This is a genomic window from Kitasatospora sp. NPDC096128 (assembly GCF_040303105.1).
In the GTDB taxonomy this organism is placed as follows: domain Bacteria; phylum Actinomycetota; class Actinomycetes; order Streptomycetales; family Streptomycetaceae; genus Kitasatospora.
In genome coordinates this window covers 240883-296459 of record NZ_JBEOSP010000006.1, presented here as the reverse complement: position 1 = coordinate 296459, position 55577 = coordinate 240883, and the positions used below count along the sequence as shown (strand labels likewise).

50 protein-coding genes, 2 tRNA genes and 1 riboswitch (2 of these 53 only partly in view) are annotated in these 55577 nt (G+C 72.4%); of the genes, 28 read left to right on the top strand and 24 right to left on the bottom strand.

The annotated features are described in order from the left end of the window. Positions 1-277, bottom strand: partial view of a ThiF family adenylyltransferase gene (locus ABTY61_RS10145; protein ID WP_350504489.1) — the beginning only. 803 nt of this gene lie to the left of the window's left edge; only the first 277 of its 1080 coding nucleotides appear in the window; it begins with the start codon at positions 275-277; its stop codon lies off the left edge, out of view. Between the two features lie 333 nt (positions 278-610). Between ABTY61_RS10145 and ABTY61_RS10140 the strand changes: the two genes are divergently transcribed. Then, complete coding sequence (locus ABTY61_RS10140; RefSeq protein WP_350504488.1) at positions 611-1273, top strand: M48 metallopeptidase family protein; 663 nt, start codon at positions 611-613, stop codon at positions 1271-1273. A 68-nt stretch (positions 1274-1341) separates the two neighbouring features. Here the strand turns inward: ABTY61_RS10140 and ABTY61_RS10135 are convergent, their stop codons facing one another. After that, entirely contained in the window at positions 1342-1929 is a 588-nt protein-coding gene (locus tag ABTY61_RS10135) for an NUDIX hydrolase (RefSeq protein ID WP_350504487.1), read from the bottom strand. After that, complete coding sequence (locus tag ABTY61_RS10130) at positions 1926-3461, bottom strand: zinc-dependent metalloprotease (RefSeq protein WP_350504486.1); 1536 nt, start codon at positions 3459-3461, stop codon at positions 1926-1928. Before ABTY61_RS10130 ends, ABTY61_RS10135 begins: the two co-directional genes overlap by 4 nt. Before the next feature lie 200 nt (positions 3462-3661). On the opposite strand from ABTY61_RS10130, the gene ABTY61_RS10125 reads away from it, so the two are divergent. From ABTY61_RS10125 to ABTY61_RS10110, 4 genes are all read left to right on the top strand, one after another. Further along, positions 3662-4810: an NAD-dependent epimerase/dehydratase family protein gene (locus ABTY61_RS10125; RefSeq protein WP_502895260.1), complete on the top strand. Its 1149-nt coding sequence runs from the start codon at positions 3662-3664 to the stop codon at positions 4808-4810. 150 nt (positions 4811-4960) lie between these two features. Further along, the gene (locus ABTY61_RS10120) at positions 4961-5401 is read left to right on the top strand and encodes a molybdenum cofactor biosynthesis protein MoaE (protein WP_350504484.1); all 441 of its coding nucleotides are present in this window, start codon (positions 4961-4963) and stop codon (positions 5399-5401) included. A gap of 249 nt (positions 5402-5650) precedes the next feature. Next, a complete protein-coding gene (locus ABTY61_RS10115; protein ID WP_350504483.1) occupies positions 5651-5842 on the top strand; it encodes a hypothetical protein in 192 nt (63 codons plus the stop codon). A gap of 42 nt (positions 5843-5884) precedes the next feature. Beyond that, positions 5885-6997: a YlbL family protein gene (locus ABTY61_RS10110; RefSeq protein ID WP_350504482.1), complete on the top strand. Its 1113-nt coding sequence runs from the start codon at positions 5885-5887 to the stop codon at positions 6995-6997. A gap of 16 nt (positions 6998-7013) precedes the next feature. Here the strand turns inward: ABTY61_RS10110 and ABTY61_RS10105 are convergent, their stop codons facing one another. Then, positions 7014-7586: a PPA1309 family protein gene (locus tag ABTY61_RS10105; protein WP_350504481.1), complete on the bottom strand. Its 573-nt coding sequence runs from the start codon at positions 7584-7586 to the stop codon at positions 7014-7016. Between the two features lie 212 nt (positions 7587-7798). Here ABTY61_RS10105 and ABTY61_RS10100 point away from each other — a divergent pair, with 212 nt between their 5' ends. The 4 genes from ABTY61_RS10100 to ABTY61_RS10085 all read left to right on the top strand — a co-directional run bounded on the left by ABTY61_RS10100 (position 7799) and on the right by ABTY61_RS10085 (position 13509). Then, positions 7799-10807, top strand: a complete 3009-nt coding sequence (locus ABTY61_RS10100; RefSeq protein WP_350504480.1) for a UPF0182 family membrane protein — start codon at positions 7799-7801, stop codon at positions 10805-10807. Positions 10808-10873: 66 nt separating this feature from the next. Beyond that, positions 10874-10947 (top strand) — tRNA-Met (locus tag ABTY61_RS10095). Between the two features lie 148 nt (positions 10948-11095). Then, positions 11096-11169, top strand: a tRNA-Met gene (locus tag ABTY61_RS10090). Between the two features lie 366 nt (positions 11170-11535). Continuing rightward, positions 11536-13509, top strand: coding sequence for a tetratricopeptide repeat protein (locus ABTY61_RS10085; RefSeq protein ID WP_350504479.1), 1974 nt, complete (start codon positions 11536-11538; stop codon positions 13507-13509). 19 nt (positions 13510-13528) lie between these two features. On the opposite strand, the gene ABTY61_RS10080 is transcribed toward ABTY61_RS10085, so the two are convergent. Further along, positions 13529-13978 carry a Fur family transcriptional regulator gene (locus ABTY61_RS10080; RefSeq protein ID WP_350504478.1) on the bottom strand — a complete coding sequence of 150 codons (450 nt, stop codon included), beginning with the start codon at positions 13976-13978 and terminating at the stop codon, positions 13529-13531. 105 nt (positions 13979-14083) lie between these two features. Between ABTY61_RS10080 and ABTY61_RS10075 the strand changes: the two genes are divergently transcribed. Then, the gene (locus tag ABTY61_RS10075; protein WP_350504477.1) at positions 14084-15559 is read left to right on the top strand and encodes a catalase; all 1476 of its coding nucleotides are present in this window, start codon (positions 14084-14086) and stop codon (positions 15557-15559) included. 121 nt (positions 15560-15680) lie between these two features. Here ABTY61_RS10075 and hisN read toward each other — a convergent pair whose 3' ends face one another. From hisN to ABTY61_RS10050, 5 genes are all read right to left on the bottom strand, one after another. Beyond that, positions 15681-16478 carry a histidinol-phosphatase gene (gene hisN / locus ABTY61_RS10070; protein WP_350504476.1) on the bottom strand — a complete coding sequence of 266 codons (798 nt, stop codon included), beginning with the start codon at positions 16476-16478 and terminating at the stop codon, positions 15681-15683. A 44-nt stretch (positions 16479-16522) separates the two neighbouring features. After that, the gene (locus ABTY61_RS10065; RefSeq protein ID WP_350504475.1) at positions 16523-16846 is read right to left on the bottom strand and encodes a DMT family transporter; all 324 of its coding nucleotides are present in this window, start codon (positions 16844-16846) and stop codon (positions 16523-16525) included. A gap of 128 nt (positions 16847-16974) precedes the next feature. Continuing rightward, positions 16975-18030 carry a ribosome small subunit-dependent GTPase A gene (gene rsgA / locus ABTY61_RS10060; protein ID WP_350504474.1) on the bottom strand — a complete coding sequence of 352 codons (1056 nt, stop codon included), beginning with the start codon at positions 18028-18030 and terminating at the stop codon, positions 16975-16977. Positions 18031-18045: 15 nt separating this feature from the next. Then, a complete protein-coding gene (gene aroA / locus ABTY61_RS10055) occupies positions 18046-19377 on the bottom strand; it encodes a 3-phosphoshikimate 1-carboxyvinyltransferase (RefSeq protein WP_350504473.1) in 1332 nt (443 codons plus the stop codon). A gap of 77 nt (positions 19378-19454) precedes the next feature. Then, the gene (locus ABTY61_RS10050; protein WP_350504472.1) at positions 19455-20180 is read right to left on the bottom strand and encodes a M50 family metallopeptidase; all 726 of its coding nucleotides are present in this window, start codon (positions 20178-20180) and stop codon (positions 19455-19457) included. 139 nt (positions 20181-20319) lie between these two features. Here ABTY61_RS10050 and ABTY61_RS10045 point away from each other — a divergent pair, with 139 nt between their 5' ends. The 8 genes from ABTY61_RS10045 to def all read left to right on the top strand — a co-directional run bounded on the left by ABTY61_RS10045 (position 20320) and on the right by def (position 28459). Further along, complete coding sequence (locus tag ABTY61_RS10045) at positions 20320-21072, top strand: SOS response-associated peptidase (protein WP_350504471.1); 753 nt, start codon at positions 20320-20322, stop codon at positions 21070-21072. A gap of 73 nt (positions 21073-21145) precedes the next feature. Further along, positions 21146-21784 carry an alpha/beta hydrolase family protein gene (locus ABTY61_RS10040; protein WP_350504470.1) on the top strand — a complete coding sequence of 213 codons (639 nt, stop codon included), beginning with the start codon at positions 21146-21148 and terminating at the stop codon, positions 21782-21784. Between the two features lie 325 nt (positions 21785-22109). Then, entirely contained in the window at positions 22110-22853 is a 744-nt protein-coding gene (locus ABTY61_RS10035; RefSeq protein ID WP_374199896.1) for a sigma-70 family RNA polymerase sigma factor, read from the top strand. Further along, positions 22850-23269: a mycothiol system anti-sigma-R factor gene (rsrA, locus tag ABTY61_RS10030; RefSeq protein WP_350504469.1), complete on the top strand. Its 420-nt coding sequence runs from the start codon at positions 22850-22852 to the stop codon at positions 23267-23269. The genes ABTY61_RS10035 and rsrA overlap by 4 nt, the downstream gene beginning before the upstream one ends. A 251-nt stretch (positions 23270-23520) precedes the next feature. Next, complete coding sequence (locus ABTY61_RS10025) at positions 23521-25032, top strand: HD-GYP domain-containing protein (protein WP_350504468.1); 1512 nt, start codon at positions 23521-23523, stop codon at positions 25030-25032. Between the two features lie 26 nt (positions 25033-25058). Then, positions 25059-26435 carry an HD-GYP domain-containing protein gene (locus ABTY61_RS10020; protein WP_350504467.1) on the top strand — a complete coding sequence of 459 codons (1377 nt, stop codon included), beginning with the start codon at positions 25059-25061 and terminating at the stop codon, positions 26433-26435. Between the two features lie 346 nt (positions 26436-26781). Beyond that, positions 26782-27768, top strand: a complete 987-nt coding sequence (locus ABTY61_RS10015; protein ID WP_350504466.1) for a tetratricopeptide repeat protein — start codon at positions 26782-26784, stop codon at positions 27766-27768. A gap of 52 nt (positions 27769-27820) precedes the next feature. Further along, positions 27821-28459, top strand: coding sequence for a peptide deformylase (def, locus tag ABTY61_RS10010; protein WP_350504465.1), 639 nt, complete (start codon positions 27821-27823; stop codon positions 28457-28459). Between the two features lie 68 nt (positions 28460-28527). Here the strand turns inward: def and ABTY61_RS10005 are convergent, their stop codons facing one another. After that, the gene (locus tag ABTY61_RS10005) at positions 28528-29571 is read right to left on the bottom strand and encodes a ferritin-like domain-containing protein (RefSeq protein ID WP_350504464.1); all 1044 of its coding nucleotides are present in this window, start codon (positions 29569-29571) and stop codon (positions 28528-28530) included. A gap of 301 nt (positions 29572-29872) precedes the next feature. On the opposite strand from ABTY61_RS10005, the gene ABTY61_RS10000 reads away from it, so the two are divergent. From ABTY61_RS10000 to ABTY61_RS09990, 3 genes are all read left to right on the top strand, one after another. Then, positions 29873-30250, top strand: coding sequence for a peptidoglycan-binding domain-containing protein (locus ABTY61_RS10000; protein WP_350504463.1), 378 nt, complete (start codon positions 29873-29875; stop codon positions 30248-30250). Between the two features lie 233 nt (positions 30251-30483). Further along, positions 30484-31521 (top strand): hypothetical protein, encoded by a 1038-nt coding sequence (locus ABTY61_RS09995; RefSeq protein ID WP_350504462.1) that lies wholly within the window; start codon positions 30484-30486, stop codon positions 31519-31521. 318 nt (positions 31522-31839) lie between these two features. Next, complete coding sequence (locus ABTY61_RS09990) at positions 31840-32058, top strand: DUF397 domain-containing protein (protein WP_350504461.1); 219 nt, start codon at positions 31840-31842, stop codon at positions 32056-32058. A 57-nt stretch (positions 32059-32115) separates the two neighbouring features. On the opposite strand, the gene ABTY61_RS09985 is transcribed toward ABTY61_RS09990, so the two are convergent. The 8 genes from ABTY61_RS09985 to ABTY61_RS09950 all read right to left on the bottom strand — a co-directional run bounded on the left by ABTY61_RS09985 (position 32116) and on the right by ABTY61_RS09950 (position 41323). Next, positions 32116-32367, bottom strand: coding sequence for a type II toxin-antitoxin system RelE family toxin (locus tag ABTY61_RS09985; RefSeq protein WP_350504460.1), 252 nt, complete (start codon positions 32365-32367; stop codon positions 32116-32118). Continuing rightward, the gene (locus ABTY61_RS09980; protein ID WP_350504459.1) at positions 32364-32618 is read right to left on the bottom strand and encodes a type II toxin-antitoxin system Phd/YefM family antitoxin; all 255 of its coding nucleotides are present in this window, start codon (positions 32616-32618) and stop codon (positions 32364-32366) included. The genes ABTY61_RS09985 and ABTY61_RS09980 overlap by 4 nt, the downstream gene beginning before the upstream one ends. Before the next feature lie 93 nt (positions 32619-32711). Further along, complete coding sequence (locus tag ABTY61_RS09975) at positions 32712-33185, bottom strand: hypothetical protein (RefSeq protein ID WP_350504458.1); 474 nt, start codon at positions 33183-33185, stop codon at positions 32712-32714. Positions 33186-33263: 78 nt separating this feature from the next. Next, a complete protein-coding gene (locus ABTY61_RS09970; protein ID WP_188303249.1) occupies positions 33264-34280 on the bottom strand; it encodes a ribonucleotide-diphosphate reductase subunit beta in 1017 nt (338 codons plus the stop codon). Then, positions 34280-36691, bottom strand: coding sequence for a ribonucleoside-diphosphate reductase subunit alpha (locus ABTY61_RS09965; protein ID WP_350504499.1), 2412 nt, complete (start codon positions 36689-36691; stop codon positions 34280-34282). Before ABTY61_RS09965 ends, ABTY61_RS09970 begins: the two co-directional genes overlap by 1 nt. Positions 36692-36885: 194 nt before the next feature. Further along, a riboswitch (cobalamin riboswitch) is annotated at positions 36886-37026 on the bottom strand. A gap of 63 nt (positions 37027-37089) precedes the next feature. Beyond that, positions 37090-38838, bottom strand: coding sequence for a glycosyltransferase family 39 protein (locus ABTY61_RS09960; RefSeq protein ID WP_350504457.1), 1749 nt, complete (start codon positions 38836-38838; stop codon positions 37090-37092). Next, positions 38835-39899 (bottom strand): glycoside hydrolase family 26 protein, encoded by a 1065-nt coding sequence (locus tag ABTY61_RS09955; RefSeq protein ID WP_350504456.1) that lies wholly within the window; start codon positions 39897-39899, stop codon positions 38835-38837. Before ABTY61_RS09955 ends, ABTY61_RS09960 begins: the two co-directional genes overlap by 4 nt. Positions 39900-39904: 5 nt before the next feature. After that, positions 39905-41323 (bottom strand): glycosyltransferase family 2 protein, encoded by a 1419-nt coding sequence (locus ABTY61_RS09950; RefSeq protein ID WP_350504498.1) that lies wholly within the window; start codon positions 41321-41323, stop codon positions 39905-39907. A gap of 437 nt (positions 41324-41760) precedes the next feature. On the opposite strand from ABTY61_RS09950, the gene ABTY61_RS09945 reads away from it, so the two are divergent. The 3 genes from ABTY61_RS09945 to ABTY61_RS09935 all read left to right on the top strand — a co-directional run bounded on the left by ABTY61_RS09945 (position 41761) and on the right by ABTY61_RS09935 (position 46308). After that, positions 41761-42981: a GH12 family glycosyl hydrolase domain-containing protein gene (locus ABTY61_RS09945; protein ID WP_350504455.1), complete on the top strand. Its 1221-nt coding sequence runs from the start codon at positions 41761-41763 to the stop codon at positions 42979-42981. A gap of 137 nt (positions 42982-43118) precedes the next feature. After that, entirely contained in the window at positions 43119-44468 is a 1350-nt protein-coding gene (locus ABTY61_RS09940; protein WP_350504454.1) for a LamG-like jellyroll fold domain-containing protein, read from the top strand. A gap of 148 nt (positions 44469-44616) precedes the next feature. Then, positions 44617-46308, top strand: coding sequence for an ArnT family glycosyltransferase (locus ABTY61_RS09935; RefSeq protein WP_350504453.1), 1692 nt, complete (start codon positions 44617-44619; stop codon positions 46306-46308). A 67-nt stretch (positions 46309-46375) separates the two neighbouring features. Here the strand turns inward: ABTY61_RS09935 and ABTY61_RS09930 are convergent, their stop codons facing one another. After that, complete coding sequence (locus tag ABTY61_RS09930; RefSeq protein ID WP_350504452.1) at positions 46376-46870, bottom strand: GNAT family N-acetyltransferase; 495 nt, start codon at positions 46868-46870, stop codon at positions 46376-46378. Between the two features lie 412 nt (positions 46871-47282). Between ABTY61_RS09930 and ABTY61_RS09925 the strand changes: the two genes are divergently transcribed. Next, a complete protein-coding gene (locus ABTY61_RS09925; RefSeq protein ID WP_350504451.1) occupies positions 47283-48248 on the top strand; it encodes a helix-turn-helix domain-containing protein in 966 nt (321 codons plus the stop codon). A gap of 7 nt (positions 48249-48255) precedes the next feature. Here ABTY61_RS09925 and ABTY61_RS09920 read toward each other — a convergent pair whose 3' ends face one another. The 4 genes from ABTY61_RS09920 to ABTY61_RS09905 all read right to left on the bottom strand — a co-directional run bounded on the left by ABTY61_RS09920 (position 48256) and on the right by ABTY61_RS09905 (position 52235). Continuing rightward, on the bottom strand, positions 48256-49074 hold the full coding sequence (locus ABTY61_RS09920) for a histidine phosphatase family protein (RefSeq protein WP_350504450.1): 819 nt from the start codon (positions 49072-49074) through the stop codon (positions 48256-48258). Positions 49075-49229: 155 nt separating this feature from the next. Then, positions 49230-50840 carry a monocarboxylate uptake permease MctP gene (mctP, locus tag ABTY61_RS09915; protein WP_350504449.1) on the bottom strand — a complete coding sequence of 537 codons (1611 nt, stop codon included), beginning with the start codon at positions 50838-50840 and terminating at the stop codon, positions 49230-49232. Then, positions 50837-51100: a DUF3311 domain-containing protein gene (locus ABTY61_RS09910; RefSeq protein ID WP_350504448.1), complete on the bottom strand. Its 264-nt coding sequence runs from the start codon at positions 51098-51100 to the stop codon at positions 50837-50839. The genes mctP and ABTY61_RS09910 overlap by 4 nt, the downstream gene beginning before the upstream one ends. 343 nt (positions 51101-51443) lie before the next feature. After that, on the bottom strand, positions 51444-52235 hold the full coding sequence (locus ABTY61_RS09905) for a GntR family transcriptional regulator (protein WP_350504447.1): 792 nt from the start codon (positions 52233-52235) through the stop codon (positions 51444-51446). Positions 52236-52574: 339 nt separating this feature from the next. Between ABTY61_RS09905 and ABTY61_RS09900 the strand changes: the two genes are divergently transcribed. The 3 genes from ABTY61_RS09900 to ABTY61_RS09890 all read left to right on the top strand — a co-directional run. Beyond that, a complete protein-coding gene (locus ABTY61_RS09900; protein WP_350504446.1) occupies positions 52575-53858 on the top strand; it encodes an extracellular solute-binding protein in 1284 nt (427 codons plus the stop codon). Between the two features lie 138 nt (positions 53859-53996). Continuing rightward, positions 53997-55025: a carbohydrate ABC transporter permease gene (locus ABTY61_RS09895; RefSeq protein ID WP_350504445.1), complete on the top strand. Its 1029-nt coding sequence runs from the start codon at positions 53997-53999 to the stop codon at positions 55023-55025. After that, a protein-coding gene (locus ABTY61_RS09890) for a carbohydrate ABC transporter permease (RefSeq protein ID WP_350504444.1) crosses the window boundary here: on the top strand, positions 55022-55577 show its 5' portion. Its footprint extends 272 nt past the window's final position; the window shows 556 of its 828 coding nt (coding positions 1-556); its start codon is at positions 55022-55024; the stop codon falls past the right edge of the window. The genes ABTY61_RS09895 and ABTY61_RS09890 overlap by 4 nt, the downstream gene beginning before the upstream one ends.

The window sequence follows — 55577 nt, the reverse complement described above, 5'->3', positions numbered from 1 at the left end:
GGGGGAAGTGCGACAGCGCCCGGCCGGCGGCCTCGGCGTCGTCGAGCAGCCCGGTCTCCTCCAGTTCGCTCAGCAGGGTGTCGGTGGGCTCGCGGCCGAGCCCGATCCGTTCGCCGGCGGACAGGAGCTCGGGCCGTTCGCGCGTCCCGTCGACCAGGTCGAGGAACTCGCAGAGGGCCTTGTCGGCGTTGCCGAGCACCCCGGCGTACCGGGTGACGGTGCCGAACTGCAGGGTCTCGGAGTCCCGCCAGCTGCGGGACAGGGCGGGCTTCAGCATGAGGCGCACGGTGGTCTCCCTTCCGATCGTTTCCGGACGGCTGACCGCAGCATGCCCCATCGCGGCGACGACGTGCGGAAAGTTATCCACAGGCCCGGGCCCATGATCACATCAGCTGTTCGGGGACCCTGTGGATAACTGGCCATCCTTCCGGGAGTCGGTTTCCGGACACCCTCCGTCGGTCTTTCGTTCCCGATCGCTCCATGAAAGATTTCGGCCACGGCACCGGACTTCTGTCGGTGGTACCGGGTAACGTCGTGTGCCATGGCAGCCGAGCGGGACTCCCATCCACCGGCGTCGCGTCGGCGTGCCCGTGCAGCGTCCGGGTCTCAGATGGCGGCGCCGAGCACGCGCGGGCGCCCGGACGAGCAGCAGCGCGAGAAGCCGCAGGCGAGGCCGCAGTACCCGTCGGCCGGGGCGGTGCCTCCGGAGGCGCACGACCGGAGCCGGGTCGAGGTGCGGCGCAGTGCCCGTCGCAGCCGCACCGTCTCCGCCTACCGCGAGGGCGACCGCACCGTCGTGCTGATCCCGGCCCGGTTGTCGCACGCCGAGGAGCAGCGCTGGGTCGCGCAGATGCTGGAGAAGCTCGCCGCCCAGGAGCGCCGGCGGATCCTCGGGGACGACGCCCTGATGGCCCGGGCCCGGGAGTTGTCGGCGGCGTACCTGGACGGTCGGGCGCAGCCGGTGCAGGTCCGCTGGGTGACCAATCAGAATTCGCGCTGGGGCTCCTGCACCCCCAGTGAGGGGACGATCCGGCTGTCGCACCGGCTGCAGGGCATGCCGGAGTACGTGCTGGACTACGTGCTGCTGCACGAGCTGGCGCACCTGTTGGTGCCGGACCACGGTGCGGCGTTCTGGGCGCTGTTGGAGGCCTATCCGCGGACGGAGCGGGCGCGCGGCTATCTGGAGGGTGTGGTGTCGGCCGCCCGGCTGCCGCACATCCCGGGGGCCCGGCACGGTGCTCCGGGGCCGGATCCGGCGGCCTCCTGCGGGTGAGGGGGTGCAGCGAGAGGGGGCGCGGACCATACGGTCCGCGCCCCCTCGGCGCTTCGCACCTCAGCTGGTCAGGCGGTCATCCGCCGGGCCCGGGCGACCAGGTCGCGCACCGAGTGGTCGGTCAGCTCCGGCAGCCGGTCGTAGTCGAACCAGCGCAGGTCCAGCGACTCCTCGCTGATCAGCGCCTGCGCTCCGGCCGGGGCCAGCGCGATGTACTGGACGTCCAGGTGGGTGTTCTCCGGCCGGTCCTTGCCGGTGCAGCGGACCAGGTGCCGGTCCAGCTTTGCGGGGACGGGGACGCCGTCCTCCCGCAGCAGGGTGAGGTCGGGGATGCCGGACTCCTCGACGGCCTCGCGCAGCGCGGCGGAGGCGAGGTCGGCGTCGCCGGGCTCGCAGTGCCCGCCCATCTGCAGCCAGATGCCGACCTTGGGGTGCAGGGTGAGCAGCACCCGCCCGGCGTCCGGGTCGACGACCGCCGCGCTCGCGGTGACGTGGGCGGGCAGGCAGGACCGGTAGAGGCCCTCGGGCTGCTCGGCCAGGTGCGCGAGGTAGTCGAGCCGCAGCTGTTCCTGCTCCCGCTCGACGGGCCGCCAGTCGGTCAGGGTGCGGACTGCGTCCGCGTGGAGGGTGGACGTACCCGTCCCGGTGGCCGTCATGCGGTGGGCTCGCCCTTTCCGTCGCTGCCGTCCTGGTCGCCCTTCGGCGCGTCGCCCTTGGGCGGGTCGTTCTTGGTGAGGTCGGGCTTGCCGGCCGCGGCCTCGCCGAGCAGCTTGTCGAGGGCGTCGAAGTCGAATCCGCCCTCCAGGTCGCCGCTGCCGCGGTGCACGAAGGCGTCCGGGTCGTCCAGGTCGGCGGCGGTGGGCAGCATGTCGGGGTGCTCCCAGAGCGCGTCGCGGCCCTCGATGCCGCGGGCGTCGGCGAGCAGCGCCCAGAGCCGGGCGGCGTCGCGCAGGCGGCGCGGGCGCAGTTCCAGGCCGACCAGGGTGGCGAAGGTCTGCTCGGCGGGCCCGCCGGCGGCGCGGCGGCGGCGGACGGTCTCGCGCAGCGCGCCGGCCTGGGGCAGGTGGGGTTCGGCGGCGGCGTGCACGACGGCGTCGACCCAGCCCTCGACCAGGGCGAGCGCGGTCTCCAGGCGGGCCAGCGCGGCCTTCTGGGCGGGGGTGTCCTCGGGCTGGAGCAGGCCGCCGGCCAGTGCCTCCTGGAGGGCCTCGGGGTTGCTCGGGTCGAGCTGGCCGACGAGTTCCTCCATGCGGGAGGTGTCGACCTTGATGCCGCGGGCGTAGGCCTCGACGGCGCCCAGCAGGTGGGCCCGCAGCCACGGGACGTGGGCGAAGAGGCGCTGGTGGGCGGCCTCGCGCAGGGCGAGGTAGAGCCGGACCTCGTCGGCGGGTACGTTCAGGCCCTCGCCGAACTCGGCGACGTTCTGCGGGAGCAGGGCGGCCTTGCCGGCCGGGGCGAGCGGCAGGCCGACGTCGGTGGAGCCGACGACCTCGCCGGCCAGGGCGCCGAGCGCCTGGCCGATCTGGGTGCCGAACATGGCGCCGCCCATGGAGCGCATCATGCCCATCAGCGGGCCGGCCATGGCCTGCATCTCTTCGGGCAGGACGCCGCCCATGGCGTTGCCGACGCGCTCGGCGACCGGGTCGACGAGGTCCTTCCAGACCGGGAGGGTGGCCTCGATCCACTCGGCGCGGCTCCAGGCGACGGCGGCGGCGGCGCCGGAGGGGAACTCGGTGACGCCGTCGAGCCACAGGTCGGCCAGGCGCACGGCCTCCACGACGGCGGAGCGCTCGGCGTCGCCGACGGAGCGGTCCTTGCTCTTGCCCTCGGCGGGTTCGGCGACGACCGTCTGCCGGGCGATGTTCTGGGCGAGTTCCCAGTTCACCGGACCGCCCTCGAAGGAGAGCATCTGCCCGAGCTGCTGGAAGGCGGCACCGAGGTCGCCGGGGTTGAGGCCGCCGAACATCGCGGCGAAGGGGTTGTCGGCTCCGGGCCCGCCGGGGCCGCCCGGGGCGCCGGGCAGGCCGAACATCGCGCCGAAGGGGTTGCCGGCTCCGAAGCCGAACGGCTGGGGGCCGCCGGTGCCTTCCTGGCCCTGCTCCTTCTTCTGCTGCGCGTCGTCGGGCTTGGCCTTGCCGTCCTCGGGCTCCTCGGGGGGAACGCCGAATCCGAAGGGAAGGTCGCTCACGGGGTCCTCGATCCGGTCGGCCGTCATACGGGTGTGGCGGGCAGTGCGGTCCGCCCGGGACTCCGGTGGAGCGGGGGACTCGTGGGCGGTTCCCGAGGGCCAGGCCCGCGCCGGGTGCACCGCCGGGCCTTCGCCTCGGGCAGGATGGACGTACGTGACACACGTCCGTACGCACATAAGCTAACCGTGGAGGATGGCCGGTGAGTTCCCCGCCTTCGGACGTTCGCTCTGGGCTGACCGCAGGAGAGGACGATCCGGACGCCACGGCGTCGCCGCCTCCAGCCTACGGCGGGCGGCCGTTGAACGTGGCCGTGACCGGTGCCGCGGGGGTGCTGGGCGAGCGGGTCGCCGCCCGGCTGGTGGCCTCGCCGCACGTGCGCAGGGTGCTGGCGGTGGACGACCGGCGCGGTGAGGTCCCGGGCGTGCAGTGGCGGGTCCTGGACGTGCGGGACCCGGCGGTGGCCGAGCGGCTGGCCGGGGTCGACGTGGTGGTGCACCTGGCGATGGACTTCGGCATGGAGTCGGATCCGCGGGCCCGCAGCGCCTACAACGTGCGCGGTGCCCAGACGGTGCTGACGGCGTCGGCGGCCGCCGGGGTGCACCGGGTGGTGCTGTGCACCTCCGCGATGGTCTACGGCGCGCTGGCCGACAACGAGGTGCCGCTGGCCGAGGACTCGGAGCTGCGGGCCACCGAGGAGGCCTCGCTGGTCGGGGACCTGCTGGAGATCGAGCGGCTGGCCCGGCGGGCGCCGCGCGCCCACCCGGGGCTGCAGGTGACGGTGCTGCGCCCGGCCGTGGTGGTGGGCCCCGGCGTGGACACCGTGCTGACCCGGCACTTCGAGGCGCCCCGGCTGCTGGTGGTGGCCGGTTCCCGCCCCTGCTGGCAGTTCTGCCACGTGGACGACCTGGCGGCGGCGCTGGAGTACGCGGCGCTGGGCCTGGTCGAGGGCGAGGTGACGGTCGGCTGCGACGGCTGGCTGGAGCAGGAGGACGTGGAGCGGCTGTCGGGGATCCGGCGGATGGAGCTGCCGGCCGCGCTGGCGCTCGGCACCGCGGCGCGCTTGCACCGGCTGGGGCTGACTCCGGCCCCGGCGGGCGACCTGGCGTACACGATGTACCCGTGGGTGGTGTCCGGGAGCCGGCTGCACGAGGCGGGCTGGCGGCCGGAGTTCACCAACGAGCAGGTGCTGGCCGAGCTGCTGGCCCAGGTCTCGGGCAAGCACGCGGTGGCGGGGCGCCGACTGGGCGGCAAGGAGGCCGCGACCAGTCTGGGGGCGGCCGGGGCGACGGTGGCGCTGGTCGGTACGGCGGCGCTGGTGCGCCGGGCCCGCAAGCGGCGCCGCTTCTGAGACGACACTCGGCGGCGATGCGCAGGAACGATGTTCGGGGACGATGCTCGGGACGACACCCGCGGTGCCGGTTCTCACGATGCGAAATTTCGGAATCGTGATGCGGAAGCCCCTTGCCCCGATCGGCCCCAGGTGAGGAATCATGGGGTCATGTCCGAGAACCACGACCCCATCCGCCTGCTCGCCATCCGCGACACCCCGCTCTCGCTGGACGAGGTGTACGAGGCGGTCGGCGACGACGCGGCCGGCGGGACCACCGTCTTCGTCGGGACGGTCCGGGACCACGACGGCGGCAAGTCGGTCTCCGCGCTGGAGTACAGCTGCCACCCCAGTGCCGAGGAGGAGATGCGCCGGATCGCCGAGAAGGTCGTCGCCGACTTCCCGGTCAAGGCGCTCGCCGCGGTGCACCGGGTGGGCCGGCTGGAGATCACCGACAAGGCCGTGATCGTCGCCGTCTCCTGCGCCCACCGCGGTGAGGCCTTCGCGGCCGCCCGCCGGCTGATCGACGACCTCAAGCACGAGGTGCCGATCTGGAAGCACCAGGTCTTCTCCGACGGCGAGGAGGAGTGGGTCGGCGCCGGCGGCTGCTGACCGGGCTCCCGTCCGACCGGGCTCCCGTCCGACCGGGCTTCCCTCCCCGGGGCGGCGCAACCGCACGCACGCGGAGCACGTCCTTCGGGTCAGGCGCGCCGCGGCCTCACCCGAACGGGTCCGGCCGGGGGCGCCGGATACTCCCTGGAAGTGAGCCGATCGGCCGTCCCGTAACCCGGATGGCGCCGGCCGCGTTGTCCGCCGGGGTGGTTAATCTGCTCATAGACCCGAGGAGCTGGGAGTACTGACATGGGTGCGCTCGCCTGGCTGATCATTCCGGTTGTCGCCGTCCTCGTCGCGGCCGTCTGGGCGGGATGGGCCCAACGGGCCCCCAGGGCCACCGGGGACCCCGCTTCGCTCGCCGAGCACCGGCGCTTCATGGCCGCGATGGAACGCACCACCGCGGGCTCGGCCGCCCCCGGCGAGCACTCCGGCCGGTAGCCCGGCGGGCGTCGCCGCACGGACGTCCCGTACTGTCGAGGCATGCCACGCCGCTCCGCGACGATGCTCGCTGCCACCCTGCTGCTCATAGCGCTGCTCTGCGTCTCGGTGCTGATGAAGGTGCCGTACACGGAGATGAGCCCCGGCCCGACGTACAACACGCTCGGCGACCAGGGGGGCAAGCCGGTGATCACCATCACCGGCCACGACTCGTACAAGACGAGCGGGCACCTCAACATGACCACCGTCCAGGTCACCGGGGCCAAGTACGAGCCCAGCCTGGTCAACGCGGTGATCGGCTGGATGCGCGACGACGTGCTGGTGGTGCCGCACGACAACGTCTACCCCAAGGGGCAGTCGGACGCCGACGCCAAGAAGCAGAACGCCGAGGAGTTCGCCTCCTCCGAGGACAGCGCGCGCACCGCGGCGCTCAAGCAGCTGGGCGTCCCGGTCGGCAACGAACTGATCGTCAAGTCGGTCACCGCGGGGGCCCCGGCCGAGGGCCGGCTGCACGCGGGCGACCAGATCGTCGCGGTGGACGGCGCCGCCGTCGACTCGGTGGACCAGGTGGTCGCCGCCGTCACCAAGCACAAGCCCGGCGAGTCGGTGGTCTTCACCGTGGTGCCGCGGGCCAAGGACACCTCCGGCAACGGCTCCGCCACCCCGGGGACGAAGACCGACGTCACCGTCCCGACCGTGCGGGCCAAGGACCTCGACCCGAAGGCCCCGGCCGAGCGGGCCGAGCTCGCGGTGGTCGGCATCGGCACCGGGATCCGGCACACCTACCCGTTCCAGATCGACATCGGCCTGCAGGACGTCGGCGGCCCGAGCGCCGGGCTGATGTTCTCGCTCGGCATCGTGGACAAGCTCACCCCGGGCGGCGACCTCACCGGCGGCAAGTTCGTCGCGGGCACCGGCACCATCGACGACGACGGCAAGGTCGGCCCGATCGGCGGGATATCGATGAAGCTGATCGCCGCCCGGGACGCCGGGGCCGAGTACTTCCTCACCCCGGGCTCGAACTGCGCCGAGGCCACCAAGAACGTGCCGTCCGGGCTGACCCTGATCAAGACGGACACCCTGGACGGCGCGCTGAAGTCGCTGGAGCAGATCCGCTCCGGGCAGACCTCGGCGCTGCCGTCCTGCCCCCGCTAGCCAGGGGCGTCGGGGGTCAGGAGAAGGTCGCCAGCAGCGCGTCGGTCAGGCCGGGCACCAGGTCCGGGCCGGTCAGCACCTCGCGGGCGACGTCCTTGGAGCGCAGCCGCAGGGCGATCTCCTTCTTGCCGTCGCGCAGCACCGCGGCGGTGATCCGCACCTCCTCGCGCTTGGGGTGGTTGGCCACCCACTCGGCGAGCTGGGCGTCGCTGGCGCCGCGCGGGCGGGACTGCTCGGCGCCCGGCGGCAGCATCAGCCGCTCGACCACCAGGGCGCAGCCGGCCACCGCGTCGGGCCAGGCGATGGTGCCGAGGAACTTGTCGAGCTCCATGCCGGCCGGGATCTCGTCCTGCTCGACCGGGGTGAGGCCGGGTTCGTCGCTGTCGGCGAGGCCGAGCTGCTTGGCGACCCTGGGGTCGGCCTTGCGCAGGGCGGCGCTGTCCACCAGGGCGAACAGCCGGGCCGGGAGGTCCCAGCCGAGGGTGGCGGCGTACTCGTCGATCTCCAGTGCGGCCCGGGTGAGCGGGGTGGCGGCGGGGAGCTTGGAGACGTCGTCGGGGGAGTTGTTCAGATCAGGCGCGTCGGACATGACCCAATCCTCACACGCCGGGCGCCGCCCGCCCGCCGGGGCGGGTCCGGGCGGCCCGGGCGGGGGTGTTCCGGCGGGGCGGGCGGGGGTTGTGGGGGAACGGCGGCGTAACCGTCTGCTAACGGTGGGAACTCGGTCGAGGCCTGGTTAAGTTGCTCTGACGACCGACCGATTCCAGACGACACAGCTGAGGTGCCACCGTGGTATTCCAGATGCCGGAACGCTCAGGGCCGGGTTTCCGGCGGAGGGTGGGCCCGCCCTCCCGGCGGGCGCGGGTGGCCCTGCTGACCCTGGGCGTACTCGCGGTGCTGTTCCTGCTGTTCGTCATGTTCGCCGGGTTCTGGACGGACTGGCTGTGGTTCAGGTCGGTGCACTACTCCTCGGTGTTCACCACCCAGCTGTGGACGAAGGTCGGGCTGTTCGGCGTCTTCGGCCTGCTGATGGCGGTGATCGTCGGCTTCAACGTGTGGCTGGCGCACCGGCTGCGGCCGCCGCTGTCGGCGATGTCGGTGGAGCAGCAGAGCCTGGACCGCTACCGGGCGGGTCTGGCGCCGTTCAAGCGCTGGGCGCTGATCGGGGTCTCGCTGGTGATCGGCCTGGTGGCGGGCGCGGCGGCGTCGGGCCAGTGGCGGACCTGGCTGATGTGGACGAACGCGACGTCCTTCGGTGAGAAGGACGCCCAGTTCGGCATGGACGTCTCGTTCTACGCCTTCGACCTGCCGTTCTACGAGTTCGTGCTGGGCTTCGCGTTCAGCGCGGTGATCGTCTCGCTGCTGACCTCGGCGCTGGTGCACTACCTGTACGGCGGGCTGCGGCTGCAGGGCCCGGGCCGCCGGGCGAGCGCGGGCGCGCAGGGCCACCTGGCCGTGCTGTTGGGCGTGTTCGTGCTGCTCAAGGCGGTGGCGTACTGGCTGGACCGGTACGCGCTGGCGGTGAAGACCGGCGGCTACAAGGGGGTCTCGGGCTGGACGGGCCTGCGCTACGTGGACGCCAACGCGTTCCTGCCGGCCAAGACGATCCTGTTCTTCGTCGCGATCATCTGCGCGGTGCTGTTCTTCCTGACCCCGATCCGCCGCACCTGGGCGCCGGCCCTGATCGGGCTGGGGCTGATGGTGCTGTCGGCGGTGCTGATCGGCGGGCTGTACCCGGCGATCGTGCAGCAGTTCCAGGTCAAGCCGAACGAGCAGGCCAAGGAGACGCCGTACATCCAGAAGAACATCGACGCGACCCGGCAGGCGTACGGGATCGCGGACGCGCAGACCACCCCGTACAGCCCGCAGGGCTCGACCACGGGTGACGCGCTCAAGCCGGACGCGCAGACCATCGCGGACGTGCGGCTGCTGGACCCGAACATCGTCTCGCAGACGTTCCAGTCGCTGGAGCAGCAGCGCAACTACTACGCGTTCCCGAGCACGCTCTCGGTGGACCGCTACGGCACGCCGACGGGTAAGCAGGACACCGTGATCGGCCTGCGCGAGCTGGACCTCAACGGGGTGCAGCGCAACTGGATCAACGACCACTTCAAGTACACCCACGGCTACGGCGCGGCGCTGGCCAAGGGCAACCAGGTCGACGACAAGGGCGGGCCGGTGTTCACCGAGTCCGGCCTGCCGTCCACCGGCACGCTGGGCAGCTACGAGCAGCGGATCTACTACGGCGAGAAGACGACGACCTACTCGATCGTCGGCGGCTCGAACAAGGAGATCGACTACACCGACATCAAGTCCGGTCAGAACGTGGAGTACACGTACACCGGTGCCAGCGGTGTCTCGCTGGACAACCCGATCACCCGGGCCGCGTACGCGGTGCGCTTCGCCGAGCCGCAGATCCTGTACGCGGGGGCGATCACCGACGGCGCCAAGGTGATCTACAACCGGACGCCCAAGGAGCGGGTGGAGAAGGTCGCGCCGTGGCTGTCGATCGACGCCGACCCGTACCCGGTGGTGCAGGACGGCCGCGTGGTGTGGGTCGTGGACGGCTACACCACCTCGGACGGCTTCCCGTTCTCGTCGAAGACGACGCTGGGCACCGCGACCAAGGACTCGCTGACCAACCAGCGCGGTGAGCTGCTGACCGCCGCCAACCAGGTCAACTACATCCGCAACTCGGTCAAGGCCACGGTGGACGCCTACACCGGCGAGGTGAAGCTCTACCAGTGGGACGACAAGGACCCGGTCCTGAAGACCTGGATGAAGGCCTTCCCGGGCACCGTGCAGCCGAAGGCGGACATCCCGGCGACGCTGCTTCCGCACCTGCGCTACCCGCAGGACATGTTCAAGGTGCAGCGCGACCTGCTCGGCCAGTACCACGTGACCGACGCCAACTCCTTCTTCAACGGCAGTGACATCTGGCAGGTCCCGGTGGACCCGACCAGTGACACCAAGCAGGTCCAGCCGCCGTACTACGTGACGGTGCGGATGCCGGACGCCCCCGCCGCGAGCTTCTCGCTGACCAGCACCTTCGTGCCCAACCAGCGGCCGAACCTGGCGGCCTTCATGGCCGTCAACGCGGATCCGGGCGACGACTACGGGAAGATCCGCATCCTGAAGATGACCGGCGAGAGCGGCGCCCCCGGCCCCGGCCTGGTGCAGTCGAAGTTCAACTCCCGCCAGGAGGTGGCCAACCAGATCTTCGCGCTGAAGAGCGGCGGTGACACCGAGCTGGAGTACGGCAACCTGCTGACCCTGCCGGTCGGCGGCGGGCTGCTGAACGTCGAGCCGGTGTACGTGCGCGGGCGCGGTGCCAAGTACCCGACGCTGCAGAAGGTCCTGGCGGTGTACGGGGACGACAACGTGGCGTTCGAGAACACCCTGGACGACGCGCTGCGGAAGCTGTTCGCCGGGCAGGCCCCGCCGGCCACGCCGGTCGCGCCGTCCAGCCAGGGCGGGACGACGCCGGGCACCGGGACGACGCCCGGCGGCGGCAGCACGCCGACGCCGGGGACGCCGACGCCCACGCCCACCGCGCCGGGCACCCCGGCGCCGGGCGGGACGATCTCGCCGGAGCTGCAGAAGGCGCTCTCGGACGCGGAGAAGGCGTACAACGACAGTCAGACCGCGTTCAAGAACGGCGACTGGGTGGCGTACGGCAACGCCCAGAAGGCGCTCGGCGACGCCCTGAAGGCGGCCGAGGCGGCCCGCGCCGGCGGCCCCGCCCCGGCGCCGACGGGGACCCCCGCGCCGGCCCCGAGCGGGTCGGGGGCGGCCAGTCCGCACCCGTAGTCCCCGCTGAGCTGCGACAACCGTTTTGGGCCCCGCCCCGCGTCCGTGCTACTGTTCAGTCACCGACGCGGGGTGGAGCAGCTCGGTAGCTCGCTGGGCTCATAACCCAGAGGTCGCAGGTTCAAATCCTGTCCCCGCTACTCAGTAGCAGGAAGCCCGGAGGATCTTTCCTCCGGGCTTCTGTCGTTCCCGGGCTGTGGCTGTGGCTGTGGCTGTGGCTGCGGCCGGGGTGCGGCCTCGGCCGTGGTCGGGGCCCGCCGGATCCGTGCTAAGGTTTGATCACAACGACGCGGGGTGGAGCAGCTCGGTAGCTCGCTGGGCTCATAACCCAGAGGTCGCAGGTTCAAATCCTGTCCCCGCTACTCAGTGTCAGAGGCCCGGAGGATCATTCCTCCGGGCCTCTGCCGTTCCCGGATGTTTCCGTCCGGAAGCGGCGGGAACCGCTCCGGTACTATCGACCGTCGCCAACGGGGACGGCACCGGGGTTTGTGGGGCGGAAGTGTCGGGAAATCGACAAAGCGCCGAAGCAATCTCGTCGGCTTCGGGTCCGCCCCACCCGAATTCGGCCGGGGCAGGTGTACGCGGGTAGCGGGTGATGCGACGATGGGACACATGGGGGACGGTGCACGGCCGCTGACGGGCCGTCCGGTCCGGCACCTCTCCTGGGAGTCCCCCCGGCCGTCGGCCGGGGCACGATGCCGCGACACTCTGGGGGAGCGGGAGTCGGCATGAGGCTGATCGGCAAGTCAGGCACAAAGTCGGGCGCGGCCGTCGAGGCGGACACCGACGCCTGGGCGGAGAGCGCCGAGAGCCCCGAGAGCCGCCCCGGGGCCCTGCCCGCCCAGCGCACCAGCGGACTGTCCGAGCGCCCCGCGGTCGGCGGCTCCGGGCCCGACAGCCTCGTCCACGTGTCCGCCCGCCAGTTCTCCGCCGCTGTCGGCCCGTACCGGGCGAGTGGTGAGGAGCCGTCGGCCGGGGCCGCACTGGACCCGGCGGGGCTGGACCCGACCAGCTTCGAGACCGCGCTGGCCGCCCGGGAGTCCGCGGCCCTGGAGGCCCGGCACCGGCAGGCCGCCGACGGCGGCGACCCGGAGGCCGCCGGCCGGCTCGGCACCCTGCTGCTGCGCCGCGGCGACCTGGAGGACGCCGAGCCCTACCTGCGCGCCGCCGCGGCCGCCGGCCTGCGGGCCGCCGCCAACAACCTGGGCGTCCTGCTGCACCAGCAGGGCCACCGCGCCGAGGCCGGCCAGTGGTGGCGCCAGGCGGCGGTGGCGGGCAGCGCCCCCGCCGCGCACGCGCTCGGGCTGCAGCTGCGCGACCAGGGCGAGGAGGAGGCCGCCGAGTACTGGCTGCACTTCGCCGCCGACCACGGCCACCCGCTGGGCGCCTACGCCCTCGGCGACCTGATGGAGCACCGGCGCGATGTGCGGGCCGAGCGCTGGTTCAAGGTCTCCGCCGACGCCGGGCACCGCGAGGCCGCCTACCGGCTGGCCCGGATGCGCGAGGCCGCCGGGGACAAGGAGACCGCCGAGGCCTGGTACCGCACCGCCGCCGCCCGCAGCCACGCCCGCGCCGCGCTGCGCCTGGGCGTGCTGCTGGAGGAGCGCGCCCGTACCGACCAGTCGCTGCTGGACGAGGCCGCCCGTTGGTACCGGCAGTCCGCGCAGAACGGCGAGCCGCGGGCCGCCTGCGCGCTGGGCTTCCTGCTGCGCGACGCCGGGGACGTCGGGGCCGCCGCCGAATGGTGGCAGGAGGCCGCCGAGGCCGGCGACGGCAACGCCGCCAACGCGCTCGGCGCCCTGCACGCGAGCCGCGGCGAGGCCAAGGCCGCCGAGCACTGGTACCGCACCGCGCTCGACGCGGGCGACCAGAACGGCGCCTTCAACCTCGGCCTGCTCTGCGCCGGCACCGGCCGCGACCAGCAGGCCGAGCAGTGGTACCGCCGGGCCGCGTACGCCGGGCACCGGGAGGCCTGCAACGCGCTGGCCGTGGTGCTGCTGCAGCGCGGCGACGAGTCCGGCGCCGAGCCCTGGTTCTCCAAGGCGGCGGAGGCCGGCAGTGTCGACGGCGCCTTCAACCTGGGCGTGCTGCACGCCGGGCGCGGCGAGGCGCGGCAGGCCCAGGAGTGGTACGCGCGGGCCGCGGCCGAGGGCCACGGCGAGGCGGCGCTGCAGCTGGCGGTCGCCCAGGAGCAGCGCGGCAACCTGTCCGGCGCGCTGGAGCGCTACCGGCAGGCGGCGGCCGGGGGGTCGGCGGAGGGCGCGTTCCGGCTGGCGTCGGTGCTGGACCGGCGGGGGGACGCGGACGCCGAGGCCGAGCACTGGTACGCGCTGGCGGCCGACGCGGGGCACCGCCGGGCCCAGGTGCGGATGGGGGTGCGGGCGGCCGAGCGCGGGGCGCTGGAGATCGCCGAGAGCTGGTACCGGCGGGCCGCCGAGGCGGGCAGCCGCAGCGCCGCGTTCAACCTGGGGCTGTTACTGGCCCGGCAGGACAGCGAGGCGGAGGCGATGCTCTGGTACACCCGGGCCGCCGATGCCGGGCACGGGCGGGCGGCGCTGCGGCTGGCGCTGCTGGCGCTGCGCCGGGGCGAGCCGGTGCAGGCCGAGAACTGGTGCCGGCGGGCGATCGACTACGGGCCGGCCGAGGTCGCGGAGCGGGCCGGGCGGCTGCTGGGCGCGCTGCACGCCGAGCTGAGCGCGTAGCGGGCCAGGGGCCCGCGCCTCAGGTGCGTCGGCCGTCCCGGCCGTCCCGGTGGCCTCGGTCGCGGCAGTCGGGGCACAGGCCGCGGTAGGTGACCTCGGCGGTGGTGACGGCGAAGCCGAAGCGTTCGGCCGCGGGCAGCGCGGCGAGCGGGTCGCCGTGCGGGTGGACGTCGCGGATCGCGCCGCAGCCGGAGCAGACCAGGTGCTGGTGGGCGCGGTGGGCGTTGGGGTCGTAGCGCTTGGCGCGGCCGTCGGTGGCGACCTCCAGCACCTCGCCGAGGGTGACGAGTTCGCCGAGCGTGTTGTAGACGGTGGCGCGGCTGATCTCGGGCAGGCGGGCGGCGGCCCGGGCGTGCACCTCGTCCGCGGTGAGGTGGACGTGCTCGCCGTCGAGGACCTCGGCCACCACCCGGCGCTGTGAGGTCAGCCGCCAGCCGCGTCCGCGCAGTCTCTCCAGCAGGTCACTCATGGAACCAGAATAAGTCACGCTCCGAGATTAGGGGGAGTATTGACTTGGATGAAGTCCAAGTTAGGATCGTGTCATCACGACCGGATCCCTCGGAGGCAACCCGTTATGACCACGCAGGACGAGCTGCGCCCGACGCTCACCACCGAGGCGGGCGCCCCCGTCGCGGACAACCAGAACACCGAGACCGCGGGCGTCGGCGGCCCGGCCCTGATCCAGGACCAGCTGCTGTTCGAGAAGCTCGCGCACTTCAACCGCGAGCGGATCCCGGAGCGCGTGGTGCACGCCCGCGGCGCGGGCGCGTACGGCACCTTCACGGTGACCGCCGACGTGACGCCCTTCACCCGGGCGGCGTTCCTGTCCGAGGTCGGCAAGCAGACCGAGGTGTTCCTGCGGTTCTCCACCGTGGCCGGCAACCTCGGCGCGGCCGACGCGGTGCGCGACCCCCGCGGCTTCGCGCTGAAGTTCTACACCGAGGAGGGCAACTACGACCTCGTCGGCAACAACACCCCGGTGTTCTTCATCAAGGACGCCATCAAGTTCCCCGACTTCATCCACACCCAGAAGCGGGACCCGTACACCGGCTCCCAGGAGGCCGACAACGTCTGGGACTTCTGGGGCCTGTCGCCCGAGGCCACCCACCAGGTGACCTGGCTGTTCGGCGACCGCGGCATCCCGGCCAGCTACCGGCACCTGAACGGCTACGGCTCGCACACCTTCCAGTGGCAGAACGAGGCCGGCGAGCACTTCTGGGTCAAGTACCACTTCAAGACCGACCAGGGGATCCGCAACCTCACCCAGGCCGAGGCCAACCTCCTCGCCGGCGAGGACCCGGACAGCCACCAGCGCGACCTGCGCGAGTCGATCGAGCGCGGCGAGTTCCCCAGCTGGACGGTGCAGGTACAGATCATGCCGGCGGCCGACGCGGCCGGTTACCGCTTCAACCCCTTCGACCTGACCAAGGTCTGGCCGCACGCCGACTACCCGCCGATCGAGATCGGCCGGCTGGAGCTCAACCGCAACCCCGACAACGTCTTCGCCGAGGTCGAGCAGTCGGTGTTCTCCCCGGCGCACTTCGTGCCCGGCATCGGCCCGTCCCCGGACAAGATGCTCCAGGGCCGCCTGTTCGCCTACGCGGACGCCCACCGCTACCGGGTCGGCATCAACGCCGACCACCTGCCGGTGAACCGCCCGCACGCCACCGAGGCCCGCACCAACGGCCGGGACGGCCACCTGTACGACGGCCGCCACGGCCGGCAGAAGAACTACGAGCCGAACAGCTTCGGCGGCCCGGTGCAGACCGGCCGTCCGCTCTGGGCGGCGACCGCGGTCGACGGCTCCACCGGCACCCACGCGGCGCCCTCGCACGCCGAGGACGACGACTTCGTGCAGGCGGGTGACCTCTACCGGCTGTTCTCGGAGGACGAGAAGCAGCGGCTGATCGCCAACCTGGCCGGCTTCATCGCCAAGGTCTCGGCCGACCGCGAGGACATCGTGGAGCGGGCGATCGACAACTTCCGCAAGGCCGACGCCGATTACGGGCAGCGGCTGGACGCGGCGGTCCGGGAGCTGCGCAAGCGGTAGGACGGGCCGGAACGAGCGGCGGGCCCTGTGACCAGCTCCCACTGGTCACAGGGCCCGCAACCATGTCCGGCCTTCGGCTCCGGCGAAGGAGCGCCCCGGAGGCGGGCGGGCGCGTAACAGCTCAGACGGAGAGCCGCCGCAGGGTCTCCCCGTGCAGCAGGCCGTTGGTGGCCACCGCGTCGGCGCCGCCCGGGCCGGGGACGCCGTCCAGGCCGGTGAAGCTGCCGCCGGCCTCCTCGACGACGATGCAGGGCGCGGCCATGTCCCACAGCGACAGCTCGGGCTCGGCGGCGATGTCCACGGCGCCCTCGGCGACCATCATGTAGGACCAGAAGTCGCCGTAGGCGCGGGTGCGCCAGCAGGCCCGGGTGAGGTCCAGGAACGGGTCGAGCCGGCCGCGGTCCTCCCAGCCGGTGAGGGAGGAGTAGGAGAAGGAGGCGTCCTCGATCCGGGACACCCCGGAGACGTGGATCCGGGAGGCCTTGGCCAGGCTGCGGCCCGCGTAGGCGCCCAGGCCCTTCGCGGCCCACCAGCGGCGCTGCAGCGCCGGGGCGGAGACGATGCCGACCACCGGGCGCTCGACGCCGTCCGGGCCGTCCTCCAGCAGGGCGATCAGGGTGGCCCAGACCGGGACGCCGCGGATGTAGTTCTTGGTGCCGTCGATCGGGTCGATCACCCAGCGGCGCGGGCCGGAGCCCTGCAGGCCGAACTCCTCGCCGAGCACGGCGTCGCGCGGACGGGCGCGCTGGAGCACGCTGCGCACGAGCTCCTCGGCGGCCTTGTCGGCGTCGCTGACCGGGGTGAGGTCCGGCTTGGTCTCGATCTTCAGGTCGAGGGCGCGGAATCGGTCCAGGGTGACCGAGTCGGCCGAGTCGGCGAGGACGTGGGCGAGTCGGAGGTCGTCGTGGTAGTCGGCCATGCCCGAAACCCTAGCTCAGCGGGGCGGGCGGGAGGGGTGGGCGCTCAGTGGGCGGAACCGCTGAGCTGGAGGCCGATCACGCCGGCGATGACCAGGGAGATGGAGACCAGTTTGAGCACCGAGGTGGTCTCGTCCAGGAAGGCCATGCCGTAGATGGCGGTGCCGGCCGCGCCGATGCCGGTCCACACGGCGTAGGCGGGGCCGACCGGCAGGCTCTTGAGCGAGAGGGTGAGCAGTCCGAAGCTGCCGAGGGCGAACACGCAGAAGGTGACGGTGGGCCAGAGCTTGGTGAACCCCTCGCTGAGCTTGAGGTTGATCGCGAAGCCGGTCTCCAGCAGGCCGGCCAGGATCACCAGGGCCCATGCCATCGCGTGCCCTCCCTGTCGATCGACGGACGGGCCGTGCCCGGCCCGACTTTCCTATGATCGCCAGGGAGGGGTGGTCCGACACCTCGAACGCGCCACCAGCCTCGGGGGAGGGCGGAGCCCCGCGGGGCTCAGTCGCCCTCGCGGGCCTCCTTGCTGGACAGCAGGCGGCGCAGCGAGTACAGCCGCGCGGCCTCGGCGTGGCCGTCGGCGACCCAGGCGTCCAGGGCGCAGTCCGGCTCGTCGTGGCTGCAGGCGCGCGGGCAGTCGACGGTGCCGGGCTCCAGGTCGGGGAAGGCCAGGATGACCCGGGACGGGTCGATGTGGGAGAGGCCGAAGGAGCGGAAGCCGGGCGTGTCGATCACCCAGCCCGGGTCGAGCGCCTTCCTGGAGCCGGGCTTGACGCCGGGCGGCGGGGGCAGCCGCAGCGCGAGGGCGGAGACCGTGGTGTGCCGGCCGCGGCCGGTGACGGCGTTGACGTGGCCGGTCTGCCGCCGGCGGTCCGGGACGAGGGCGTTGACCAGGGTGGTCTTGCCCACGCCGGAGTGGCCGATGAACACCGTGGAGAGTCCGCGCAGGTGCTCGCGCACGGCCTCGGCGCCGGCGGTCTCCAGTTCGTCCCGGCGGGTGACGACGTAGTCGATGCCGAGCGGGGCGTAGGACTCCAGCAGCGGTTCGGCCGGGGCCAGGTCGGCCTTGGTGAGCACCAGCAGCGGCTCCATGCCCGCGTCGTAGGCGGCGACCAGGCAGCGGTCGATCAGCCGGGGGCGGGGCTCCGGGTCGGCCAGCGCGGTGACGATGGCGAGCTGGTCGGCGTTGGCGACGACGATCCGCTCGTACGGGTCGTCGTCGTCCGCGGTGCGGCGCAGCACGGAGCTGCGCTCCTCGACCCGGACGATCCGGGCGAGGGTGTCGTTGTCGCCCGAGAGGTCGCCGACCAGGTTGACCACGTCGCCGACGACGACGCCCTTGCGGCCCAGCTCGCGGGCCTTCATGGCGACGACCTCACGCTCCTGCTTGGTCCCCGAGTCGACCAGGCAGGTGATCCGGCCGCGGTCGACCGTCAGGACCATCGCCTCGTCGGCGTCCTCGTGCTTGGGCCGGATCCGGGTCCGCGGCCGGGAGCCCCGGCGGGCCGGGCGGTTACGGATGTCGTCCTCGTCGGCGTCCTTGCCGTAGCGGCGCATGGTTCAAGTCTCCGCTCAGGCGTCCGCCGCCGCTCCGCCGAGCAGCTCCGCCCACATCTTCGGGAAGTCGGGCAGGGTCTTGGCGGTGGTGCCCACGTTCTCCACCTCGACGCCGGGCACGGCCAGGCCGAGCACCGCGGCGGCGGTGGCCAGGCGGTGGTCCTCGTAGGTGTGGAAGACGCCGCCGTGCAGCGGGCGGGGGCGGATCCGCAGGCCGTCCTCGGTCTCGCTGACGTCGCCGCCGAGGTCGTTGATCTCCTTGGCGAGGGCGGCGAGCCGGTCGGTCTCGTGCAGGCGCAGGTGGGCGATGCCGTACAGGTGGGACTCGGAGTCGGCGAGGGCGGCGACGGCGGCGATCACCGGGGTGAGCTCGCCGACGTCGTGCAGGTCGGCCTCGATGCCGTGGATCCGGCCGGTGCCGGTGAACTGGAGGCCCTCGTCGGTGTACTCGCAGGCGCTGCCCATCCGGGTGTAGAGGTCGCGCAGCTGGTCGCCGGGCTGGGTGGTGTGCTTGGGCCAGTCGCGCACGGTGACCCGGCCGCCGGTGACCAGGGCGGCGGCGAAGAACGGGGCCGCGTTGGACAGGTCGGGCTCGACGACGAGGTCGCGGCCGAGCAGGGCGCCGGGGGTGACCCGCCAGACGTCCTTCTCGCCGCCGTCCTCGGGGGCGTCGACCTGGACGCCGGCCAGGCGCAGCATCTCGACGGTCATCCGGATGTGCGGCAGCGACGGGACGGGGCCGCCGACGTGCCGGACCTCCACGCCGTGGTTGTAGCGGGCGCCGGAGAGCAGCAGGGCGGAGACGAACTGGGACGAGGAGGAGGCGTCCAGCTCGACCGGGCCGCCGTCGAGGCCGCCGGTGCCGTGGACGGTCAGCGGGAAGCTGCCGCGGCCGCCGTCCTCGATCCGGGCGCCGAGCGCGCGCAGGGCGTTGATCACGCCGTGCTGGGGGCGCTCGTGGCTGCGCGGGTCGCCGTCGAAGTGGACCGGGCCGTCGGCGAGGGCGGCGAGCGGGGGCAGGAAGCGCATGACAGTGCCGGCGTTGCCGACGTCGACGTTGGCGGGGCCGCGCAGCACGGGGGCGGGGATGACCCGCCAGGCCTCGCCGCCGCCGGTGCCGCCGGAGTCGTTGTTGACCTTCTCCTCGATGGTGACCCCGAGGGCGCGCAGGCCGTCGGCCATCAGCTGGGAGTCGCGGCTGCGCAGCGGGCGGCGCACCCAGCCCGGTCCGTCGGCGAGTGCCGCCAGCACCAGGGCCCGGTTGGTGACCGACTTGGAGCCGGGGATGGTGACGGTGGCGTCGACGGGGGCGGCGGCGACGGGGGCGGGCCACAGGGTCTCGGTCATGGGGGCCAGTCTAGGGGCCGTACCGGAACGGCCCCTGATGCGGCCGGATGGCGGGATCCGGTGCTTCGCCCGGTGCTCTAGTGGAGGGGTCGGAGCAGCCAGTCGGCGCCCAGGGCGAGGCAGGCGAGGGCGATCAGCAGGAAGACGGTGACCCAGGCCAGGGCCGGGACGTGGGTGAGCCGGGCGAGCTGGTCGGCGTCGGAGTCGCGGGCCCAGCCGATGCGGCGCTGGTGCTGGAGCTCCAGGACCGGGCGGACCGCCCCGAACAGCAGGAACCAGCAGCCGAGGTAGGCGAAGCCGGCCTGGACCTGGGCGCTGCCGAACCAGGAGACCAGGAAGAAGGCGCCGCCGGCGACCAGCACGGTGAACAGGCCGAAGGCGTTGCGGATGCGGATGAGCAGGGCCAGCAGCAGGGCGATGGCCAGCCAGAGCAGCAGGGTGATCCGGTCGGCGGCGAGCAGGGCGGCGCAGCCGAGGCCGAGCAGGGCGGGGGCGGTGTAGCCGGCGGCGGCGGTGAGGACCATGCCGGGGCCGGTGGGGCGGCCGTAGGAGAGGGTGAGGCCGGAGGTGTCGGAGTGCAGCCGGATGCCGGCGAGCTTGCGGCCGGTGGCGAGCGCGGCGAGGCCGTGGCCGCCCTCGTGGGCGATGGTGACGGCGTTGCGGGCGACGTGCCAGAGCGGGCGGGCGAGGACGACGAGCAGGGCGGCGCAGCCGGTCGCGAGGACGAGCCAGCCGGGCGGGGCGGCCTGGGTGCCGGTGACCCGGTCCCACAGTTCACCGAGGTTCTGGTTGTTCGGGTTCATCGGCGGGTCTGCGCCTCCGTTCGCTGCGTTGGGCCGTTCGGGGCAGCCTCCCATGCGGGGACGGGTGGAGGGGAGCGGGTGGTTCTGGTCCGTGGATGAGGAAGTCGTGAGCGGGGGCGGCGTGGCTAGCATGGCCCGCATGTGCGGTCGCTTCGCAGCCAGCAGCAAGCCGGAGGACGTCGTCGAGCTGTTCGACGTGGAGTTCTGGGATCCGGAGGAGTCCCCTGGGCCGAACTGGAACGTGGCGCCGACCAACAGCGCCTTCGTGGTGCTGGAGCGGTTGGCCAAGGGGGCGGAGCGGCCGGTGCGGCAGTTGCGGGCGCTGCGCTGGGGGCTGGTGCCGCAGTGGTCGAACTCCGCCGAGACGGCGGTGAAGATGATCAACGCCCGGTCGGACACGGTGCACGAGAAGCCCGCCTACCGGCAGGCTTTCGCCGCGCGCCGCTGCATCCTGCCGGTGGACGGCTACTACGAGTGGCAGACGGTGCCGGGGGAGCGGGGCAAGGCGCGCAAGAAGCCGTTCTTCGTGTCCCGCGCGGACGGTGCTCCGCTGGCGCTGGCGGGGCTGTACGAGTTCTGGCGCAACCGGGCGGTGCCGCCGGGGCACCCGGAGGCCTGGCTGGTGACCTTCACGATCGTGACCACGGACGCCGAGGAGTCGCTGGCGCCGATCCACGAGCGGATGCCGCTGTTCCTGGACGCGCGGGACTGGGCGCAGTGGCTGGACCCGGGGCTGACCGAGCCGGAGGAGGTGCGCCGGCTGCTGATACCCCCGCCGCCGGGGGCGCTGCTGGCCACGCCGGTGTCGCCGGCGGTCGGCAACATCCGCAACAACGGCCCGGAGCTCAAGGAGCCGTGGGCCGAGGTCGAGTACGAGACCACACTGTTCTGAACTGCTCCGACTGCGCGGACTGTTCGGACCGTTCTTGAGATTTTTGGGTTCTGGGACTTTGGGAGCTGCCGGGATGACCACCTCCGAACTCGTCGCCACCGGGGCCGGGGACGCCCGGATCACCTATCACCGGGCGGCCGCGCCGAGGGCGCTGCTGGCGCTGGGCCACGGCGCGGGCGGCGGGATCGGGGCGCGGGACCTGGTGGCGTTGGCCGAGCGGCTGCCGGCCCGGGGGGTCACGGTGGCGCTGGTCGAGCAGCCGTGGCGGGTGGCGGGGAAGAAGCTGGGCCCGGCGCCGAAGACCCTGGACGCGGGCTGGCGGCCGGTCGCGGAGCGGCTGGCCGGGGCCGGGCTGCCGCTGGTGGTCGGCGGGCGCAGCGCCGGGGCGCGGGTGGCGTGCCGTACGGGGGCGGAGAGCGGCGCGGTGGGGGTGGTGGCGCTGGCGTTCCCGCTGCACCCGCCGGGCAAGCCGGAGAAGAGCCGGGCGGAGGAGCTGCTGGGGTCGGGGCTGCCGACGCTGGTGGTGCAGAGCGCGGCGGACCCGTTCGGCGGGCCGGGGGAGTTCCCGGAGCTGCCGCCGGGGCACGAGCTGGTGGCGGTGCCGTACGGGAGCCACGGGTTCGAGGTGCCGAAGCGGGCGCCGGTGGGGCAGGACGAGGTGCTGGAGCTGATCTGTTCGGCGGTGGGGGACTGGGTGCTGGGGCTGCTGTGATGCCGGGGGCGCCCGGCGGCCGTCGGCGGTGGCGCGGGCCGTGAGCAGGGCGTTTACGGTCGCTCACTCGTGCGAGTGAACGGTGGCTGCGGGCGGGAATGCGGGCGGGGCCGGTGTGGTTGTCGTGTCCGTCAGCATGAGTCACCGGTGAGAGGCAGGGCAGATGGGTTCGATCGCGTGCCCCGAACGGCCGGAGGAGCGCGAGGCCGCCGCGGCGTTCGCTCCCTCCTGGTCGGACTGGATCGACGCGGGCGAGAAGCCCGTCAGCCCGATATCCTCCATTTCTGGGCGGCCCGCCGTGGGTCGTTCCCGTCATGCCGAGGAGGTGGGTCCGGTCGTCGGGACCGAGCACGAGGCCGAGCCGGGCCGTGGCCCGGACGAGGCCCTGCCTGCGGGCGAGGCGCTCACCGGTGAGGAGCTGGCCGAGGCGATCGGTGAGGACACCTTCCGGGTGTCGGCGGAGGAGTCCGAGGAGGCCCGGCGGGAGCGCTTCGAGCGCGACGCCCTGGGCTACCTCGATCCGATGTACTCGGCGGCGCTGCGCATGACGCGCAACCCCGCGGACGCGGAGGACCTGCTCCAAGAGGCGTTCGCCAAGGCGTACGCGTCCTTCCACCAGTTCCGTGAGGGTACGAACCTCAAGGCCTGGCTGTACCGCATCCTCACCAACACGTTCATCAACTCGTACCGCAAGAAGCAGCGGGAGCCCCAGCGCACCGCGGCGGAGGAGATCGAGGACTGGCAGCTGGCCAGGGCCGAGTCGCACATGTCGACCGGTCTGCGCTCGGCCGAGACCCAGGCGCTCGACCACCTCCCCGACAGCGATGTGAAGGACGCGCTCCAGGCGATCCCGGAGGAATTCCGGATCGCCGTCTATCTCGCGGACGTAGAAGGCTTTGCGTACAAGGAGATCGCGGACATCATGGGTACTCCCATCGGTACGGTGATGTCCCGGCTGCACCGCGGCCGCCGTCAGCTGCGCGGCATGCTGGAGGACTACGCCCGTGAGCGCGGGCTGGTTCCGGCCGGCAGCGGGGCAGGGCAGGAAGCGAAGGGCTCGGGCTCATGAGCTGCGGCGATCCGCACGAAACCGAGTGTGGCGAGGTCCTCGACCACCTCTATGAATTCCTCGACAACGAGATGGCCGAGGGCGACTGCGCCAAGCTGCGCGTGCACTTCGAGGAGTGCTCGCCCTGCTTGAAGCAGTACGGGCTGGAGCAGGCGATCAAGGCGCTGATCAAGCGGTCCTGCGGCTGCGACGACACCCCGACGGACCTGCGCAGCAAGGTCCTGGCCAGGATCGACTCGATCCGGGCCGGGCAGCGTTCGGGGGAGCCGGTGGTGGTCGCCGTGGAGACCTCGGTCGAGGTGCACGTCGAGTCCGCCCGCCCGGCGCCCAGGCCGGCGCAGGCGCATGAGGGCGCGGGCGAGGAGCCCGGCGTGCGCCCCGGTGCGCCGGTCGAGGCCGGTGCGCCGGCCGAGTAGTCCGGCGAGCGGTCCGTACGGCCCGCCGGCGAGGGCGGGGCGGAACGGTTCGGGCAGGGAGTTCAGCGGTCCCGGGAGCATGCGCTCCCGGGACCGCTCCCGTTCTGCTCGCGTGCGCCGTCACTCGTTCGAGTGAGTTGGCGGTGCGCCAACTGCGCCATTGCGCGATCATGCGTCCCCGTGCCCGGACAGCGGCCTATCCTCCTGACGGACGCTCACCGCCGGTCACCCCGGCGGGCTGAGGCAACACGGTGCCCGGAGGCGGGGAGGTCGAGATCGCTACCGACAGTGGAGGCGCGACCCTGCCGCAGGGGGCTGCGCGCTACCTGGCGGCCGTCCCGGTGGCGGCCCTGTGCTGCCTGCTGCCGCTGCTGCCGGAGGCCGTCACCCCCGGGGTGCCGCGCTGGCTCGGCCACCCGACGGACTGGCCCAAGGTCGGGCTGCTCGGCTTCCTGCACGGCTGCTGGGAGTCGCTCGCCCAGGGCCTGCCCACCCCCTGCTCGCTCCTCCTGCGCCGGCTGCTGCGCCGCCCCGCGCCCGCCGGACGGGTGCCCGCCCGCCCCGGGGTGAACGCCTTCTTCCCAGTGCTGTTCGCCGGGGTGCTGATGCTCCCGCCGGCCGCTGCCGCCCTGGTCGCCGCCCCCGCCGCGCTGCTCGGCGGCCCCACCGGCCCCGGCTGCCGCCGCCGTCAGCTGTTCAACGGCTCCCAGCTCGCCCTGTGCGCCTTCGCCTCCTCGGTCGCCTTCCGCCTGCTGCACGGCCCGCAGCTGCTGCTCGGCTCCCGCTTCCCGGCCGCGCTGCTGCCCGGCTTCGCCGCCGTCGGCGCGTTCTGCCTGGTCAACGGGCTGGTGGTGGGCGTCATGGTGCTGCTCAGCGAGGGCCGGCCGGCCGCCGAGGTGCTGCGCGGCGCCTGCTCGGTGTGCGGGCTGCCGGTACTGGTGCACGCGGCCGGCGGGCTGATGGTCGCGGTGCTCTGGCAGGGCCCGTACGGGGCGTTCGCCGCCCTGCTGGCCCTGCTGCCGCTGTCCATCTCGGCCTGGGTGTTCGCCCAGGGCCAGCGCGAGCGGGACGCCCACCAGGCCACCGTGCAGTCCCTGGTGCAGGCGGTGGAGATCAAGGACGCGTACACCCGCGGGCACAGCGAACGAGTCGGCCGGGCCTCGGTGCTGATCGCCGGTCAGCTCGGCATGGAGCCCGAGCGGCTGCGCACCCTGCGCTTCGCCGGGATCCTGCACGACGTCGGCAAGCTCGGCGTGGCCACCGAGCTGCTGCGCAGAAACGGTCCCCTCAGCGAGGACGAGCGCCGCGCGGTGGAGGTCCACCCGGTGTACGGGTACGAGCTGGTGCGCGGCATCGACTTCCTCGGCGAGGCGCACTCCGGGATCCTGCACCACCACGAGCGGATGGACGGTCGCGGCTACCCGAGCGGGCTGGCGGGCGGGCGGATCCCGGAGTTCGCCCGGATCATCTCGGTCGCCGACGCCTTCGACTCGATGACCTCCACCCGCTCCTACCGGCGCGGACGCCCCGTCGCCGAGGCGGTGGCCGAACTGGAGCGCTGCTCCGGCAGCCAGTTCGACCCGGTGATGGTGCGGGCGCTGATCGACGCGCTGGCCGTGCACGGCTGGCAGCCGGTGGTGCACTCCGAGGACTGCGTGCGGGCCGTCCCGGACATCCCGCTCGGGGTGCCCGAGCCGGTGCGGGCCGCGCCCGGGCGGGTGCCCGCCCGGGGCGGCACCCGCCCCGCGGCCGGGCAGCCGTGACCGGGCCCGGCCCGGACCCCGGGGCCGTGGCCGCCGGCCAGGGCGCCGGCCAGGCTGCTGGTCAGGGCGTCGGTCAGGGCGCCGGCGGCCGCGTTCGGGCGGCGCGCGGGCCCACCGCGAGCGCCGTGCACACGGCGGCCGCCGCGCTGCTGGTGCTCGCGCTCGGCGCGGTCGCGGTGCGCGGGATCGCCGAACCGCGGGTCGCGCTGGCGTTCACCGCGCTGATCGCCCTCGGCGAATGCGTTCGGATCACCCTCCCGGGGGACCGCGAACAGGCGCCCATCGGCGCGGCCGGCGCGTTGGCGTACGCCCTGCTCGGGCCGCTGCGCGGGGTGCCGACCGCGCACGGCACGCTCCAGGTCGTCGCGGTGACCGGGACCGGCCTGCTGCTGGGCTGGCTGCCCGGGCTCGCGCTGCCGCGCCGCCCGGGGCGGCCGCACCGGCGCCCGCCCTGGGCCGACCCGGCGCGCCGGGACAGCGCCGCCCGCCGGCTGCTCGCGGTCGGCTTCGCCGCCGCCGTCTTCCAGCCGCTCTACAACGGCGGCCTGGTCGACCGCTTCTCGCCCGAGGGCCCGGCCTACGGGGCCTTCCTGACCGCCGTCGCCGCGCTGGCCACGCTCTGCGACGCCACCCTGGCGGCGCTGCTGCGCGCCTCCGCGACCGGGCTGCGGTTCCCGGCCGCGCTGGAGGACGAGCTGCGCTCGCTGTTCGGGATCGGCTCGGCGATCGTCGCCACCGGGATGCTGGTCAGCCTCGCGGCCGGTGAGGTCGGGCTGTGGGCGCTGCCGCTGTTCTGCACCCCGCTGCTGCTCGCCCAGGTGTCCTTCCGGCGGGCCGCCGCGGTGCGGGCCACCACCGGGCAGACCATCGCCAGCCTCGCCCGGGCCACCGAGGTCGCCGGCTACACCCCGCACGGGCACGCGCGCCGGGTCGCGGACACGGCGTGCGCGCTCGGCCGCGAGCTGGGGCTGGGCACCCGCGAGCTCGCTCTGCTGGAGTACGCGGCGCTGATGCACGACGTCGGGCAGCTGTCCCTGGTCGAACCGGTGCCGGACGGCGCCACCGCGCTGCTGTCCTGCGCCGAGCAGCAGCGGATCGCCCGGCTGGGGAGCGAGGTGATCAGCCGCACCGGGGTGCCCCGGCAGGTCGCCGAGCAGGTCGCCCGACTGGCCGACCCCTGCCCCGGGCCGGCGGGCGGCGACGGCCCGGTGCCCCTGGCCGCCCGGATCATCCGGGTCGCCAACGCCCACGACGACCTGCTCACCGCGGCCCGGGGCCGGGGCCTGGGCGAGGCGGTGGGGCGGCTGGAGGCCCTGGAGGTGCTGCGGCTGGGGCGCGGGAGGGTCTACGACGCCCGGGTGGTGGACGCGCTCGCCCGGGTCGGCGGGCAGGGCCGGGGCTGAGGCGCGGGCGCCCACGGGGTGGCGGGCACGGCGGTCCGGGTCGAGCCGTGGTGAACCGGTGCGGTGCCGGGCTGAGCTGGGGTGAAACGGGGCCGGGAACCGTACCGGTCCGGTCGGGGCGCGGTCGAGCGGGGCCCGTCCGGGGTTGAGGAGGTGCGCTCCGACGGGCAGGCTGGGGAGGGGCGGTCCCCAACCTCGGCGGTGGGGAGCGCGGGCGGGGGCGGGCGTGGTTGGATGCGGTCGTAGCGTGGAACACCGACCCGGAACACCGGGACCCGGGCCCCGTCGAGGACGGGTCGGGCCCGGCGGTACGGGACTTGAGCGGACGACGACGGCAGGGACGAACGTGAGGATCTTCCACCGGGCACGGCACCGGCCGTCCGCCACCTGGCGGCAGACGACCGACCGGGCCTTCACGCTGATCGGCGACGGCCGCTACGAGGACGCCGGCGCCCTGCTGGTGATGGCCGCCGATCTGGAGCCCTGGCTGTCCGACTCCTGGTTCAACCTCGCCCTGCTGCACAAGTTCCGCCGCGACTGGGAGCAGGCCCGTTCGGCCGGTCTGCGCGCCGTGGCCCTGCTCGACCGCGAACACGGCGCCCCCGACTGGTGGAACCTCGGCATCACCGCCACCGCGCTGCAGGACTGGCCGCTGGCCCGCCGCGCCTGGCAGGCGTACGGGCTGAAGCTGCCCGGCGGCCCGGGCGGGGACGGCCCGGTCAGCCTGGACCTCGGCACCACCCCGGTGCGGCTGTCCCCCGAGGGCGAGTCCGAGGTGGTCTGGGGCCGGCGCCTCGACCCCGCCCGGATCGAAGTGCTGTCCATCCCGCTGCCCTCCTCCGGCCGCCGCTGGGGCGAGGTGGTGCTGCACGACGGCGCCCCGCACGGCGAACGGGTCACCGACGGCGTCGCGTACCCCGTCTTCGACGAGATCGAGCTGTGGGCGCCCTCCCCGGTGCCGACCTACGTGGTGCTGCTGCAGGCCGCCACCGCAGGCGACCGGGACGCGCTGGAGCGGCTGGTCGCCGACGCCGGCTACGCCGCCGAGGACTGGACCTCCTCGGTGCGGCTGCTGTGCCGCGCCTGCTCGGAGAGCCGGATGGCCTCCGACGACGGCATCGTCGCCCACCACGACCCCCACGACGACGGCGACGCCGCCCACCCCGGGCACCTCAGCCACCTCAGCCAGGGCGGCGCGGCCGGGATGTCCTGGCTGGTCGAGCGCGAGTGCGGACTCGCCGCCCCGGCGGACCTGGTCCGCACCCTGCTGGACCGCTGGGTCGCGGCCGCCCCCGCGACCAGGGCCTACCGGGATCTCGAAGAGGTCTGCTGAGCCCGCTGAGTACCCTGGTGAGGTACGCGTAGACCTATGGGAGCGGAAGACAATGGCGGAGCAGCACGACCACCAGCACGAGCACGACGTGGAGGGAGCGGCGGCCGAGGCCCCCGCGAAGGTGATCGGTGAGGAGCCTGACCTCACCAAGGGCACCGCGCGTCCGATCACCGTGGTCGGCAACCCCGTCCTGCACCGCGAGGTCAAGGACGTCACCGCGTTCGACGCCGAACTGTCCGCGCTGATCGACGACATGTTCCAGTCGATGTACGCCGCCGAGGGGGTCGGCCTGGCCGCCAACCAGATCGGCGTCGACCTCAAGGTCTTCGTCTACGACTGCCCGGACGACGAGGGTGTGCGCCACATCGGCCACGTGATCAACCCGAAGCTGGAGGAGTACCCGGCCGACCGGCGCCGCGTGCTCGACGACAGCAACGAGGGCTGCCTGTCCGTCCCGACCGCCTACGCCGAGCTGGCACGCCCCGACTACGCGGCCGTGACCGGCGTCGACAAGGACGGCACGGCGATCCGCGTCGAGGGCACCGGCTTCTTCGCGCGCTGCCTGCTGCACGAGACCGACCACCTGTACGGCACCCTCTACATCGACAAGCTGTCGAAGCGGGACCGCAAGGACGCCCTGAAGCAGATGGCCGAGGGCACCGCGAAGTACGCGACCGTGCCGAACGAGTAACGGCTGGACGGTAGTTGGTCGGCGAAGGCCGGTGCGGTCCGTCCGCACCGGCCTTCGCCGCCCTGCGGCTACACCAGGAGCCACTCCGGGCCGTAGGTGGAGCGGGGGTCGGCGGGCAGCTTGACGCCGACGATCTGCTGGGCCGTGCCGCGCAGTCGGCCCATCAGGCCGATCGCGGTGCCGATCTGGGACGGGTCGTCGCCCCAGGCGTGTTCGAGGGCGTGCAGCATGTCGCTGTAGTGCTGGTTGAAGGCGTCCAGCAGCGCGGCGGTGGGCTGGTCGGGCGAGTCGGGGTCGCCCTGGCGGGGCCAGCCGCCCCTGGGCACCCGGGCGACCGGGGAGGTGTCCGGCAGCGGGACGTCGGCGCCGGTGAACTCCCACATCTTGGTCGTGGGGTTCTGGACGAGCTTCCTGCCGACGGCGATCTCCTTGAAGGCGTAGTAGTGGGCGAGTTCGCCCGGGGCGCTGGGGAACGGGTCCTGCGGGGAGGCGGTGGTGCCCTCGCCCTGGGTCTGGATGACGTGGATCGCCTTGAGCACGTCGTCGATGGTGTTCATCGCGACGATGTCGCGGTTGGTGCCGAGCGAGAACTCCACCTGCCGCCGGCCGGTGAGCAGATGGGCGTACTTGGGGAAGACATCGGCGATGCGCTGGTAGAAGGCGCCGATCGTGTTGCCGTCGGCGGCGAAGGCGAGCGGGTTCTCCGGCTTCTCGATGGCGGCGAAGAGCCCGGCCGACTCGCGGGTCAGCCCGCTGAGGTAGACGACCAGGCCGGGATTGACGCCGCCGGGCAGCTCGCCCGGGTACTTGGGGACGGTGAGCGGGTTGGTCAGGACGACGGTGCCGCCGATGCTGGTGAGCATGTTGCAGACCAGGCCGAAGTGGAACATCTCGTCGAAGATGATGTCGTGGAGGGAGCCCCGGACCGGCTGGCCGTCGTTCTGGGCGGTGATCGACCACAGGGCGGTCGCGTACGGCGGGATGGTCGACACCTCCAGCATGATCGCCCGCTGGAGGGCGTCCTTGAGCTCCTGCTCGGTCCAGTCCTCCTCCGCCATGCTCATGAGCTGGGCGATCGCGTCGCTCTCGTAGTCGAGGATTCCGGTCCTCACGAGGGGACCCCTTTCGTTCGGCTGTGCGCGTTCGGCTGTGCGCCGGACCGTAGCGGGGGTCGGGTCGTACGCATGCGGATGGTGCCGGTGTGGCTCGGGAGTTCAGTCGGACGGGCGGCGCGCGGTGCGCGGCGGTCGCCGGCGCGGGGTGGCGTCGAGGGCCGGGGTGATGGCGGAGCGGCTGACGGACGTTCGGTTCGCGCTCTGACGGGCGCTCCGGACAAATGCTGGTGACCCGTCAGTAGGAAACTCGTATAGTCCAAATTTCGATGATCAGTTGAACGACGGACTAGGGGTTTCCTTGAGCAGCACCTCCATGAAGCGGCGCGGCGCGTTCCTGTTCGCGACCGCCGCCCTGGTCACCGTCGGCCTCATGGGCGGGACCGCCCAGGCGGTGCCCAACTCGGGCTCCCTCTGGGTCGGCTACGGCAAGAGCAACGCGTACAACAGCGTGAAGTGCGTCCAGAAGATCTCCAACGACCTGCACTACCAGACCGGTTACCACACGATCGACGTGGACGGCTCGTTCGGCCCCGACACCTACGGGGCGATCGTGGCCATCCAGACGTGGGCGGGCCTGGACAAGGACGGCGTCGTCGGCCCGAGGACCGGCGACGTCATGATCGAGGCCACCAAGGACTACTACGGCTGCTACCCCTACCTGCCCACTCTCAAGTGAGACCCGGCGCCCAGCACCGGTAGGCGGCAAACCCGAAGGGCCCGGCCAGCAGGCCGGGCCCTTCGGGGTCTGCCCTCACCGGGCCGGTGCTCCGCACAGGTTGTCGCTGGGGGTGCTTAGGGTGCCAGGAAGATCATCGGCGGGTCGAGCCGGGATCGGGCGGAGCGGTTCTGTGTGGGGGGGCGACGGTGAGTTGGTGGAACAGGAAGCCGGGGGAGGAGTGGGCGCGGTGGGTGCTCGATCCGCTGGTGGGGGTGGGGCCGCTGCGGTTCGGGATGCGGCCCCGGGAAGTCGAGGCGGCTCTGGAGGGGACGGCGGCCGGCTCCTCGTGGAGCGCGGACGAGCAGGCGCCGTGGCGCCACTACAGGGATCTGGGTGTGACCGCGTTCTACGGGCCGGGGCCGTCCCTGGTCGCGGTGGCGGTAGACGGGCTGCGAGGCCCGTCGGTGGGGCTGCGCGACGTCGAGCTGATCGCTCGGGTCCCGTCGGAGCTGCGGGCGGACCTCCTCGAACTCGCCCGCGTGGAAGGGGCGCCGGTCCGGGTGAACCGGGGCGGTGAACCGGAGGTGGCCGCTTGGGGGGTGTCGATGGGTGCGACGCACGAATGGAAGGTGGCAGTTGCGGGGCACATCGAGCGGACGAGCCGAGCGATCACCAGTGCCCTGCTGGTCGGGCCCGAGCTTGCCGAGGATCCGTCCGGGGCCGAGCCGGTCGTCCGCTGGAGGGGCGTCCGCGAATGGGAAGCGGAGTCCGGTGAGCGGCCGGTGACTCCGGGCCGGGAGCGTCCCCGCTGGGGATGCGTGCCACTGGAGAGTGTCGGCCCGCTGCGGTTCGGGATGACTCCGTCGCAGGTGGCGGCGGCGCTGAGCGGTGCGGAACCGGCTGTGCGGCGAGGGTCCTTCCCGGAGAGCTGGTCTCGGCTCCCGCCCGAGGCGGGGCAGTGGTTCCTGTCCGAGGACGTCTTCGACGGGCTCGGGGTGACGGCTCACTACGGGTACTGGTCGAATGCTCCGGTGCTGGGGGCCGTGACGGTACACGCGTTCGCCGGGCCGCAGGTGGAGTGGGAGGGCGTCCGGCTGATCGGCAGGCCGGTGTCCGAGGTCGAAGCGGAGCTCTGCCAGTACATCGAGGGCCAGGGTATGGGTCTGCGCATCCTGCCCACCGGAGACCAGGGGCCGGACGGGGAGAACTGGTACGTCCGGGCCGTCAGGGCCGGGGACACCATGCTCAGTGAGGTCCAGTTCTGCGCGGAGGAGTGGTGGGAGGAGTAGACGGGCGCCCTGCGTAGGAAGTCGGCCCGGCCGACTTCCTACGCAGGGATTCGTGCTGGTGGCTCTACTGCTGAGGTATCGGCTCCAGGACGAAGCCGCGGCGCGGCACGCCGCCGCCTCCCGCTAGGCCGGAGACATGGAAGCCCTGCGGGCGACGGTCTCGGCTGTTCTGTCCGAGGCGATTCAGCACGCTCTACATCGAGGAGCCAGGCGAGGTCTTCAAGTACTCCAGCCTGTTCCGGCGGGGTCTGGCCGAGTCGCTGCCCCGCAAGGAGTCGATTGCGTTCATCGAGCGCATTGCGAAAGGAGATGACAGCGATGAGTAGCGTCCCCCAGGGTGCGGCCGTTGACCTCATCTGGAGAAAATCATCGTTCTCAGGTGCGCAGAGCAACTGTGTGGAGATAGCCATAGGCGTAGTTGGGGTTGTGCCCGTCCGGGACTCGAAGGACCTGGGTGGGCCGGTTCTGCTCTTCCCGGCTGATGCCTGGGCGTCCTTCGTGGCCGGGGTCAAGTCCGGGGAGTTTCCGGCCGACTGAAACAACAGGGGTGCCCCGCACGGGCTGTGGCCGTGCGGGGCACCCCTGCTGGCGAACTCAGATGATGCGGCCTATATGGATGACCGCGATGGTCACCGTTTGCTCCGCGACCTCGTACAGAACGCGGTACCGGCCGATGTGGATCCGGCGGAGATCCGGGGAGCCATAGGGTGCTGAGCCTGCCGGTCGGGGGTCGTCGGCCAGAAGGTCGACGGCGTCCATGACTTGGCGAAGCCCGTCCGCGTCATCCTTGAGGAACCGGGCGGCTGCGTTGATCGCAGGCTCGTCCCAGGTGATCTGGTAGGTCATTCACGCTCCAGGCCCAGGAGGGACCGGACGTCCTCGTGGGGAACGCTCGCGACAGTGCCCTCGGCCTGGCGGGCGCGGTAGCGGGCGACTGCGAGCTCGTCTTCGAGATCGGCGAGCTCCTGCGGATTGATGAGCACGGCGGCGGGCTGGCCGTGGTCGGTGATGGTGATGCGTTCGCGGCTGTGGGAGGCGCGGCGTACCAGAGTGCCGAATCTCGCTCGCGCCTCGGTCATGGGCAGAGTCTCACTCATGGCAGAAGTGTACACTTCTCGCATGTTTTGGCGCGAGGTGTTGCCTCAAGTCACTGATCGTTGCTTTGGGTGGCAGCGTGGACGAAGTGCGGTTCAGCTGAGGTTGTCGTACCAGAAGAAGATGGTCCTCAAAATCATGCCCGGGGCGCCGGCGCCGAAGCCGATGACCATGGACTGGCCTACGGCTACATCGGTGGGGTCGATGCCCTGGGACCACGTCACCTTCGCGTCCAGGCCGGGGATGGTGCGGCCGGGGGCGTACGACCGGTACGTGCCGCGCGCGTGGGCGATGAGCAGCCCGTTGCGGCGCAGCTCCGCCCGGCGCAGGTTGGTGGACCGCAGCTCGTAGGTGCGGTCGCCGACCACGGCAGTGCGGGAGCGGGACTTCCGGGTGGTCGGCACATTGTGGCCGTTGATGTTCATCGCGCCGTGGTCGCGGTCGGGCACCACGGTGACGGTGGGCATTCCCGCCCCCTGGACCCGGGCCACCACGGACGGCCAGCGGTCGTGGCTGACCTGGATCGGTCCGAACGGGCCGTCGATCACGTGTTGTTGGAGCTTGGACATTACTGAGCTATCCCCCGAGAACCGACAGCGGAGCTGCCGTGGGACGGCAGCTCCGCTGTCTTGCTGAACGCTGTTGACTTAGAAGTCGTCGTCGAAGGCGACGGTGCCCTCGACCGCGACCTGGTACGCCGACACGCGGCGCTCGAAGAAGTTGGTCAGCTCCTGGACGTTCTGGAGCTCCATGAAGCCGAACGGGTTGGTGGACCCGTAGCGGATCGGCATCCCGAGTCGCGCGAGGCGCTGGTCGGCCACGGCCTCCAGGTACTGGCGCATGGAGTCGGTGTTCATGCCGGCCAGGCCGTCGCCGCAGAGGTCCTGGGCGAACTGGAGCTCGGCCTCGACGGCCTCCTCCAGCATCTCGGTGACCTGCTTGGCCATCTCGTCGTCGAAGAGGTCGGGCTCCTCCTCGCGGACGGTGTCCACCACCGACATGGCGAAGTCCATGTGCATGGACTCGTCGCGGAACACCCAGTTGGTGCCGGTCGCGAGACCGTGCAGCAGGCCACGGCTCCGGAACCAGTACACGTACGCGAACGCGCCGTAGAAGAACAGGCCTTCGACGCACGCCGCGAAGCAGATCAGGTTCAGCAGGAAGGCCCGCCGGTCTTCCTTGGTCTGCAGCGAGTCGATGTGGTCGACCGCGTTCATGTACTTGAAGCAGAACTGGGCCTTCTGGTGGATGGAGGGGATGTTCTCCACCGCGGCGAAGGCCGCGTTGCGGTCCTCCGGGTCCGGAAGGTAGGTGTCCAGCAGCGTCAGGTAGAACTGCACATGGACGGCCTCCTCGAACAGCTGGCGCGACAGGTACAGCCGCGCCTCCGGGGAGTTGATGTGCTTGTAGAGGCTCAGCACCACGTTGTTGGCGACGATCGAGTCACCGGTCGCGAAGAAGGCGACCAGGCGGCCGATCAGGTGGCGCTCGCCCTCGCTGAGCTTCGCCAGGTCGGCGACGTCGGAGTGCAGGTCCACCTCCTCGACGGTCCAGGTGTTCTTGATCGCGTCGCGGTACCGGTCGTAGAACGACGGGTAGCGCATCGGGCGCAGGGTCAGCTCGAAGCCGGGGTCGAGCAGCATCTTGCGGTCGTCGGCGGTCATTACTGGCAGGCCTCGCAGGACTCGGGGTTCTCCAGGGAGCAGGCCAGCGCGGCCTCTTCCTCCGGCGTGAGGGTCGGGGTGTTCACGGACACCGGCACGGGCGCGGCGGCGCGGGCGGCGCCCGAGGCGGCCTGGGCGATCCGGGTCGCGGGGCGCGAGCGCAGGTAGTAGGTGGTCTTGAGACCGACCTTCCACGCGTAGGCGTACATCGAGCTGAGCTTGCCGATGGTCGGCGCGGCCATGAACAGGTTGAGCGACTGGCTCTGGTCGAGGTACGGCATGCGGGCCGCGGCCAGGTCGATCAGGGCGCGCTGCGGCAGCTCCCACGCGGTGCGGTACAGCGACCGGACCTCGGCGGGCAGCCAACCCAGCTCCTGCACCGAGCCGTTGGCGTCGCGCAGCGAGTCGCGGGTCTGCTGGTCCCAGACGCCGAGGTCCTTGAGCTCGCGCACCAGGTACGGGTTGACCTGGAGGAACTCGCCCGACAGGGTCTCGCGCTTGAACAGGTTGGACACCTGCGGCTCGATGCACTCGTACACGCCGGCGATGGAGGCGATGGTCGCGGTCGGGGCGATCGCGAGCAGCAGCGAGTTGCGCAGGCCGGTCTCGGCGATGCGGGCGCGCAGCGCGTCCCACTTCTCGCCCCACTGCGGCGCGGCGCTCGGGAAGTGGTCGATGTGCAGCTCGCCGCGGGCGGCGCGGGTCTCGCCGTAGGCCTCGTGGCGGCCGAGCTGCTCGGCCAGGTCGGCGGAGCGCTCGTAGGCGGTGAGCATGATGCGCTCGGCGATCAGCGTGGAGAGCCGGGCGGCCTCGGCGGAGTCGAAGTCGATCCGCAGCTTGAAGAAGACGTCCTGGAGGCCCATCACGCCGAGGCCGACCGGCCGCCAGCGGGAGTTGGAGGTGCCGGCCTCGGTGGTCGGGTAGAAGTTGATGTCCACCACGCGGTCGAGGAAGGTGACGGCGGTGCGGACGGTGGCGTCGAGGCGCTCCCAGTCCATCGCGCCGAGCAGGTCGTCGGCGGAGGCGCCGACGGCCACGTGGGCACCGAGGTTGACCGAGCCCAGGTTGCAGACGGCGGTCTCGGAGTCGTCCGTGACCTCCAGGATCTCGGTGCACAGGTTGGAGGAGTGCACCGTGCGGCCGGGCAGCGCGGTCTGGTTGGCGGCGCGGTTGGAGGCGTCCTTGAAGGTCATCCAGCCGTTGCCGGTCTGCGCGAGGGTGCGCATCATGCGGGCGTAGAGGGTCTGCGCCGGGATGGTGCGGACGGCCTTGCCGGCCAGCTCGGCCTTGCGGTAGGCCTCGTCGAAGTCGGCGCCCCACAGGTCGACCAGCTCGGGGACGTCGGCGGGGGAGAACAGCGACCACTCGGCGTTGGCGTTCACGCGGCGCATGAACTCGTCCGGGATCCAGTGGGCCAGGTTGAGGTTGTGGGTGCGGCGCGCCTCCTCACCGGTGTTGTCGCGGAGCTCCAGGAACTCCTCGATGTCGGCGTGCCAGGTCTCCAGGTAGACGCAGGCCGCGCCCTTGCGGCGGCCGCCCTGGTTGACGGCGGCGACCGAGGAGTCGAGGGTGCGCAGGAAGGGGACGATGCCGTTGGACTTGCCGTTGGTGCCGCGGATCAGGCTGCCGCGCGAGCGGATGCGCGAGTAGGACAGGCCGATGCCGCCGGCGTGCTTGGAGAGGCGGGCGATCTGCGCGTAGCGGTTGTAGATCGAGTCCAGGTTGTCCAGCGGCGAGTCCAGCAGGTAGCAGCTGGACATCTGCGGGTGCCGGGTGCCGGAGTTGAAGAGCGTCGGCGAGGAGGTCAGGTACTCCAGGCGGCTCATCAGGCCGTACAGCTCGGACACCTCGCGCACCGACTGCTCGGAGTCGCCGACCGCCAGGCCGCAGGCGACGCGGAGCAGGAAGTGCTGCGGGGTCTCGATGACCTTGCGGGTGATCGGGTGGCGCAGCAGGTAGCGGGACTGGACGGTGCGCAGGCCGAAGTACTCGAAGCGGTCGTCGCCCTTGGTGTCGATGAGCGCGTCGAGGGCCTCGGCGTGCTTGGCGACGAAGGCGGCGGTGGTGTCGCCGATCAGGCCCTCGGCGTGGCCGACGGCGATCGAGGCGGAGAAGGAGGTCGAGCCCTGGCTGTTCGCCTCGTCGACGATCTCCAGGGCGAGCAGGCGGGCGGCCAGCTTCGAGTACTGGGGGTCCTCGGCGATCATCGACGCGGCGGCGTCCACGGCCAGCCCGCGCAGCTCGGCGAAGTCCGAGCCGGCGTGGCGGCCGCGCAGCGCGGCGGCGGCGACATGGCCGGGGTCGACCTCGGTGAGGTCGGTGCTGCGGTCGGTGAGCAGCCGCAGGAGAGCACCGCCGGGGTCGGAGACCGTCGGGTCGGTGAAGGCGGTACCGGAGCCCTGGGCGGGCAGGGTGACTGAGGCAGCGGTGGTCAAGGCGCTCTCTCCTGGCGGCGATCGTGCGGCGGTGATCGGGGTCACCGGGCCGATCTGGGCAGGGGAGCACGGCGCGAACGCAAAAAAGCGTCGCGCGAGGTGTCTCCCCGGCCCGCCCGCGAGGCCCGGAGGGGTGGTGCTGGTGCTTGGCGCGGCCTCTGCGGGAGGGCCGTGGCGCACGCTGTTCGGCAGGTACTCGGACTCGCGGTACGGCTGCTGGAGCCGCCCGCACACCGCTGCGGGGCAGTCCCGGATTCCCACCGGGTTCCCCTGCATCGACAGCAGAAGCGAGCATACATGTAGTGGCGGCAGGCTGTGGCGGCACCACATGTTGTGCCTGTCGTGTCGCGCGCGTCGGTGGCTCCGACGGCCCGTCAGTGCTTCAGGTACACCTTGTACGTGCTCGAATCGCCGGTCGGGGAGGTGAACTGGGCGATCAGCCGGTACTGCCCGCCGGTGTTCAGCGCGGCGCTCAGCGCCCGGTCGGTGGCCTCCGGCGCGGTGCTGTCGAGGACGACCACGGTGAACCAGCCGTCCCGGATCGCGGCCGTGCTGCCGTCCACTCCGTGGTGCTGTTTTCCGGCGCCGTCGCGGTAGTCCGTGCCGGCCCGGGCCGAGACCCACTGCTCGGGTCTGCTGACGCCGCCCAGGTAGTACTCGGCGAGTCCGTCGACCTCGGTGAGGTAGTGGCCCTCGGGGACGGTGTGCGCCCGCAGGACGGCCAGCAGGCGGCCGGAGTCGGGCCCGTTCTGGTAGCGCAGGGCGGACTGCTCCATGCCGAGGGCCAGCAGCGCGACCCAGACCAGGATGCCCAGCTGGGGGTGGCGGAAGTGGGCTCCGACCAGCCGGGTCAGGCCGAGGCCCGCGATCGGGGCGGCGAGCAGCATGCCGTAGCCGAGGTGGCGGAACAGCGCGCCGGAGGTGCCGGTCCACAGGTGGACGGCGGGGACCAGCAGCGCGGTGGCGGTCAGCACGGCCCCGAGCAGGGCCCGCTGGGCGCGGGTGGGGGCGACGCGGTCGCCCTCGGGCGAGTCGTGCTCGGTCAGCTGCTCGCGGCGCGCGTACGAGACCGTGCCGGCCACCGCGAGGACGGTGAACAGGCCGGCCCACTGGAGGGTGCCGAGCAGGATCGGGCCGGCCGAGCCGGGGGCGGCGCCGGACGACGGGGACCAGCCCGCGACCTTCCCCAGCAGGCCGTACGGCAGCAGCAGGACCGCCGTCCCGACGGCCAGCAGCAGGGCGCGCAGGGCGGCCGGGCCGGGTCGGCGGTGCGGCCGGGCGACGGCGAGGGCCAGGGCCACCAGCGCGGGGACGGCGAGGACCGCCGAGTAGGCGACCGCGCAGGCCAGCGCGAGGGCCGGGGCGGCGGTCAGGGCCAGGGCCGGGGAGCGCCGGGCGGTGAACACGGTGAGCCAGGCCGCGAGGGCGACCAGCAGGACGGCGAGGGCCTCGGGGGCGCCGTAGAAGCCGCCCACGACGGTGGACTGCAGTACGGCGTAGGCGGCTATGCCGCAGATCGCGACCCGTTCGTTGAAGAGCCGCCGGGTCAGCGAGTACAGCAGCACCGTGGTGAGCAGGCCGAAGCCGAGGCTGAGCAGCCGGGTGCCCCAGATGCCGTCCGCGTTCGCGGCGGCGCCGGCCAGCGGCGGGTAGAGCCACGGGGAGCCGGGGATGCGGTCGATCAGGTCGGTGGTGACCGGGGTGCCGTGCAGGAGGTGGGCGAGCTGCTGGCGGCCGGCGACCATGGCGGCGGCCTCGTCGGGGTGCGCGGCGGCGAGCAGGCGCAGCGAGAGCGCGGCCTGGACGGCCAGGACGGCGCCGAGCAGGCCGCGGGCGATCCAGCGGCGCCGGGGGCTGGAGGCCGGGTCCCAGCCGATCGCGGGGACCTGGGGGATGGAGTACGGGGCCAGTTCGATGCCGTCGGGGTTGGCCACGGCGACGGCCACGGCACCGGTCGCGGCACTGGCACCGGCACCGGCCGCAGGCGTGGCACCGGTCGCAGCACCGGCACCGGCCGCCCGGCGGCGCCCGGCACCGGGCGCCCGACGGGGCGCGAACACGTCCATGGACGGCTCCTCGGCGGCGCCGGGGCGGGGCGGGAAGGACTCGGGATCTGCGCTCATCGTGGGTTCCGGATGTCGAAGCCGTAGCGGGGGTCGGACACGCGCTTCTTGAAGGTGGCCAGGGTGTCCGGCACGGATTCGACCCGCCAGTCCGCCCGCTTGACCATGTTGAACCAGATGAAGCCGACGATGTCGTCGTGCGCCTCCAGCCCGGAGAACAGCTGGTCGGTGTCGGCGCGTTGGTGCTTGCCCTGTTCGGCGGCGGTCTCGCTGATGAAGAAGGGCTTCTTGCAGAAGGCGCGGATCTCGGCCATCGTCGGCCCGTACAGCTCGTCGAAGGCGTCCGGGTCGGTGCGGGTGAAGTAGCCGGTCATGCCGGCCCAGTCGACGTAGCTGTCGCCGGGGTAGTACGGCGCGAGGCGGGTGTTGGGCGCGGGGAGGGTGATGTTGGGGCTCCAGACCCAGATCACGTTGGTCGCGCCGGCGCTGTCGAAGATGTCGTGGACGTGGCGCCAGGCTGCGACGAAGTCCTGGGGGCTGGCCGACTTGCGGCCCCACGGGTACCAGTCGCCGTTCATCTCGTGGGCGATGCTGATGGCGATCGGCAGGTTGAGCTTGGCGACGGCCTTGGCCACGCCGCGCACGTAGCCGTCGGTGTCGCCGGCCGCGATCGAGGCGAGCGAGTGGTCGTACGGCTCCCAGGCCATGAACGGCAGGGCCCCGGCGTCGTGGATCCGGCGCACCCCGGCGGTGTCGAAGCCGCCCTGCCAATGGGCGTAGTACGCCAGGACGTTGGGCTGCTTGCCGATCGCGGCGGTGTAGCCGGGCAGTGCGTCCATCGAGGCGGGGACGTCGGGCAGGGCGACGCCCAGGTACTTGCGGCTCGGCTTGAGCAGCGGGGTGACGTCGTACGGGACGTCCGCGGGAACCGCCTTGGGGGCGGGGGCGCCCGGGGTGGCGCCGGGGCCGGTGGCGGTCGGCGCGGGCCGGGCGGGCTCCGCCTGGAGCGCGAAGCCGGGGTCCTCGGGTCCGCAGGCGGTGAGCAGCAGCAGGGCCGCGGTCAGCAGCGGGAGCGCCAGCCGGCGACGGAGCACACCGGTCCGTCGGGGGTGGGCGGTCATGGTGATCACACTGCTTCCGTGGGGCGCGGCTGGACCAGGACCCGGCCGACGATGGTGGCGTAGAAGAGCCCGGAGGCGAGGACGAGGGCGAAGTTCAGCGGGCCCATGGTGAGCATCCGCCAGATGCTCACGCCCACCCAGAGCAGGGCGGTCCCGCCGCCCCAGACGATCACGCCGATCCAGAACCGCCGGGTCTTGTTCTTCTTGGCGCCGGTGGAGCCGGTCGGCTGCCAGGCCATCCGCTCGCGGCGCACGATGTCCCAGATGGCGAAGACGTGCGCCCAGCCGTACATCATGCGGGCGGCCCAGGCCTCCAGCCGGTAGGGGTTGCGGTGCCAGAGCGGGAAGATGACCGTCGCGTAGAGCAGGCCGGGCAGCACCAGGGCGGTGTTCTGCCAGCGGACCAGGTCGGGGCGGGTGAGCAGCAGGACGATCGGGACGAGCGGCGAGACGACGGTGAACAGCGCGGTGTGGATGTAGTAGAAGAACCCGGACAGGTAGCAGGCGCGGGTGACCGGCCGCAGCTTGGTGGTCCAGAACTTCCGGCTGCCGAGCAGGCTCATCGAGCCGGTGCACCAGCGGTACTGCTGGTTGAAGAAGCCGCCGACGTTGTCGGGGCAGACCCCGGTGGCCAGGGCGACGGGTATGTACTGCAGGTCCCAGCCGAGGCTGCGCAGGTCGAAGCCGGTGTGCACGTCCTCGGAGTGGCCGATCAGCGTGGTGCCGCCGTTCTCCTCCAGCGCGGCGCGCCGGTAGATCGCGCAACTGCCCACGCAGATGGCGCCGTCGTTGCGCTGCCGGGAGACCTGGACGGTCCGGTAGAACAGCTCCTGGACGGCGCCCGCGCCGCGCTCGATCCAGTTCTGCGAGTCGAGGATGCGGAAGAACTGCGGGGACTGGACGATGCCGAGGCGGGGGTTGGCCGCCATGTAGGGCAGCATCTCGTCCAGCAGGTCCGGCCGGGGCGCGAAGTCGGCGTCCAGGATGAGGATGTAGTCGCTGTCGGAGTTGCGGAATCCGAACTGCAGGTTCCCGGCCTTCTTGAACCAGCCGAGTTTGTCGCGGGTGCCGTAGACGAATTCGAAGTCGACGGCCATCTGCGCCAGCTGGGGGCTGTTGCTGTCGTCGAGGACGTACGGCGTGACCTCGCCCGGGTACTGGTCGCGCAGCCGGGCGACGTGGGTCCAGGTGTTGTGCAGGACCTCGATCGGTTCGCCGGCGACGGGCAGGAACACGTCGACGGTCGGGTAGCGCTCGGGCCGCCAGGACTTGACCAGGGAGCGGTGCGCCGCGAGGTCGAAGGTCTCGTTGAAGCCGTGCACCCAGCGGGATATCAGGTAGTAGACGATGGTGAAGGCGAGCGGCGGCGCGAACACCAGGAACCACGGCGTCGCCTTGAACAGGCCGATCTCGCTGGCCACCATGCAGGCGAAGCTGATCAGGGAGAAGCAGGTCAGCACCCACAGGTGGGTGCGGGCGTACAGGTACTTCTCGGTGTTGTCCGGCGGCTGGGGCAGCAGGCCCCACTGGTTGCGGGCGGACGGGGAGCGCCGGCTGCGGCGCCGGGAGACGGGTGGTTGACCGCTGCCCGCGAGTCGCGTGCTCTCGGTGACAGTCACGTGCTCTACTCCCCCGAAGCCGTGTTGATTCGAACCCTCCCCGCAGGCCGGCCGTTGCCCGGTCGGGCTGTGCGGGGGACGCCAGGATCGTACGGGACTGATTGCGGCGAGTTCTCTCCCCCCTCTTCCGTCGGCCATCCGGAACCGATATCGAGTTCCGATCGTGATGCGACGGGAGTGCGTGTGGAGCACTTGTGTACGGTTGGCCGCCCAGGGGGCGAGGACGGTTCGGGGAAAGCGTGATGAAGATCGAGTTCGGTGCGGCCGCGCGCGCGGCGCGGAGACTGCGGGCGCTCGCCGCGTCCGGTGCGGTCGCCGTGCTGCTGGCCGGGTGCAGCGGCGACGTCGGGGCGGTGGAGCAGCAGCCGTCGGCCGGTGCCTCGGCGGCGGGCCTGTGCTCGTCCCCGCAGACCCCCTTCCCCAAGCTGGCCCTGGACGGCGGGTCGAAGATCCTCGAACCCAACCCGTGGAACACCGCGGGCACGGTGTGCGTGGACCCGGTGGGCGACACCGGCTTCACGGTGTCCGGAACCCGCGACTTCGTGCCGAAGAACCCGCTGGCCCCGGGCGCCTACCCCAACGTCTCCACCGCCCCCGGCGCGAGCGGCCTGCCAGTCCCGGTCAGCGCGCTCGGCGACGCGACCGCCGACTGGGACGCCAACGGCCGGGTGAACGGCTCCTTCAACCTGTCCTTCGACCTCTGGTACGGCTCCACCCCGGACAACTGCCTGCCGGGGGAGAGCGCCGAGCTGATGGTCTGGCTGGACGCCACCGACAGCGTGCGCCCGGCCGGGGACAAGGTCGCCGACGCCCAGCAGTTCGGGGACGCCGCGTACAACGTGTTCCAGGCGCCGATCACCGGCCCGCACAGCGTGATCAGCTACGTGCGCACCACGCCCACCCACACCACCCGGGCCCTCGACCTGCGGCTGTTCACCGCCGACGCGATGGCCCGCGGGTACGTCCCCAAGGGCTCCTACCTGTGCCGGGTACAGGCGGGCTTCGAGGTGTGGAGCGGCGGCACCGGGCTGCGCAGCGAGTCCTTCGCCTTCCACAACCGGGCCGGCCTGCCGGTCGGTGAGATCCCGGCCGGGGCGCCGGGGATCTGCCTGCGGCACGGCGGCGGCCCGGCCGGCCCGGCCGGCGGCGCGGTGACCGTCGGGGCCTGCGGCGACCCGGGCTCCTCGACCAACTGGACGGTGGGCAACGACGGATCGCTGCGCGCGGGGGCGTCCTGCCTGGTGCCGGGCGCCGACCGGTCCTCGGTCGCGCTGGCCGCGTGCACGGGCGGGCCGGGGCAGCGCTGGGTGCCCGCCGCCGGCGGGCGGCTGACGCACCAGGAGTCGGGCCTGTGCCTGGGCACCGCGGGCGGCGCGCTCGCGGAGGGGACGGCGGCGCAGCTGCGTGCGTGTACGGACTCGGTCTCGCAGCGCTGGCGGATCCCGTACAACGGGGTCGGGTGAGGGGGCCTGACCGCGGCCGCGACGGCGCTGACGTTTCGTCCGCCGTCTCGCCCGCCGTCTCGTCCGCGGATTCGTCCGCGGTTCCGTCCGCGCACCCCCCATGGGCGTGGTCGGGCCGATGCCCTAGCATTCCGGCCATGAGCGATCGACCGGTACCGAGTGGCGAGGGCCAGCCCTACCCGCCACCGCAGCAGGCACCGGCCGGGGGGCCCGCTCCGGCCACCGGTGTGCCACCGCAGTCTCCGAGCGGTGCGTTCGGCCCCGCGACCGGCTTCGGGCCGCCGCCCGGTGGGCCCGTCCCGCCGCCGCAGCAGCCGACGCCCCGGGCGTCCCAGCCGGTGCCCCCGGTGCCGCAGCCCGGTGGGGCGGCTCCGGTGCAGCCAGGTCCGGTGCAGCCGGGGCCGGTGGCGCCCGGCCCGGTGGCGCCGCAGCCGGCTCCGGTGCAGGCGCAGCCGTTCCCGCCGCATGCGCAGCCCGTCCAGCCGCAGCCGTTCCCGCCGCAGCAGGCGCAGCCCGCAGCCGCCCAGCCGCCGCAGCCCGCGCCGCAGTGGCAGCAGCAGCCCGGCTTCCCGCCGCCGGCCTCCTCGTCCGGCACGCCGGACTGGGAGGCGCTGGCCGAGCGCAACGACAAGGCCGCCAAGCGCGGCCGCCGGCTCAAGCTGATCGGCGCGGCGACCGCCGTGGTGGTCCTGGCCGGCGCCGGTGCGGGCTTCTGGCTGTACAAGAAGGACAGCGACAAGAAGCCGGGGCCGGTCGTCTCGGCGAGCACCCCCGCGCCCGGCCCGTCGTCCGGCACGAACAGCGCCCCGCCGGTCAAGGGCATCACCAGCCCGCCGACCGTCGGCACCCTGGCGGCCAAGAAGGGCCCGGAGCTGAACCTGGGCGCGGACGCCAAGCCGGGCACCATGAGCGGCTTCTCCGGACAGGTCCTCAAGCTGCCCAGCGGCCCGGACTCGTTCGCCTCGACCTCCGGCCAGGTGGTCGACGTGAGCAAGAGCTTCACCGTCTCCGCGCGGGTGCTGGTCGACAAGCCGGACGGCAACCGCAGCGCGGTCAGCCAGGGCGACGGCCAGTACTACGCCTACTCGCTGGGCCGGGCCAACAACAACGGGCACGACCAGTGGTACTTCAAGGTCCAGGTGCCGGGCGGCGGTTCGGCGATCGCCTGGTCCAAGGCCGACGCGACGGTCAACCAGTGGGTGCTGCTGACCGGGGTGTACGACGACCCGTCGCAGACGCTCACCCTGTACGTCAACGGCGTTCCGCAGGCCTCGGCCAAGTCGGCCGGGGTGCAGCCGTCGGGCAACAACACCCTGCAGGTCGGCCGGCTGAGCTCGAACGGGCAGTGGGCCGACCCCTGGCACGGTGCGGTGGCCGACATCCAGACCTGGGACCAGGTGCTGCCGGAGGCCGACGTCGTCAAGATCGTGGCGGGCCCGAGCTCGCCCCCGTCGGTCCCGCCGACCGGCGCCTGGCTCAACGGCTGAACCGGCCCGGGGCCTGAGGCCCCGTGAGCGTCCAGTCGGCCACCCCGTACCGCCCCGGCGGTGCGGGGTGGCCGACGCGCGCCCCGGAGCGTGTGGCGCCCGACCCGGGCGCATCCGGACGCAGAGCCCCAGATAGGAGCAGTACTTCATGAGCGCGGACGGCCGCTGGATCCGGCCCGAGTCCACCCGCAAGCCCGTCCTGGGCCCCGCCGGGGTCCGACCGGGCGGCGGCGTGGCGGTGGGCGAGCGGGACCGCCCGGCCGCGGCGCCGTCCGCGCCCGCGCCCGACGGGCGGCGCCGCAAGCCGGGGCCGCGCCGGGTGCCGCACCCGCCGCGGCCGGCGCTGCGGGCCGACTGGCTGCCGCTGCTGGCGGTGCTGCTGGTCCAGGGCGCGCTCTCGTACCACCTGATCGTCAGCAACACCGCCTTCATCGACGAGGGCACCTACATCTACTCCGGGTACCAGGAGATCGCCCACCTGCGGCACGGCACCCCGGTGTCGACGTACGAGACCTTCTTCTCCGGCTCCCCGCTGATCTACCCGGTGGTGGTCGCCCTGGCGGACTTCGCCGGCGGGCTGAACGGCGCCCGGCTGCTCAGCCTGGCGTTCATGCTCTCCGCGACCCTGGCCGTCCACCTGGCGACCCGGCGGCTGTACGGCTCGCTCGCGGCCTTCTGCGCGGCGGCGGCCTTCGCGGCGCTCGGCCCGACGCAGTTCCTGGGCGGCCTGGCCACCTACGACGCGATGGCGCTGGCGATCCTCGCCTGGTCGGGCTACCTGGCGGTCCGGCTGACCACCGGGGGCGGGTACCCGAGCCTGGTGGGCTCGGGGCTGCTGCTGGCCCTGGCCGGGGTGACCAAGTACGCCGCGCTGCTGTGGGTGCCGGTGGTGTGCGGGATCGCGGTGCTGGCCGGGTCGGGCGGCGCGGTGCGGGCCTGGGCGCGCTGGCGGCGCGGCCTGCTGCTCCTGCTGACCTTCGTGGCCGCGGTCGGCGCCGCGGCCCTGGCGGCCGGCCAACGGTACGTCGACGGCTTCAACCACACCACGCTCCAGCGCGCCCCGGGCCACGACGCCTACTCGTACGTGGCGGGGGAGGCCGCCCGATGGGTCGGCCCGCTGCTGGTGGTGGCGCTGGTCGGGGTGCTGGCCCAGCTGGTGCGGGCGCGCCGCGCCGGGGGTGCGGCCTGGACGGAGTTCTGGCTGGCCGCGCTGCTGCTGGTGGCCGGTCTGCTGGCGCCGGTGAACCAGATCCGCATCCACACCTGGCTGTCGCTGCAGAAGCACGTGGACTTCGGCGCCTGGTTCTCGTGCATCGTGGTGGGCGCGCTGCTGGCCCGCGCGGTGCTGTGGCTGCGGGGCCGCTTCCACGTCACGGCCGGGATCGTGGCGGCCGCGCTGGTCGTGGGCCCGTTGGCCTGGACCGGGTCGGCCCAGGGCCGGGAGATGTTCGGCGAGTGGTCGAACTCGAAGGAGTTCGTGGAGGCGCTGGCGCCGTACGTCGTCAAGGGCGACGACCGCTACCTGGTGGAGAACTACAACGTCCCCGCCTACTACCTGCGCAAGCAGAGCAACTGGCAGCAGTGGCACGACCTGGTGGCGGTGTTCCGCCGGGATCCGGGGACCGGCCGGATGGAGAACGGGGTGCCCGCGATCCAGGCCGGGATCGCGGCGCACGAGTGGAAGGTGGTCGTCCTGGACTTCACCCAGACCGGCGCCACCGACCGGGAGGTCCAGCCGACCCTGAAGGCCGCCGGGTACCGGGTGGCCACCGTGGTGAAGAGCGGGGCCCACGGCCAGTACACGGTCTACGTCGCGCCCGGGTACGACAAGAAGCCGTGACGCGCGCCCGGGACGCGCGGCCCCGGGACGCGCGGCCGTGGAACACCGTGGTCCGGAAGGCCGTGGTTCAGAAGGCCATGCTGTAGACCATCAGGTCCATCCCCGGGTACGGCGCCCAGTCGCGCTCGGGGGTGCGGCGGAAGCCGACCCGCTCGTAGACGCGGTGGGCGGCGGTCATCTCGGGGCGGGTGGAGAAGGCCATGCCGGCCAGGCCGAGTTCACGGGTGCGGGCGACCGAGGCGCGGACCAGGGCCTCGCCGACGCCGCGGCCGCGGGAGGCGGCGGCGGTGGCGAGCATCCGGATCTCGCCCTCCCGCGGGGTGGCGATGTCGGCCCACTCGGTGCCGCCGACGGCGAAGGTCACGCAGCCGAGGACCTGTTCGTCGGCCGCGTCGACGGCGACCAGGAGCTCGGCCTCCCGGGAGCGCCGCTCGGCGTCGCGGAGCAGCTCGACGTAGCCGCTCGTGGGCTGGGTGTAGCCGTCGCCGACGAAGGCCTCGACGGTGATCCGGCCGGCGTCTTCGAGGTCCCGGGGGAGGGCGTGGCGGATGAGGTAGTCCATCCGGCCAGTGTGCCGGAGGCCGGTACGGCGGTGAGCCCGGGGGTCGGGCGGACCGGCAGGTCAGCGGGGGTCGCGGTGCGGTCGGAGGCGGGGGCTGCGGGGGCGGTGGGCGGGGCGCCGTGCAGCCGGTCGGCGCGGTGCGGGTCGGCGGGGTAGCCGCCGGGGCGGTGGTAGTTGTCGCGGCCGGCGGCGGGGCCGCGGGAGAGCTCGCGGCCGATCAGGCCGCCGAGCAGGCCGAAGCCGCCGACGGCGCCGACCAGGCCGAGTGCGCTTGCGAGGGTGCCGGGTTCCATGGCCACCACTGTGGCCGGGCGGCCCCGGGCCCCACGAGTGGCAGGAATGCCGGGTTGCCTCGAAATCCTGCCACCCGGGGCCTTCCCGGCGCCCGGCCGGGCGGGGCATCCTGGGCGGCATGCTGAGGAACGTGGTCACGGTGGTCCTGGAGGAGGTCCACCCCTTCGAACTGGGCGTCGCCTGCGAGGTGTTCGGCCTGGACCGCACTGCGGACGGGCTGCCCGGGTACGACTTCGCGCTGGCCGGAGCCCACCCCGGGCCGCACGCCACCCACTCCGGGTTCGCGGTGGACGTCCCGTTCGGCCCGGAGCGGCTCGCCGACGCGGACCTGGTGGTGGTCACCGCCTCGGACATCCGCGGCCAGTACCCGGAGCCGCTGCTGGCGGCGCTGCGCGGGGTGGTGGCGCGCGGCGGCCGGGTGCTGTCCATCTGCAGCGGCGCCTTCGTGCTGGGCGCCGCCGGGCTGCTGGACGGCCGCCGCTCCACCACCCACTGGCGGCACAGCGACGAACTGGCCGGGCGCTTCCCGGAGACGGTGGTGGAGCCGGACGTCCTGTACGTGGACGACGACCCGGTGATCACCTCGGCCGGCACGGCGGCCGGCATCGACGCCTGCCTGCACCTGGTGCGCAAGCTGCAGGGCGCCGAGGTGGCCCGGGCGATCGCCCGCCGGATGGTGGTCGCGCCGCACCGGGAGGGCGGGCAGGCGCAGTTCGTGAACCGCCCGCTGCCGGAGGGCGGCGGCGACTCGCTGGCCCCGCTGCTGGACTGGATGCGCCACCACCCGGACCAGGAGGCGAGCGTCGAGCAGCTGGCCGCCCGGGCGCACATGTCGCCGCGCACCTTCGCCCGGCGCTTCCAGCAGGAGACCGGCACCACCCCGCACCGCTGGCTGGTGGGGCAGCGGGTGCTGCTGGCCCAGCGGCTGCTGGAGTCCACCACCGAGCCGGTGGACGCGATCGCCGCCCGCTGCGGCTTCGGCAACGCGGCGGCGCTGCGGCACCACTTCGGCCGCCGGCTGGGCACCACGCCGCTGGCCTACCGGCGCGGCTTCGCCGGCCCGGCGGCGACTGCGGTGAACTGACCGACGGTCAGTTTCCTTCGGGCGCCAGGTGGTCGACGCCGTTCCAGCGGTCCGGCCGCAGCCGCCCGTCCTGGGCCCGCCACAGGCTGGTGGAGCAGTTGTGCACCGGCCCGAGCGCGGTGAGCTGCTGCTCGGTGAGCCGGTCCAGCGCGTAGCGCAGCATCAGCACCGTGCAGTCGTGCGCGACCAGCAGGACGGGCCGGCCGGCCTCCTCCTCGCAGACGTCCCGCAGCAGGCTGCGCACCCGCAGGGCGACGTCGGCCCAGGACTCGCCGCCGGGCGGGCGGTAGTACAGCTCGCCCATCTTGCGCCGCCGGGCGGCCTCCTCCGGGTGCTTGGCCTCGATGGCGGCCTTCGGCAGCATCTCCAGGACGCCGAGTTCGCGGTCGCGCAGCCGCTCGTCGTAGCGGACGGCCAGGGTGACGGGCACGGCGCCGAGGCCGGCGGCCTGGGCGAGCGCGATCCGGGCGGTCTCGGCGGTGCGCACGTACGGCGAGCACCAGACGCTGCGCGGGCGGTCGGTGCCGGGCAGCGCGGCCCACCAGCGGCCGAGCGCCTGGGCCTGCTGCTGGCCGCGCAGGGACAGCGGGATGTCGGCGTCGCGGCAGCTGATCGGGACGCTGAGCGCGCCGGCGGCCTCGGCCAGCTGGAACTCGACGTTGGCGGTGGACTCGCCGTGCCGGGTGGCGATCAGCACGGACGGCAGCCGGGTGGCCGACGCCGGGCGGTGGGTGGTGACGTGGTGGTGGTGCGGGCTCTGGGTGGTCTGGTGCGGGCTCTGGGTGGACTGGTGTTGGCCGTTGAGGGTGGTGCCGAGTTCTGCCATGGCCGCGAGCTCCCCGTGGGTCGATCAGGTTCCGGCCGGATGCCGGTCCGGTCTGGTGGTGCCCGGCGTGCACGCCTGTTCATACATATGATCGCGCCGCCTCCTCCAGTGTTCACGGAGAAGGCGGCACGATCACAGGGCGCGCGCACGGCCAATCAGTGCGCCGCTACGGGCTCCGGCGCGTTCTCCCGCTCGTCCTCGCCGGACTCGGCGCTGTAGTCGGAGGGCTTGGTCTCGTCCGGGCCGTCGGGCGCCTTGACCGCCCGCAGCACCAGGGTGAGCACCACCGCGACGAGCAGGTTGAGCACGAAGGCGGTCAGGCCGATGTAGCCGATCTCGCCGATGCCGGGGATCTCGGCCGCGTTCCCGCCGAAGTGCTTGGTGGCCGGGCTGGCCAGCCCGTACGCCTTCCAGGTGCCGTAGCCCATGCCGGCCGCCCATCCGGCGAACAGCGCCCAGTGGTGGAACCAGCGGGTGAACAGGCCGCCGACGATGGCCACGAAGGTCTGCAGGATCCACAGGCCGCCCAGCAGCTGGAGGTTGATCGCGGCCTGCTTGTCCATGCCGAGCACGAAGACCAGCGCGCCGACCTTGACCAGCAGCGAGACCAGCTTGGCGACCCGGGTCTCGTCGGCCGGGGTGGCGGCGGGCTTGAGCCACTCCTTGTAGACGTTGCGGGTGAACAGGTTGGCCGCCGCGATGGACATGATGGCGGCCGGCACCAGAGCGCCGATCCCGATCGCGGCGAAGGCCACGCCGGTGAACCAGTCCGGGAACATGTTCGCGAACAGCTGCGGCACCGACAGCTGGGAGTTGTAGCCCTTGACGCCGCTGCCCACGCCCGCCGCGATCGCCATGAAGCCGAGCAGCGCCAGCAGCCCGAGCATCAGCGAGTAGGCGGGCATGATCGCCATGTTGCGGCGCACGGTGTTGCGGGACTTGGAGGCCAGCACGCCGGTCACCGAGTGCGGGTACATGAACAGCGCCATCGCCGAGCCGATCCCCAGCGTGGCGTAGGTCCACTGCTTGTTCTCGGGGAGGGTCAGTCCGCCGGCCTTGGCCTGCTGGAAGTGCTCCTTGGCCGCCTCGAAGATGTGCCCGTAGCCGCCCAGGCGGATCGGGATGTAGATCACCGCGACGATGATCACGATGTAGACCAGGGCGTCCTTGACGAAGGCGATCAGCGCCGGGGCGCGCAGCCCGGAGGAGTAGGTGTACGCGGCGAGCACGCCGAAGGCGAGGAACAGCGGCAGGTCCTTGACGAACCAGTTGGCGTTCGCCCCGCCGCCGAGGCCGAGCACGTCCAGCACCGCCTGGATGCCGACCAGCTGCAGGGCGATGTACGGCATGGTGGCCAGGATCCCGGTCAGCGCGACGACCAGGGACAGCGGCCGGGAGCCGTACCGGCCGCGGACGAAGTCGGCCGGGGTCACGTAGCCGTGCACCCGGGAGACCGACCAGAGCCGGGGCAGGAACAGGAAGACCAGCGGATAGGCGATGATCGTGTACGGCACCGCGAAGAAGCCGGCCGCGCCGGTCGCGTACACCGCCGCCGGGACGGCCACGAAGGTGTAGGCGGTGTAGAGGTCGCCGCCGAGCAGGAACCAGGTCACCCAGGTCCCGAAGCTGCGCCCGCCCAGGCCCCACTCGTCCAGGTGGGCCGCGTCGTCGGCGCGGCGCCAGCGCGAGGCGAGGAAGCCCATCACGGTGACCAGCAGGAAGAACAGCACGAAGACCGCGAGGGCCGGCACGTTGACGTCCTTCATCGCGCACCGCCGTTCCGGGCCGCCTTGCGGGCCTTCTCGTCCCGGTTGATCAGCAGGTAGGCGGCGACCGTGAAGACGGCCGACGCCGGCACCCAGAGCAGCTGGTACCAGTAGAAGAACGGCATCCCGCCCACCGCCGGGTCGGCCTTGTCGTAGGAGGAGACCCAGAGCATCGCGACGATCGGCACGAGCAGGGCGAGTCCGGCGAGCACCCGCTCGGGGGTCACGGCCGGGACGGGACTCCCGGCCGGCTCGGGCATGACAGCTTCGTTGGGTGCTTGATCAGACGGCATCTTCTGCTCCGCTCCGGAGGGTTCCACCCGTCGGCGCCGCAGCCCCGGGGCGACCGGCACCCCCGTGAGCCCGCCGGGCAGCACCATCGGTGATCGGCAGTCAGTACGGCTGCGCAATCTAGAGCATGGGGTGATCCATGTCACCCGATATGACGTAACTTTCCGCCATCCGGACGGGCGTGCCCCTCCACTCGCCTCCGCGCCGCTCGGGACGACAACGGGCACCGGCGCGCGGGTCGCGCACGCCGGTGCCCGTGGTGAGCAGTGGGGGCCGTACGGGGCGCGGGCGCCCGGCGCGCGCCCCGAGCGCCTACTCGGGGCGCTTGAGCCGGGTGATGAACTTGTAGCGGTCGCCGCGGTAGATGGAGCGCACCCATTCGACCGGGGCGCCGTCCCCGTCGAAGGAGTGCCGGGACAGCTGGAGCATCGGCAGGCCCAGGTCGGAGCCGAGCAGGCCGGCCTCGCGCGGGTTGGCGAGGGTGGTCTCGATGGTCTCCTCGGCCTCGGCCACGGTGACCCCGTAGACCTCGCGCAGCGCCGCGTACAGCGAGTTGTGCTTGGCGAGGTTGCGCCGCAGGGCGGGGAAGCGCTTGGCGGAGAGGTGGGCGACCTCGATGGCCATCGGGTCGCCGTTGGCCAGCCGCAGCCGCTCGATCCGCAGGACCCGGCCGCCGGGCTTGATGTCGAGCAGCGGGGCGAGCCGGTCGTCGGCGGTGATGTAGCCGATCTCGATCAGCCGGGAGGTGGGCTCCAGGCCCTGGGCGCGCATGTCCTCCGTGTAGGAGGTGAGTTGCAGCGCCTGGGCGACCTTGGGCTTGGCCACGAAGGTGCCCTTGCCCTGGATGCGCTCCAGTCGGCCTTCGACCACCAGTTCCTGGAGGGCCTGGCGCACGGTGGTGCGCGAGGTGTCGAACTGGGCGGCCAGCGCGCGCTCGGGCGGGACCGGGGTGCCCGCGGGCTGGGTCTCGGTGAGCTGGAGGAGGTGGCGCTTGAGGCCGTAGTACTTGGGGACGCGTGCGGTCGGGTCGACGCCGGCCTGCGTCGGGAGGTTCTTCACCTCGGGGTCGTTGACCTGGGCGGTGGATCCCCCGTCGCTGCTCATCGGACCTGTTCTCCCGCTTCTCGCGGGGCCTTTTACCGCCCCGCCACATCGTTAACGGACCACATCGTTGCATGTATGGCTGCGGAACGAATACCTCATCACGCGATGAACGATGTGCGGTGTCGGCTTGATAACGGGTGGTCGAGATCCGTCGGACAGCCGTTGACAGGCCCATTGGTCTAGGCCAAGCTCCAGGCATCTGGTCTACACCACTAGGCCGGTTTCGATGAATCCCCCCACCCGTTCGAAGGGGTCCGCGGCACCTTTCCTCCCGCCTTGCGTGGGTCTGCCGCTGCCGCCCGACGGGGGTAGAACCCAGGCATCCCTCAGGAGGATGGCGTGAAGCGTCAGCTCATCGCGGCGGTCGGCGTCGCAGCAATGGTCGTCGGCCTGGCGGCTTGTAGCTCGGACGGCAAGAAGGACGACTCCTCGTCGTCCTCCTCCTCGGCCGCCGACAAGTACAAGGGCAAGACGCTCAAGGTGTGGACCATGACCGGCTCCGCCCCCAAGGGCTGGACCGACGCGGTCAAGACCGAGTTCGAGACCACCTACCCGGGTTCGAAGGTCGACTTCCAGACCCAGGAGTGGACCGACATCGGCCCGAAGGTCACCGCCGCGCTGTCCGAGGGCTCGGTCGACGTCCTGGAGCTGGGCAACACCCAGACCGCCGGCTACGCCGCCTCGGGCGGTCTGCTGGACATCAGCAAGGACAAGTCCGCGCTGGGCGGCGACAGCTGGGCCGCCAACCAGAACGAGGCCGCGATGCTGGACGGCAAGCAGTACGCCGCCCCGTGGTGGGTCTCCAACCGCGTGGTCGCCTACAACAAGGACCTCTGGAAGGCCGCCGGCCTGACCGACGCGCCGAAGACCCTGGACGAGTTCTACGCCGACCTGGACAAGCTGAAGGCCACCCCGGGCGTCGTCGACCCGATCTACCTGCCCGGCCAGGAGTGGTACACCTACTTCGGTCTGCTCACCGGCGAGGGCGGCAAGATCGCCAAGCAGGAGGGCGGCAAGTGGGTCGGCGGCCTGGAGTCCCCCGAGGCGCAGAAGGCCTTCGAGACCTACAAGACGCTGCAGAGCCACTCGCTCACCGGCCCGAAGGACAAGGACGAGGCGACCCCGCAGCAGAAGGACGTCTTCGCCAAGGGCAACGTCGGCACCATGATCGCCCTCGGCTGGGAGCTCCCGGACGCCAAGGACCTGCCGAAGGACAAGATCGGCTTCTTCCCGCTCCCGGGCAAGACCGCCGACAAGCCCTCCGGCGTCTTCATCGGCGGCTCGAACCTCGCGATCGCCGCGCAGAGCAAGAACACCGCCATGGCGAAGGACTTCCTGAAGATCGCCCTCAACGACAAGAACGAGGGCCTGGTCGCCGCGGCCGGCAACATCCCGAACAAGCCGGCCCTGAACAGCCAGCTCACCGGTGACTTCGCCAAGGCCGCCCAGACCGCCACCGCGGTCGGCGGGATCACCCCGAACACCCCGAACTGGGCCAGCGTCGAGAACAAGCCGAACCCGATCAAGGACTTCCTGACCGCGGCCCTCCAGGGCGGCGACTACGCGGCCACCGCGAAGAAGTACGACGACGAGATCGCCAAGCGGCTCAACGAGAAGAACTAAGGCATCAGGGACCTGTCTTCGAACCCCCGCCTGCGGGAGTTCGAAGACGGGCCCCAACGGCGTCGCTCACCGGCCCCCGGCGGGGGGCCGGTGAGCGGCGCCCGTCCGTCGTGGCCGGGTTGTGAGGAAGTGAGAACGATGGCTGTGCATTCGGAGCGGGTGCAGACACAGTCCCCGGAGTCAGGGAAGGCTGCCGTGGCCGAGATCGACACCAGTGCCGCCGGCGGCGGGGCCAAGGGCGCCGCGCCGAAGCGCACCAGACCGGCGGGCGGTCCCGGCCCGGGCTCACGCCTCGCCCCGTACCTGCTGCTGCTGCCGGCCACCCTGGCGACCATCGCCCTGCTGGGCTGGCCGCTGGTCAAGACGATCCTGCTGTCGTTCCAGAACCTCAACCGGCGCCAGCTGGTCATGCACCTCACCGAGTGGACCGGGTTCGACAACTACAAGGAGCAGCTGACCGACCCGGAGTTCTGGGCGGTCACCGGGCGCACCGTCGTCTTCACCCTGGTCAACGTGGTGCTGATCATGATCGGCGGCACCCTGATCGGCCTGCTGCTGAACATCCTCGGCAAGAAGATGCGCCTGGCGCTGTCGGTCGCGCTGCTGATGGCCTGGGCCATGCCGGTGGTCGCCGCGACGACGGTCTACACCTGGCTGTTCGACGAGCAGTGGGGCGTCGTCAACTGGTTCCTGGACAAGCTGGGTTGGCACTCGATGGCCGACTACAACTGGATGAGCGACGAGTACTCGACCTTCTTCGTCGTCATCCTGCTGATCGTCTGGCAGTCGATCCCGTTCGTGGCGTTCAACATGTACGCCGGTCTGACGACCATCCCCAAGGAGCTTTACGAGGCCGCCCGGATGGACGGCGCCGACTCCTCGAAGATCTTCACCTCGGTGATCTTCCCCAACCTCAAGCCGTTCTTCCTGGCCACGACCTTCCTGGAGGTCATCTGGGTGTTCAAGTCCTTCACCCAGGTCTACGCGATCAACGGCGGCGGCCCGGAGAAGCTGACCCGCACCCTGCCGGTGCACGCCTTCCTGGAGGGCCAGGGCAGCCAGCACTACGGCGTCGGCGCCGCGATCGCGGTGCTCACCATCCTGATGCTGGGCGCGCTGATGGCCTACTACTTCCGCATCATGATCAAGCAGGAGGACGAGCTGTGAGGCGCTCTCTCTTCGGACGTACCTGGCCGAACGTGATCGCGGTCGTCCTCATCGTCTTCTTCATCTTCCCCGTCTACTGGATGATCGCGACCGCCTTCAAGCAGGACCGCGACATCATCAGCAAGACCCCGGTCTTCATCCCCTTCGACGGGACCTTCCAGCACTTCACCACCGCGGTGAACGCCGAGAACTTCTGGACGTACGTCACCAACAGCGTCACCGTCACCGTCGGCGCGGTGGTGATCTCGCTGGTGATCGCGACCCTGGCGTCCTTCGCCATCGCCCGGATGAGGTTCCGCGGCCGCAAGACCTTCGTGCTGGTCATCATGCTGGCGCAGATGGCCCCCTGGGAGGTCATGACCGTCGGCGCCTACATCATCACCCGCGACAACGACATGCTGAACAGCCTGGTGCCGTTGACGTTCTTCTACATGATGATGATCCTGCCCTTCACCATCTGGACGCTGCGCGGCTTCATCGCCGCGGTGCCGAAGGAGCTGGAGGAGTCGGCCATGGTGGACGGCTGCACCCGCACCCAGGCCTTCGTGAAGG

Coding starts and splice junctions, on each gene's coding strand:
- ABTY61_RS10135 (WP_350504487.1), bottom strand. CDS start 1,929: ATGACGGCCACCGGGACGGGTACGTCCACCCTCCACGCGGACGCAGTC.
- rsgA (WP_350504474.1), bottom strand. CDS start 18,030: ATGCGCCGCTACGGCAAGGACGCCGACGAGGACGACATCCGTAACCGC.
- rsrA (WP_350504469.1), top strand. CDS start 22,850: ATGAGCTGCGGCGATCCGCACGAAACCGAGTGTGGCGAGGTCCTCGAC.
- ABTY61_RS09935 (WP_350504453.1), top strand. CDS start 44,617: ATGAGCGCGGACGGCCGCTGGATCCGGCCCGAGTCCACCCGCAAGCCC.
- ABTY61_RS10085 (WP_350504479.1), top strand. CDS start 11,536: ATGAGGCTGATCGGCAAGTCAGGCACAAAGTCGGGCGCGGCCGTCGAG.
- ABTY61_RS09920 (WP_350504450.1), bottom strand. CDS start 49,074: ATGGCAGAACTCGGCACCACCCTCAACGGCCAACACCAGTCCACCCAG.
- ABTY61_RS10140 (WP_350504488.1), top strand. CDS start 611: ATGGCGGCGCCGAGCACGCGCGGGCGCCCGGACGAGCAGCAGCGCGAG.
- ABTY61_RS10100 (WP_350504480.1), top strand. CDS start 7,799: ATGCCGGAACGCTCAGGGCCGGGTTTCCGGCGGAGGGTGGGCCCGCCC.
- ABTY61_RS10105 (WP_350504481.1), bottom strand. CDS start 7,586: ATGTCCGACGCGCCTGATCTGAACAACTCCCCCGACGACGTCTCCAAG.
- ABTY61_RS09985 (WP_350504460.1), bottom strand. CDS start 32,367: ATGACCTACCAGATCACCTGGGACGAGCCTGCGATCAACGCAGCCGCC.
- ABTY61_RS09975 (WP_350504458.1), bottom strand. CDS start 33,185: ATGTCCAAGCTCCAACAACACGTGATCGACGGCCCGTTCGGACCGATC.
- ABTY61_RS10065 (WP_350504475.1), bottom strand. CDS start 16,846: ATGGCATGGGCCCTGGTGATCCTGGCCGGCCTGCTGGAGACCGGCTTC.
- ABTY61_RS09925 (WP_350504451.1), top strand. CDS start 47,283: ATGCTGAGGAACGTGGTCACGGTGGTCCTGGAGGAGGTCCACCCCTTC.
- ABTY61_RS10115 (WP_350504483.1), top strand. CDS start 5,651: ATGGGTGCGCTCGCCTGGCTGATCATTCCGGTTGTCGCCGTCCTCGTC.
- ABTY61_RS09980 (WP_350504459.1), bottom strand. CDS start 32,618: ATGAGTGAGACTCTGCCCATGACCGAGGCGCGAGCGAGATTCGGCACT.
- ABTY61_RS09940 (WP_350504454.1), top strand. CDS start 43,119: ATGAGCGATCGACCGGTACCGAGTGGCGAGGGCCAGCCCTACCCGCCA.
- ABTY61_RS10045 (WP_350504471.1), top strand. CDS start 20,320: ATGTGCGGTCGCTTCGCAGCCAGCAGCAAGCCGGAGGACGTCGTCGAG.
- ABTY61_RS09990 (WP_350504461.1), top strand. CDS start 31,840: ATGAGTAGCGTCCCCCAGGGTGCGGCCGTTGACCTCATCTGGAGAAAA.
- ABTY61_RS09905 (WP_350504447.1), bottom strand. CDS start 52,235: ATGAGCAGCGACGGGGGATCCACCGCCCAGGTCAACGACCCCGAGGTG.
- ABTY61_RS09970 (WP_188303249.1), bottom strand. CDS start 34,280: ATGACCGCCGACGACCGCAAGATGCTGCTCGACCCCGGCTTCGAGCTG.
- def (WP_350504465.1), top strand. CDS start 27,821: ATGGCGGAGCAGCACGACCACCAGCACGAGCACGACGTGGAGGGAGCG.
- hisN (WP_350504476.1), bottom strand. CDS start 16,478: ATGGCCGACTACCACGACGACCTCCGACTCGCCCACGTCCTCGCCGAC.
- mctP (WP_350504449.1), bottom strand. CDS start 50,840: ATGAAGGACGTCAACGTGCCGGCCCTCGCGGTCTTCGTGCTGTTCTTC.
- ABTY61_RS09895 (WP_350504445.1), top strand. CDS start 53,997: ATGGCTGTGCATTCGGAGCGGGTGCAGACACAGTCCCCGGAGTCAGGG.
- ABTY61_RS09945 (WP_350504455.1), top strand. CDS start 41,761: ATGAAGATCGAGTTCGGTGCGGCCGCGCGCGCGGCGCGGAGACTGCGG.
- ABTY61_RS10080 (WP_350504478.1), bottom strand. CDS start 13,978: ATGAGTGACCTGCTGGAGAGACTGCGCGGACGCGGCTGGCGGCTGACC.
- ABTY61_RS10050 (WP_350504472.1), bottom strand. CDS start 20,180: ATGAACCCGAACAACCAGAACCTCGGTGAACTGTGGGACCGGGTCACC.
- ABTY61_RS09960 (WP_350504457.1), bottom strand. CDS start 38,838: ATGAGCGCAGATCCCGAGTCCTTCCCGCCCCGCCCCGGCGCCGCCGAG.
- ABTY61_RS10120 (WP_350504484.1), top strand. CDS start 4,961: ATGTCCGAGAACCACGACCCCATCCGCCTGCTCGCCATCCGCGACACC.
- ABTY61_RS09910 (WP_350504448.1), bottom strand. CDS start 51,100: ATGCCCGAGCCGGCCGGGAGTCCCGTCCCGGCCGTGACCCCCGAGCGG.
- ABTY61_RS10110 (WP_350504482.1), top strand. CDS start 5,885: ATGCCACGCCGCTCCGCGACGATGCTCGCTGCCACCCTGCTGCTCATA.
- aroA (WP_350504473.1), bottom strand. CDS start 19,377: ATGACCGAGACCCTGTGGCCCGCCCCCGTCGCCGCCGCCCCCGTCGAC.
- ABTY61_RS09930 (WP_350504452.1), bottom strand. CDS start 46,870: ATGGACTACCTCATCCGCCACGCCCTCCCCCGGGACCTCGAAGACGCC.
- ABTY61_RS09950 (WP_350504498.1), bottom strand. CDS start 41,323: ATGGTGGCCAGCGAGATCGGCCTGTTCAAGGCGACGCCGTGGTTCCTG.
- ABTY61_RS10075 (WP_350504477.1), top strand. CDS start 14,084: ATGACCACGCAGGACGAGCTGCGCCCGACGCTCACCACCGAGGCGGGC.
- ABTY61_RS10040 (WP_350504470.1), top strand. CDS start 21,146: ATGACCACCTCCGAACTCGTCGCCACCGGGGCCGGGGACGCCCGGATC.
- ABTY61_RS09955 (WP_350504456.1), bottom strand. CDS start 39,899: ATGACCGCCCACCCCCGACGGACCGGTGTGCTCCGTCGCCGGCTGGCG.